The 49,956-nt window shown below is 53.0% G+C and carries 48 protein-coding genes and 3 pseudogenes; 22 read left to right on the forward strand and 29 right to left on the reverse strand.

Going from position 1 to position 49,956, the window contains the following annotated elements:
- Positions 1 to 358 (forward strand): annotated as a pseudogene (locus BM029_RS19535) (transposase); the annotation flags it as partial.
- 13 nt (positions 359 to 371) lie between these two features.
- Positions 372 to 1,046 (forward strand): hypothetical protein, encoded by a 675-nt coding sequence (locus BM029_RS19540; protein ID WP_139217293.1) that lies wholly within the window; start codon positions 372 to 374, stop codon positions 1,044 to 1,046.
- A gap of 714 nt (positions 1,047 to 1,760) precedes the next feature.
- Here BM029_RS19540 and pobA read toward each other — a convergent pair.
- Positions 1,761 to 2,933, reverse strand: coding sequence for a 4-hydroxybenzoate 3-monooxygenase (gene pobA, locus BM029_RS19545; RefSeq protein WP_092438880.1), 1,173 nt, complete (start codon positions 2,931 to 2,933; stop codon positions 1,761 to 1,763).
- A 129-nt stretch (positions 2,934 to 3,062) separates the two neighbouring features.
- Here pobA and BM029_RS19550 point away from each other — a divergent pair, with 129 nt between their 5' ends.
- Complete coding sequence (locus BM029_RS19550) at positions 3,063 to 3,956, forward strand: helix-turn-helix domain-containing protein (protein WP_244545132.1); 894 nt, start codon at positions 3,063 to 3,065, stop codon at positions 3,954 to 3,956.
- 106 nt (positions 3,957 to 4,062) lie between these two features.
- Here BM029_RS19550 and BM029_RS19555 read toward each other — a convergent pair whose 3' ends face one another.
- The 14 genes from BM029_RS19555 to BM029_RS19620 all read right to left on the reverse strand — a co-directional run bounded on the left by BM029_RS19555 (position 4,063) and on the right by BM029_RS19620 (position 19,801).
- Complete coding sequence (locus BM029_RS19555) at positions 4,063 to 5,196, reverse strand: ABC transporter substrate-binding protein (RefSeq protein WP_170851146.1); 1,134 nt, start codon at positions 5,194 to 5,196, stop codon at positions 4,063 to 4,065.
- Between the two features lie 206 nt (positions 5,197 to 5,402).
- On the reverse strand, positions 5,403 to 6,560 hold the full coding sequence (locus BM029_RS19560) for an alpha/beta hydrolase family protein (RefSeq protein WP_092438963.1): 1,158 nt from the start codon (positions 6,558 to 6,560) through the stop codon (positions 5,403 to 5,405).
- Between the two features lie 43 nt (positions 6,561 to 6,603).
- Positions 6,604 to 7,560 carry an NAD-dependent epimerase/dehydratase family protein gene (locus BM029_RS19565; protein ID WP_092438884.1) on the reverse strand — a complete coding sequence of 319 codons (957 nt, stop codon included), beginning with the start codon at positions 7,558 to 7,560 and terminating at the stop codon, positions 6,604 to 6,606.
- 2 nt (positions 7,561 to 7,562) lie between these two features.
- The gene (locus BM029_RS19570) at positions 7,563 to 8,555 is read right to left on the reverse strand and encodes a fumarylacetoacetate hydrolase family protein (protein ID WP_092438886.1); all 993 of its coding nucleotides are present in this window, start codon (positions 8,553 to 8,555) and stop codon (positions 7,563 to 7,565) included.
- Between the two features lie 51 nt (positions 8,556 to 8,606).
- Positions 8,607 to 9,383: an SDR family NAD(P)-dependent oxidoreductase gene (locus BM029_RS19575; protein ID WP_092438888.1), complete on the reverse strand. Its 777-nt coding sequence runs from the start codon at positions 9,381 to 9,383 to the stop codon at positions 8,607 to 8,609.
- 14 nt (positions 9,384 to 9,397) lie between these two features.
- Entirely contained in the window at positions 9,398 to 9,814 is a 417-nt protein-coding gene (locus BM029_RS19580; protein WP_092438890.1) for a nuclear transport factor 2 family protein, read from the reverse strand.
- Positions 9,814 to 10,380 carry a cupin domain-containing protein gene (locus BM029_RS19585; protein WP_371329144.1) on the reverse strand — a complete coding sequence of 189 codons (567 nt, stop codon included), beginning with the start codon at positions 10,378 to 10,380 and terminating at the stop codon, positions 9,814 to 9,816. Before BM029_RS19585 ends, BM029_RS19580 begins: the two co-directional genes overlap by 1 nt.
- A 40-nt stretch (positions 10,381 to 10,420) precedes the next feature.
- Positions 10,421 to 11,545, reverse strand: coding sequence for an FAD-dependent oxidoreductase (locus tag BM029_RS19590; RefSeq protein WP_092438894.1), 1,125 nt, complete (start codon positions 11,543 to 11,545; stop codon positions 10,421 to 10,423).
- A gap of 136 nt (positions 11,546 to 11,681) precedes the next feature.
- The gene (locus BM029_RS19595; RefSeq protein ID WP_092438896.1) at positions 11,682 to 14,174 is read right to left on the reverse strand and encodes an efflux RND transporter permease subunit; all 2,493 of its coding nucleotides are present in this window, start codon (positions 14,172 to 14,174) and stop codon (positions 11,682 to 11,684) included.
- Positions 14,171 to 15,379 (reverse strand): WD40/YVTN/BNR-like repeat-containing protein, encoded by a 1,209-nt coding sequence (locus tag BM029_RS19600; protein ID WP_170851148.1) that lies wholly within the window; start codon positions 15,377 to 15,379, stop codon positions 14,171 to 14,173. Before BM029_RS19600 ends, BM029_RS19595 begins: the two co-directional genes overlap by 4 nt.
- The gene (locus BM029_RS19605; protein WP_092438900.1) at positions 15,351 to 16,703 is read right to left on the reverse strand and encodes a DUF1329 domain-containing protein; all 1,353 of its coding nucleotides are present in this window, start codon (positions 16,701 to 16,703) and stop codon (positions 15,351 to 15,353) included. The genes BM029_RS19600 and BM029_RS19605 overlap by 29 nt, the downstream gene beginning before the upstream one ends.
- Before the next feature lie 18 nt (positions 16,704 to 16,721).
- Positions 16,722 to 18,410, reverse strand: a complete 1,689-nt coding sequence (locus BM029_RS19610; protein WP_244545133.1) for a DUF1302 domain-containing protein — start codon at positions 18,408 to 18,410, stop codon at positions 16,722 to 16,724.
- A gap of 119 nt (positions 18,411 to 18,529) precedes the next feature.
- On the reverse strand, positions 18,530 to 18,868 hold the full coding sequence (locus tag BM029_RS19615; protein WP_244545134.1) for a Rieske (2Fe-2S) protein: 339 nt from the start codon (positions 18,866 to 18,868) through the stop codon (positions 18,530 to 18,532).
- A complete protein-coding gene (locus BM029_RS19620; protein WP_092438902.1) occupies positions 18,869 to 19,801 on the reverse strand; it encodes a VOC family protein in 933 nt (310 codons plus the stop codon).
- 265 nt (positions 19,802 to 20,066) lie between these two features.
- On the opposite strand from BM029_RS19620, the gene BM029_RS19625 reads away from it, so the two are divergent.
- Positions 20,067 to 20,972 carry a LysR family transcriptional regulator gene (locus tag BM029_RS19625; protein ID WP_092438904.1) on the forward strand — a complete coding sequence of 302 codons (906 nt, stop codon included), beginning with the start codon at positions 20,067 to 20,069 and terminating at the stop codon, positions 20,970 to 20,972.
- 3 nt (positions 20,973 to 20,975) lie between these two features.
- Here the strand turns inward: BM029_RS19625 and BM029_RS19630 are convergent, their stop codons facing one another.
- Entirely contained in the window at positions 20,976 to 21,638 is a 663-nt protein-coding gene (locus tag BM029_RS19630; RefSeq protein ID WP_092438906.1) for a TetR/AcrR family transcriptional regulator, read from the reverse strand.
- Between the two features lie 253 nt (positions 21,639 to 21,891).
- Here BM029_RS19630 and BM029_RS19635 point away from each other — a divergent pair, with 253 nt between their 5' ends.
- The 7 genes and pseudogenes from BM029_RS19635 (at position 21,892) to BM029_RS26360 (ending at position 25,718) form a co-directional block, all read left to right on the forward strand.
- Complete coding sequence (locus tag BM029_RS19635) at positions 21,892 to 22,227, forward strand: c-type cytochrome (protein ID WP_170851149.1); 336 nt, start codon at positions 21,892 to 21,894, stop codon at positions 22,225 to 22,227.
- A complete protein-coding gene (locus BM029_RS19640; protein ID WP_092438910.1) occupies positions 22,224 to 22,772 on the forward strand; it encodes a hypothetical protein in 549 nt (182 codons plus the stop codon). The genes BM029_RS19635 and BM029_RS19640 overlap by 4 nt, the downstream gene beginning before the upstream one ends.
- 17 nt (positions 22,773 to 22,789) lie before the next feature.
- On the forward strand, positions 22,790 to 24,331 hold the full coding sequence (locus BM029_RS19645) for an FAD-binding oxidoreductase (protein WP_092438912.1): 1,542 nt from the start codon (positions 22,790 to 22,792) through the stop codon (positions 24,329 to 24,331).
- 97 nt (positions 24,332 to 24,428) lie between these two features.
- Positions 24,429 to 24,860 (forward strand): hypothetical protein, encoded by a 432-nt coding sequence (locus tag BM029_RS19650; protein ID WP_092438914.1) that lies wholly within the window; start codon positions 24,429 to 24,431, stop codon positions 24,858 to 24,860.
- A gap of 283 nt (positions 24,861 to 25,143) precedes the next feature.
- Positions 25,144 to 25,311, forward strand: a pseudogene (locus BM029_RS19655) (HNH/ENDO VII family nuclease); the annotation flags it as partial.
- Complete coding sequence (locus BM029_RS26355; RefSeq protein WP_244545135.1) at positions 25,311 to 25,478, forward strand: SMI1/KNR4 family protein; 168 nt, start codon at positions 25,311 to 25,313, stop codon at positions 25,476 to 25,478. The pseudogene BM029_RS19655 and the gene BM029_RS26355, both read left to right, overlap by 1 nt.
- A 9-nt stretch (positions 25,479 to 25,487) precedes the next feature.
- The gene (locus BM029_RS26360; RefSeq protein WP_244545136.1) at positions 25,488 to 25,718 is read left to right on the forward strand and encodes an SMI1/KNR4 family protein; all 231 of its coding nucleotides are present in this window, start codon (positions 25,488 to 25,490) and stop codon (positions 25,716 to 25,718) included.
- A 470-nt stretch (positions 25,719 to 26,188) separates the two neighbouring features.
- Here the strand turns inward: BM029_RS26360 and BM029_RS19665 are convergent, their stop codons facing one another.
- The 5 genes from BM029_RS19665 to BM029_RS19685 form a co-directional block, all read right to left on the reverse strand.
- Positions 26,189 to 27,100, reverse strand: coding sequence for a DUF7146 domain-containing protein (locus tag BM029_RS19665; protein WP_139217295.1), 912 nt, complete (start codon positions 27,098 to 27,100; stop codon positions 26,189 to 26,191).
- Positions 27,087 to 27,692 carry a DEAD/DEAH box helicase gene (locus tag BM029_RS19670; RefSeq protein ID WP_092438920.1) on the reverse strand — a complete coding sequence of 202 codons (606 nt, stop codon included), beginning with the start codon at positions 27,690 to 27,692 and terminating at the stop codon, positions 27,087 to 27,089. Before BM029_RS19670 ends, BM029_RS19665 begins: the two co-directional genes overlap by 14 nt.
- Complete coding sequence (locus BM029_RS19675) at positions 27,685 to 27,987, reverse strand: hypothetical protein (protein WP_092438922.1); 303 nt, start codon at positions 27,985 to 27,987, stop codon at positions 27,685 to 27,687. Before BM029_RS19675 ends, BM029_RS19670 begins: the two co-directional genes overlap by 8 nt.
- 136 nt (positions 27,988 to 28,123) lie before the next feature.
- Positions 28,124 to 28,753 carry a sigma factor gene (locus BM029_RS19680; protein ID WP_092438924.1) on the reverse strand — a complete coding sequence of 210 codons (630 nt, stop codon included), beginning with the start codon at positions 28,751 to 28,753 and terminating at the stop codon, positions 28,124 to 28,126.
- Positions 28,750 to 28,944, reverse strand: coding sequence for a helix-turn-helix transcriptional regulator (locus BM029_RS19685; protein WP_092438927.1), 195 nt, complete (start codon positions 28,942 to 28,944; stop codon positions 28,750 to 28,752). The genes BM029_RS19680 and BM029_RS19685 overlap by 4 nt, the downstream gene beginning before the upstream one ends.
- Before the next feature lie 84 nt (positions 28,945 to 29,028).
- Between BM029_RS19685 and BM029_RS19690 the strand changes: the two genes are divergently transcribed.
- The 4 genes from BM029_RS19690 (at position 29,029) to BM029_RS19705 (ending at position 32,931) form a co-directional block, all read left to right on the forward strand.
- Positions 29,029 to 30,159 (forward strand): hypothetical protein, encoded by a 1,131-nt coding sequence (locus BM029_RS19690; protein WP_092438929.1) that lies wholly within the window; start codon positions 29,029 to 29,031, stop codon positions 30,157 to 30,159.
- Positions 30,160 to 31,149: 990 nt separating this feature from the next.
- The gene (locus BM029_RS25720; protein ID WP_139217297.1) at positions 31,150 to 31,608 is read left to right on the forward strand and encodes a hypothetical protein; all 459 of its coding nucleotides are present in this window, start codon (positions 31,150 to 31,152) and stop codon (positions 31,606 to 31,608) included.
- Positions 31,592 to 32,596: a nuclease-related domain-containing protein gene (locus BM029_RS19700; RefSeq protein WP_170851150.1), complete on the forward strand. Its 1,005-nt coding sequence runs from the start codon at positions 31,592 to 31,594 to the stop codon at positions 32,594 to 32,596. Before BM029_RS25720 ends, BM029_RS19700 begins: the two co-directional genes overlap by 17 nt.
- A gap of 80 nt (positions 32,597 to 32,676) precedes the next feature.
- Positions 32,677 to 32,931, forward strand: a complete 255-nt coding sequence (locus BM029_RS19705; RefSeq protein WP_139217298.1) for a hypothetical protein — start codon at positions 32,677 to 32,679, stop codon at positions 32,929 to 32,931.
- A gap of 166 nt (positions 32,932 to 33,097) precedes the next feature.
- Here BM029_RS19705 and BM029_RS19710 read toward each other — a convergent pair whose 3' ends face one another.
- Positions 33,098 to 33,418: a helix-turn-helix domain-containing protein gene (locus BM029_RS19710; RefSeq protein ID WP_092438935.1), complete on the reverse strand. Its 321-nt coding sequence runs from the start codon at positions 33,416 to 33,418 to the stop codon at positions 33,098 to 33,100.
- A 254-nt stretch (positions 33,419 to 33,672) separates the two neighbouring features.
- Here BM029_RS19710 and BM029_RS19715 point away from each other — a divergent pair, with 254 nt between their 5' ends.
- The 5 genes from BM029_RS19715 (at position 33,673) to BM029_RS19735 (ending at position 37,303) form a co-directional block, all read left to right on the forward strand.
- Positions 33,673 to 34,914, forward strand: a complete 1,242-nt coding sequence (locus tag BM029_RS19715) for a hypothetical protein (RefSeq protein WP_139217299.1) — start codon at positions 33,673 to 33,675, stop codon at positions 34,912 to 34,914.
- Positions 34,915 to 35,170: 256 nt separating this feature from the next.
- On the forward strand, positions 35,171 to 35,599 hold the full coding sequence (locus tag BM029_RS19720) for an RNase H family protein (RefSeq protein WP_092438939.1): 429 nt from the start codon (positions 35,171 to 35,173) through the stop codon (positions 35,597 to 35,599).
- A 229-nt stretch (positions 35,600 to 35,828) separates the two neighbouring features.
- Positions 35,829 to 36,209 carry a hypothetical protein gene (locus BM029_RS19725; protein ID WP_139217300.1) on the forward strand — a complete coding sequence of 127 codons (381 nt, stop codon included), beginning with the start codon at positions 35,829 to 35,831 and terminating at the stop codon, positions 36,207 to 36,209.
- Positions 36,210 to 36,740: 531 nt separating this feature from the next.
- The gene (locus BM029_RS19730) at positions 36,741 to 36,941 is read left to right on the forward strand and encodes a hypothetical protein (protein WP_139217301.1); all 201 of its coding nucleotides are present in this window, start codon (positions 36,741 to 36,743) and stop codon (positions 36,939 to 36,941) included.
- Positions 36,942 to 37,072: 131 nt separating this feature from the next.
- Positions 37,073 to 37,303, forward strand: coding sequence for a hypothetical protein (locus BM029_RS19735; RefSeq protein WP_092438945.1), 231 nt, complete (start codon positions 37,073 to 37,075; stop codon positions 37,301 to 37,303).
- A 271-nt stretch (positions 37,304 to 37,574) separates the two neighbouring features.
- On the opposite strand, the gene BM029_RS19740 is transcribed toward BM029_RS19735, so the two are convergent.
- The 5 genes from BM029_RS19740 to BM029_RS19760 form a co-directional block, all read right to left on the reverse strand.
- Positions 37,575 to 38,255, reverse strand: coding sequence for an SOS response-associated peptidase family protein (locus tag BM029_RS19740; protein ID WP_092438947.1), 681 nt, complete (start codon positions 38,253 to 38,255; stop codon positions 37,575 to 37,577).
- A 67-nt stretch (positions 38,256 to 38,322) separates the two neighbouring features.
- Complete coding sequence (locus tag BM029_RS19745) at positions 38,323 to 41,472, reverse strand: error-prone DNA polymerase (protein ID WP_092438949.1); 3,150 nt, start codon at positions 41,470 to 41,472, stop codon at positions 38,323 to 38,325.
- A 260-nt stretch (positions 41,473 to 41,732) separates the two neighbouring features.
- Positions 41,733 to 42,902 (reverse strand): IS4 family transposase, encoded by a 1,170-nt coding sequence (locus tag BM029_RS19750; RefSeq protein ID WP_092438951.1) that lies wholly within the window; start codon positions 42,900 to 42,902, stop codon positions 41,733 to 41,735.
- Positions 42,903 to 43,185: 283 nt separating this feature from the next.
- Positions 43,186 to 43,860 carry a hypothetical protein gene (locus BM029_RS19755; RefSeq protein ID WP_092438953.1) on the reverse strand — a complete coding sequence of 225 codons (675 nt, stop codon included), beginning with the start codon at positions 43,858 to 43,860 and terminating at the stop codon, positions 43,186 to 43,188.
- Between the two features lies 1 nt (position 43,861).
- Positions 43,862 to 45,112: a phage integrase N-terminal domain-containing protein gene (locus tag BM029_RS19760; protein ID WP_092438955.1), complete on the reverse strand. Its 1,251-nt coding sequence runs from the start codon at positions 45,110 to 45,112 to the stop codon at positions 43,862 to 43,864.
- Between the two features lie 1,183 nt (positions 45,113 to 46,295).
- Here BM029_RS19760 and BM029_RS19765 point away from each other — a divergent pair.
- Together BM029_RS19765 and BM029_RS25725 are read left to right on the forward strand one after the other, a co-directional pair.
- Positions 46,296 to 47,303 (forward strand): ParM/StbA family protein, encoded by a 1,008-nt coding sequence (locus BM029_RS19765; RefSeq protein ID WP_092438957.1) that lies wholly within the window; start codon positions 46,296 to 46,298, stop codon positions 47,301 to 47,303.
- A gap of 27 nt (positions 47,304 to 47,330) precedes the next feature.
- Positions 47,331 to 47,771: a hypothetical protein gene (locus tag BM029_RS25725; RefSeq protein ID WP_139217302.1), complete on the forward strand. Its 441-nt coding sequence runs from the start codon at positions 47,331 to 47,333 to the stop codon at positions 47,769 to 47,771.
- A 339-nt stretch (positions 47,772 to 48,110) separates the two neighbouring features.
- On the opposite strand, the pseudogene BM029_RS26365 reads toward BM029_RS25725, so the two are convergent.
- Positions 48,111 to 48,302 (reverse strand): annotated as a pseudogene (locus BM029_RS26365) (IS21 family transposase); the annotation flags it as partial.
- A 90-nt stretch (positions 48,303 to 48,392) separates the two neighbouring features.
- Positions 48,393 to 49,838 carry a tyrosine-type recombinase/integrase gene (locus tag BM029_RS19775; protein ID WP_092438959.1) on the reverse strand — a complete coding sequence of 482 codons (1,446 nt, stop codon included), beginning with the start codon at positions 49,836 to 49,838 and terminating at the stop codon, positions 48,393 to 48,395.
- Positions 49,839 to 49,956: the final 118 nt, after the last annotated feature.

The following is a 49,956-nucleotide window of genomic DNA, read 5'->3' on the forward strand; positions in this document are numbered from 1 at the left end:
TGATTCCCGCTCCATGAAGACGCGCGGAACCGGGATGGTCGGCTACAACGTCCAGACGGCAGTCGATGCGAAACACCACATCATTGTTGAGCACGAGGTCACCAACGTAGGCTCGGACCGGGGTCAGTTGTCCTCCATAGCCGAACAAGCACGCACTGCCATTGGGAGCGAGAAGCTGACGGCCATTGCAGACCGGGGCTATTTCAAAAGCGAAGAAATTCTGGCGTGCGACAAAGCCGGCATTACCGTCATTGTTGCCAAGTCCAACACCTCCGGCGGCACTGCAAACGGGCGATTCGGCAAGGACGATTTCATTTACGACGCGCCGAACGATGAGTATCGCTGTCCAGCGGGTCAGGCCCGGCAGCGCAATGGCTTATCGAGCGCTTGAACCGTTGGCTTCATTAAATTGCCTAACTGCTGATATGAGGACAGCGAATGGCAAGCGAATAACCGATACCTTGAATTGGGCTGCACACAATCCAGGGGAAATTCACTACAACGTGAAAAAAAGACGTGATCAAGCGACCATCATGCCGAACATGATCGGGTTTCAAAGCGTGGTGTTTCTCATCAACGAACGCCTGAAACGGACGGGCGTAAAAGCGACAAAGGTAATCGTAGACAGACAATCTCAATTTAATCAGTCACAACGCGATCTAATGAAGTTCTATAGCGACGTACGTGAGATCGACATGGAGACGGGGCCTGGTCTTCCCAAGTGGGACTTGAGGAATACGCCGACTATGCCGATTGAGATCGCTGGAGCCGGCCCGAACGCTGGACTAGAATTGGTAGACATTCAGTTGTGGTCATTCAAACGAATGTTAGAAGAACGGCTCCCGGACAACCTACTAGAAAAACTTGTCGTTCCACACCTTAAGCAAACGCTTCACGACGAAATTTCTTTTGAGGCTATCGAGCAGCGTTGGACATCTTGGTTTCAAAAGGTGACTCCACCAAATCAACAAAATCTTCCTACCATACGCCAGGCAATGGCTGACGATGAGGAACGTCGATTGGCCGTAGTTCGGGCGTTGATATAACGCCTACTTAAACGCCACCCTTCGTAATCAACGTCACCTATCAGACCGAGTCGCAATAAGGGAAATTGGATTCGCTCACATCGAACTAATCGGAAGCTTCCCAGTTCCGTACTTGGTTCGTCCGTTTCGCGCCGTTCATCCAGCGCGAAAACCTGTTGGATTTGGAATAGCGGTCAAATTCGAAAATGTACGTTTCAGCGCGTGACAGACTATATTCTCTAGCCTCAATCAAAACTGCTTCTTTAAGTAGGCCGTGACAGACTCCAGAGAGATATAACCAAAGGAGATACCATAATAAATATAAGCCTTTTCAGCCACCGGTCGCGACAGACTTTATTAGTCATTATCAACTGCACTAGCTGCGGCGTTCGCAATTGCGCAAGCGATCCGGATCGCATCTGGGGAATCGCCATATCGCACTATCACCGGTAACGCGAACGATATGCGAAGCGTTCGCGTCGCCATCAAGTAAAACCCAGCTCCGCCCAGAGCTGTTTAATGTCGGAGCATTTCGCGATACGATGCGCGCCGCAGGCTCCCCGAGTTACCCCTGTGACGTGAGAGACGGTCAACAGCGTTTCATCTCCGAATTGGCTTAAGCTGACTCGCTCAGAAAAAATCTCCTTGTTTCGAGAGAAGTTCCAGTGCGAAGGAGCCTCGCCCAGCCATTCAATGCCACTGTCTTTGTAAGCAGAATATCTCCTATTGGGATTTTCAAGCGAACGGCAATCCAACGTAATTTTCAGCCAACGCGGTAGCCGCCGCGCGCGAACTGACGACATACTCCAGTTCCGCGCGCTGCAGTTCCTGCTGAAAAGGCGATGCATCGTCGAACTTGTGGAACATGCTGGTCATCCACCACGAAAAATGCTCGGCGCGCCAGACGCGCTTGAGCGCCGTTTCCGTATAAGCGGCCAGACTATCCGGCCGGCCCTTCTTATAAAATTCCTCCAAAGCCATGGATAACAGACGCACGTCGGCCACGGCCAGATTCATGCCTTTGGCGCCGGTGGGCGGGACGATGTGGGCGGCGTCGCCCGCCAGAAACAAGCGGCCATGCTGCATCGGCGTCGAGACAAAGCTGCGCATGCCGATGATATTTTTCTGGAAAATCCTGCCTTCCTTCAGCTTCCAGCCGTCGCTGTTTTCCAGTCGGGCATGCAGTTCCGACCAGATCCGGTCGTCCGACCAATTATTCACATCGTCTTTCGGGTCGCACTGGAAATACAGCCGCTGTACCTTCGGCGAGCGCGTGCTGACCAGCGCGAAGCCACGTGCGTGCTGCGCATAGATCAACTCCTCCGACGAGGGATCCGATTCGACCAGGATGCCGAACCAGCCGAACGGATAGATGCGCTGATAGTCGCGCCGCAACTGGTCCGGAATGCTGGGGCGCGAAATGCCGTGAAAGCCGTCGCAACCGATCACGAAATCGGCATTCAACTGCTGCGGCTCGCCGCCATGCGTGAAACGCACGGAGGGACTCTCGCTGTCGACGTCGTGCACGCTGACATCGTTCACCTCAAACAGGATCTGCCCGTCGGCGGCGAAGCGCGCCGCCACCAGGTCCTTGATGACCTCGTGTTGGGCATACACGGTAATCGCGCGCCCGGTCAGATCGCTCAGGTCGATGCGGTGGCGCTGCCCGCCGAACGCGAGTTCGATGCCGTGATGCAGGGCGCCCTCGCTGCGCATCCGGGCGCCGACGCCCGCCTCGTTCAGCACATCCATCGTGCCCTGTTCCAACACGCCGGCGCGGATGGTCGATTCGATATCGGCGCGCGTGCGCGACTCCAGCACGACCGAGGCTATCCCCTTCAAATGCAATAAATGCGACAGCAACAGCCCCGCGGGACCGGCACCGATAATGGCCACTTGGGTATTCATATGCGATCTCCATTTTTGTACTAATTCTCATGACAAGGGAGATCGTAGCCCATGGCTTCCCAATAAAAAATGGATGAAACCATCAATCTCTTGTACTATTTTTACAGTCCAATGAATACGGAAAATGCCATGGGCAAGCCCGAAATCCCGCAATTCACCTTGTACGGGGAACGCACGCCGATCGACAGCGCCGAATTCGTGCATATCGAATTGATCGAGACCCGCAGCTGCCTGTATGACTGGCACATTGCCAGTCACACCCACCGCGGATTGTTCCAGGTGCTGTTCTTGCTGGGCGGCCAGGTCCGGGCCCGGATTGACGGCGCCACTTGGGAATGCGACGGGCCGACCGTCATCACGATTCATCCGTCCGTGGTGCACGGGTTCGAATTTTCCAAGGAGGCGCACGGATTTGTACTGACGGTCGACCAGAGCGTCCTGTTTGGCGCGCAGGCAGCGCTGCGCGCCGACATTTTCTCCATTCTGTTTCTGGAGCCGTTGGCGATCGACTTGGCCGGCGTGCCGGAAGTGCGGCAACGCATTGAGTCCTTGCTCGGGCATTTAATGACGGAATTTTCCAGCCCGCTGGCCGGCCATGCGCTGATGCTGGACTGGCTCGCGCGCAGCGTCCTGCTGCTGTTGCTGCGCCAGCACACGGATCATCGCAGCGCCGACCTGTCCGGGCGTGCCGGCTTCGAAACGTTCAGCCGCTTCCGGGCGCTGGTCGAAGCGCACTATCACGCGCAGTGGAGCGTGGCGCAGCATGCAGACCAGCTGCATATCGCCGAAACCCGCCTGAACCGCCTGTGCCTCAAGCTGGGCGGCAAATCGGCCTTCGACATGGCGCAGCAGCGCTTGATGCTGGAAGCGCGGCGCAAGCTGACCTACGTTCCGGCCAGCGTGTCCAGCATCGCCTATGAACTGGGCTTTCAGGACCCGGCCTATTTCAGCCGCGCGTTCAAGCGCCACACCGGGATGACGCCCAAGCAGTTCCGTCGGCAGAGCGCGTCGATAGCGCTGTGAGCTTAGCAACGCTACCAGCTCGACCTGCACTTTCAGCAATGCAAGCGGCCTGACGCAAGGGTTCTTAGGCGATCCAGATTTCTCAGCATCCGGCGGCACCGCAACATTACCTAACTATCCTGCCATCACGGCTGATTACCGACATCTCGACAAACCGTGATCCGTTGCGACTGTTGGACGAATAGCGTACGTGATAGCCACCTAGGTCATACTCACTTTCCAGTGCAGAAACGAGCTTCTCCCGGGTTGGATACTTGCCCGCCCTTCGGATCGCCTCGACCGTTAGTTTTGCGGCAAGAAAGCCTTCAAGCCCATAGTAGGAAGGTGCGACATTTGGATACTGCTTCAGCAATGTCAGATACTGCTTGGTCACCGGCAGTGACATGGCCCATGGATCTGGCATGACTTGTGAGAGGCCGAGCCCGCGTACTTTGGCCCTGACTCCCTTTAATAACGGGTCATCAGCCAGGACCGATAAGGCAATGAATTGCGGATATACGCTAAAACTATGTATTTTCTGAATGAACTCGGCAGTCGCGTGGGCGGGCGCAATAATGACTACCGCCTGCGGCTTACTTGCTGCAATATCGACAGCCGCCTTACTGACATTCATCGTACCGGGTTCGATACTGGCGATTGCTGTTGGCCTGAGCGTCAGTCTGACCATTGCATTTTTTGCCCCGCTTAGTCCCGACCTGCCTACGCTGTCGTTTTGATAAAAGACGGCGATCTGGTTCAAGCCCTGCGAATCGAGCTGGGTAACGATCGCGTCAGCTTCGTCCAGATAGCTGGCACGCAGATTAAAGAGATAACGCTGCGGCGGATCACGCAATGACTCCGCGCCGCTGGCGACGCCGATCAATGGCGTGCTAGCTACGTCCAGCAGCGGCAAAACCGCCCCCGTCGACACTCCGTAATATGACATCAGCGCCAGCACGCTGCCATCGCCGGTCATTTTCTTTGTATTTGCTACGGTGCGGGAAGCGTCTGCGGCATCGTCCAACGCTAGCAGTTGAATTTTGCGGCCGTGGATGCCGCCATTGTCGTTGACATAGCGTAGGTAGGCTTCCGCCCCCTCTTTCAGCGCAGATCCAAAGTCGGCACTGGGTCCGCTGAAGGGAGCGGACATGCCGACGGTTACAGTGCTATCCGTGACGCCTGGCTCCGCCTGTGCCACAAGACTGCACACCATGAGAGAAGATGCACAAAATAACGAGATCAATCTTGAAATGCACATCATTGAATTTTCGGGTCCTTTTCTGAATACTGATAGTCTCGGTCTTGCACCCGGTCCTATCGACATACCTAACCCGCAGAGATTCGTTTCGATGTGGCCATGTAGGCCTCGCGATAGACCGGCTCTCGAACAGTTAGTGGCCACTTGCACTAAGGAGCTGGTTCAGTAGCCACCAGCGCGAGGCTATCGTTACGGCAGGTATTGCGCTGTTATGCGACTCGTCCGCCAAGGTTTTCGGCGATCCAGTCGGCGATGAATGCGCCGGCATTCGCCATGTTGTCGAGGCTGACGTGATGTACGCCACCCTCGCGCGCGGTGAATATCTTCAGTTCCCGTTTCGGACTGTTCACCAGTTGCTCATACGTTTGATGTGCGTATTCGACGGGAATCTGACGGTCTTGCTCGCCGTGCGTGACCAGAAACGGCACCTTAATCCGATCAAGCACGCCATCGAGGCACATGTGCCGCGCTTTCTGCATGAAATCATCCATGTCCTTGGCGCCGAACACCCAGCGCACGTGCTCCCAGTAATGTGGGACCGGATTTTCACCTTCGCGATTGAGGCGGCGTTTTTGCATTTCGCCCCAGTTATGATTGGCGCCCCACACTGCGCCCAGCGCAAAGCGCGGTTCGAAGGCGACCGCACGCGGCGCGTAATAGCCGCCCAGCGACACGCCCATGATGCCGATGCGCCTGGCATCGATGTCGCCCCTCGTTTCAAGGTAATCGACCACCTTGCCGGCCCAGACTTCGGTGTTGTGAACGGCCGGCAGGTCATGCAGGCGCAGCGCCTCGCCGGTGCCAGGCTGGTCGACGATCAGCAGCGCGACGCCGCGTTGCGCCAGCTGACGCGTGAACTGGGTCGTGTACAGCAATTCCTTGATGCTATCGAGCCCGTTCAGGCAGACCATCACCGGCGCCGGCCTGGTGATACCTTCGGCCCGCACATACAGGCCCGCGAGGTGGCTGTCGCCGTAGGGGATTTCGACCCGCTCGCAATTGGCATGCATCAGCACTTGCGCCTTGTTGAAACAGTCGAGCGCCTTGCGGTACAAGGCCTTGCGCGGCCCAAAGCTGTTCGCCTGCATGCGTTCGGCAACGATGTAATAGACTGCGGCGCGCTGCAGCTTTTCCCCTGCGCTGAGCAGACGGTGCCGGGCCTCGTCCTCTTCGGCAAGGCCGAGCAGCTTGTCGCCCAGGCCGACCCAGGCATCAAAGAAGGCCTGGGTGCCGGCATCGTTCCCCTGCTTCGCGATTTCGAGCAAGGGCTTGCAGACCTCGTCAATTTCGCCCAGCTTGGCGCCCGACTCGAGCGCCGCGTTGACGGATAGGCTCCAGACATAATTGGTCGGAAAGTATAAAAACATCGACATAATGGCGTCCTCTAAAAACGATGGTGAAAATGGAAGGTCATTGGGAGTTGGCCATGGCCCCGGCGATCAGCGCTTCGATCGATCCGTCGTGGCGGAAACCGGTGCGCTGTGCTGCCGCCGCGTCCAGCGGCGGCTGGCGTCCGAACGCCGCCTCGAGCTGTTCGTTCGGGTCATACGTGACCAGCGCCCGGCGGTCCGCGCCGAACACGACGGCCAGGCCATCGATCAGCTCGGTGATGCCCAGGCGCAGCACCGGCAAGGTATAGTCGCGCCGTTCGGCGGTTTGTTCCGCAGAGAGACTTGCCGCGTGCAGCAGGTTGTCGACGCAACACCTGACCGACATCCACCAGGCCACCGCCTGTGGCGAAACGGGACAAACAAACTCCTTGCCTTCCGCCAGGCGCCAGAAAATATCGCTCATGAAAGCAGACAGCAGCCCCGATGACGCGGGTGGCCGGGCGACGATGCCCGGCAGGCGCACGATGCGTCCGTCGATCCAGCCGCGCCGGCTGTAATCCTGGATCAGCACTTCAGCCGCCAGTTTGTGCGCGCCGTAACTCAGCCCCGGCCGCATCGGGGTGGAATCGTCGACCAGCGGCGGCATCGGCGCGCCGTATACCGCGACCGTGCTGGCGAATACTAGACGCGCGGCGACGGTTTGCTTGCGCAGCAATTCCAGGATCGCGATGCTGGCGTGCAAGTTCACCGCCAGCCCCAAGTCATAGTTTTTTTCGGCGGCGCCGCCCGCAATGCTCGCCAGATGGAAGACATAATCAGCCGGCTGAGCGAATGCCACGTTCAACGTTTCTGGATCGGCGATGCTGCCGGAAAATTGGCGGACGCGCGGATCGAGCGCAGCCGCCTCGAATCCGATATCGACCAAGGTCAGCGTTGAAAACGGCTTCGCATCCGACCCGACACGGCCGTCTTGCAACAGGCGGCGCACCAGGTTCTGCCCGACGAAACCATTGGCGCCGGTAACTAAAATATGCATCGTCAGTTCCTTCCTGCCGCTACTCGCACGACCTTCTGCTCGATCACACCGAATGGCGTGGCACCCGTGGCGTCTGATGCTGTCATCCGCACTGTATCTCCGAACCTCATGTAGTGGGTGCGTGGTGCGCCATGGTCGATGATCTCGATACCGCGCCGCTCGGCGATGCAGGCAGATCCGGCACTACGCTCCTTGTTGGAAACGGTACCCGAACCAATCACAGCGCCGGCACGTAACCGGCGGGTACGCGCCGCATGCACAATCAGATCGAAGAAATTGAAATCCATCTCACGTCCATTCGGATGGCCAAAACGTTCGCCATTCCAGTGGACGTCCATATCGAGTTCGACCCGTCCATCGCGCCAGGCATTGCCTAACTCGTCAGGCGTAATTGCCACTGGTGAGAAACTGGTGGCCGGCTTGGCGTGAATCCATCCGAAGCCGCGTCGCATTTCATACGCAGCAAATTGCCGCAGACTCCAATCATTTATCTGCACCAGAAGTTTCACGTGGCTGCTGGCTTGCGCCAGCGTGCAACCGATGGGAACATCGTCCAGCACCACGCCGAACTCACCTTCGAAATCAATACCGTGAGTTTCATCCGGAAACGCCACATCGTCATTCGCTCCCAGAAAATCATCGGACGAGCCTTGATACATCACCGGAACGGTATCGAAGTCCTCCAGGCCGGGTTTATTAAACGCCTTGTCCAACAATCGGCCGTGGTTTAGAAAGGCCGAACCGTCACACCACTGATAGGCGCGTGGCAAGGGCGCAGAAGCCGCTTTTGGATCAAACGAGAAAGCCTCTGTAACTGTCCCTGCATTGAGTGCATCCGACAATTGCACCAACTCAGGCGCTAGCGCTGTCCAGTTGTCGAGCGCGGCTTGCATGGTTGGGGCAATCGTACTTGCATCAATGGCCTGCGAGAGATCGCGAGATACCACTACAAGCCGGCCATCGCGCGTGCCATTCTTCAGAGTTGCTAATTTCATGGTAGTTTATCGCTCCTGTGCTCTTATTACGCCAGATGTTAAGTCTGGTTATTAGTTACCATCGCCGATAGTGGTGCCGCCATCGACAATCAGGTTATGTCCGGTAATGAAACCGCCTGCAGCGGAGGCCAGCATGACGGCCACACCGGCGACTTCGCGAGGTTCGCCCGCGCGTCGCAGCGGCGTGAGTGCCATACGGCGCGCCGCCACTTCGTCGTTGGCAAGAATGGGAGCGGCAAACGACGTACGAATCACACCGGGTGAGATGGCATTTACACGTACGCCCTGGGGTCCCCACTCCACCGCCAGATTGCGCGCCAGTTCAGCCAGCGCCGCTTTCGACAGGCCGTACAAACCAATCGACTTGTTACCACGCACGCCAGAGATGCTGGACATCAGAATCACACTGCCGTCGCGCCGCGCCGCCATCGCCGGAATGACCAGACTAGTCAGCCAGAGTACGCTACGCAGGTTGAGCGTCATGGTTAAATCCCATTCGGCATCGGTGGCACTGGCAATAGGTCCGGCATGCGGTGCAGCACCCGCATTGCAGACCAGTACATCAATTCGACCGCGCTGGGCAATCACGGTCTGAACCATATGTGCAATCTGTCCGCGGTCAGTGACATCGCAAGTCATACTTATCGCATCGCTGCCGTCGCGACGTAAGCGCTGTGCAACCGCATCGCAGGTAGGTGCGTCATTGCTGGCCACCACCACTGTCGCCCCCTGGGTGGCAAACGCCTCTGCGATGGCCAGGCCAATTCCGCTGCTGGCACCGGTGATGAGTGCGACCTTGCCAGTCAAGTCAAATAATGTCGAATGCATAGATTTCATTCCAGCTAATGAGCGCGCGGCATCTCTAGTACAGGCGGTAGCGGACCAAGCGGCGTAGCCTGAAATGCCACTAGCTGCCAGCCGCCAAATGTCAACTGCCAGACCTGCATAACTTGCGACTCGGTCGTCACCCGTTCGTCGCGGCCACGCATACAGGCAGTCTGTGTCTGGCGACCGGTCATCACCGCAAAATCACCATGCGAATGTACCTCGAGCCCCTGTCGCTGCACCTCCAGCACTTCGATGACGTGAGATACGAAGTGCAAATAAGCGTCGCGCGTATCCTGATTGCCGCACCCATGCACATGCACCAAGTCATGTGACAGCATGCTGCCCAGGCGAGCAAAGTCCTGTTCGATCAACGCATCGCTGCGCCGCTGTTCAGCGGCCAGTAGTTCATTCACGGCATCGGCTTTGACCATCAAGATTGGCTCTCGATCTGAACTTTGATCTCTGGGTCATATCGGCCATCGATCAGGATAAAGGCAATCCGACATACCTTGTCACTACGGTTGGCCCAGGCGTGGTTGGTGCCGCGCTGAATCACCACATCACCCTGCTTCAGAACTGCCTCACCAAGGTCCATCACCAGTGTTATTTCGCCTTCGATCACGATCCCGTAATCGACTGATTCAGTACGATGCATCAACGGATGGGGGGAGTCTTTTTTGACGGTCGAAGCATGCACATCACCAATTTGGGCGAAGGCGCCCTGCATCTTGGCCGCACCGTGTGCTAAAAACTCTGCCGTGTCTGGCGGAATATCGACGATACGAACCACCGTGCCACCTGCTGTAGGCGGCAAACGCAGCGCTCCAAGTGTGGGGTCTGGCCCATTGTCAAGCACTGCCGGCATGGTATGCGTCTTCCACAACTCGTAAAATACAGTGCCCGGTAGGTTGTTCAACTCGACGATGTTAGGCGGTACGCCGTCCATTGCCACCACGGCATTCCCCTGCGCGTCGTGACCAGTGACGATTCGTTTCATGGGTCGTTGCATGATATTTGTCCTTGTTCTGTACGCGAGTTTATATAGGAGCAGCTAAGGCGATGATGGAGTCGCGCATCAGGCTGCCATGTTCTTCGTTGGAGCCGCCGTCAATCTCTATTTGTCCCAAACGGAGCGAGTTATTGACGACCAGACTGCAACGCGCATGGCGGCGCTGCACGTAACGTTGAAGCGTATCCTCAATCAATCCGCCCCTGCTCAGTTCTTCGACCAGCACCACCGCGTCTTCCACGGCAATGCCGGCGCCCGAGGCTAAATGAGGTGTGGTCGCATGTACGGTGTCGCCCAGCAACACGACACGACCGCTGTGCCACGGCGCAGGCATCATCATCGCTTCCAGCGGACGATACAGAATGCGCGAGTCGGCATTCATGTTGTCGCGGATATCGGCTACTGGCCCGCCAAATTCAATTAATAAGCCAGCCAGAATCTCCGGCCATTGCTCCTGTGGGATGTAATCGTTGGTGGCGCGCTTGTCCAGGCAAAACAGATACATTTCGTCCTTTGAGACAGGATTCACGCCGGCCTTGGTAGTCACACCCATAAAGACCGTTGCGCCATCAATGCCCGGGATGCGGGGCACAACCGCACGCCAAGACCCTTGACCGGTGTACTTTGGCTTTGGCGCGTCCGGGAAAATCCTGTCGCGCACCTTTGAATGCAATCCATCTGCACCGATAACCAGATCGTAGGTGCCACTGTGGCCATCTGTAAAACTGACCTTCACCTGATCACCTACTGGAGTGATGTCGGTAAATGTGGTGCCCAAGCGCACTGAAGCGCCGACCGCGAGTGTCTCTTTAGACAGGATACGTGCTAACACCGGGCGCAAAATCGCACCGGCGCCGGGTACATCCGGACCCGCTACGCGTGGTGTGGGAATCTCTAACAATTGCTTCCCGTTGGCGTCACAAATCGTGGCGCCATCCGCGCACCAGCCTTGTTCCATTATTGCCGGCAACACCCCGACTGTTTTAAAGGCACGCAATGTAGGCCCGCTGATTGTGATCCCGGCACCATATACGCGCCATTCAGGATCAATTTCCACCAGATCAACGTCCACGCCGGCTTTGCGCAGCAAAATGGCTGCTGACATACCACCGATACCTCCACCGATCACTAATACCTTATTTACATTTAACATGACTTACTTCCATTAAAAAATGATGATAGTGTTCACACCCGCTCTTTTTAGTGCTCCGACATTGCAACTAGGTTAATCGTGCCTGCCGCATGCGTGACCATCAGGGCGGCACGCCCTTTCTGAAGCTGTCTACGGATCATGCTTGGTTCCTAATGGATGATGAGGTCGGTGCTGCGGCATGTGTTTTTGCAGCTACCGTTTCAAAAGCCTTGGCAGTTACCGTGGAAGTGGCGTTCTTTCCGTGTACGCCAATGACCGAAGGCTTGAGCAGAAAATGTGCGAGCGCTGGCAGCAGTACCATTGCACCAACCATATTCCACAGGAACATGAAGGCCAGCAACAAACCCATGTCCGCCTGGAACTTGATGGGACTGGCGACCCAGGTAACCACGCCGATAGCCAGTGTCACACCGGTCAACATGACGACTTTTCCGGTGAACAACAGAGCACGGTAGTAGGCCTCGGACAAGCTCATGCCTTCACGCATACGTGCGAGCATCACCGACAGGATGTACAGCGCATAGTCCACACCGATGCCAACCCCAAGTGCAATCACCGGCAACATCGCAACCTTGACCCCCATTCCCAACGCCACCATCAGGGTCTCTGCTAGCACCGAAGTGAGCATCAGCGGCAACACGGCGACGACAACTGCGCGCCAGGAACGAAACGTGATGAAGCAAAGCACGATCACCGCTCCGTAGACGAGAAACAACATTTCGTGCCAGGATTTTTTTACGACGATATTCGTCGCAGTTTCAATACCGGCGCTGCCCGCAGCAAGGAGGAATTGGACGTCTTTGGTGTTATTGGCAATGGCAAATGTCTCAACCCGGTTGGCGACGCGCGTCAGCGTATCTGCCTTGTGGTCCTTGAGATAAACGTACATGGTGAGCAATCCGCACGAATCGTTGTAAAGACCGCGCGGCGCACCGGCTGTGACGGTGTTGAGCATGTCCTGGTTTTGCACAAGGTCATACCACTTCGGGTTGCCCTCGTTCAAACCTGTTAATACACGACGATTCAAAAGAGACAGTGTATTCGTCGACTCCACGCCTTCCAGTTGACGCAACTCCCATTCGAGCGCATCAACGCGCATCAACACATCGTAGGAAGAGCAGCCACCATTGTCCGGCGTCTTGACCATGACCGCAAAAACATCGCTGCTGGCGCCATAGTTCGCGTTCATGAATGCGACGCTCTGGTTGTAGCGTGAATCGGGTCGCAATTCAGGTGCGCCGGGATCCAGATCACCGATCTTCAGGTTCAGGCTCGCGACGAACCCGACCACGCCAAGGATTGCACCCACTGCAACGGCAACCGTCGCCCATTTGCGCTGTGTGAAAAGATCCAGAAAGCGCCACACGGGATGCTTGCCTTCACCCGACATCTCAGCGTTCTCCATTCTCAAACTTCGTGCTGCAGCTTTGGCGCTCACCCCCGTGTACGAAAGCAGAATCGGCAACAGAATGAGATTAGTAAAAATGAGAACCGCCACCCCGATACTGGCCGCAATCGCGAGCTCCCGTATCACTTGAATATTAATCACCAATAGCACAGCGAATCCCACGGCATCCGCCAGCAGCGCAGTCAAGCCAGCCAGGAAAAGTCGTCGAAACGTGTAGCGTGCAGCTACCAGCTTGTGCGTACCTCTGCCGACGTCTTGCATGATTCCGTTCATCTTTTGCGCACCGTGGCTCATGCCAATGGCAAATACCAGAAACGGCACCAACATCGAATAAGGATCCAATGCATACCCTAAGGTCGGCAAAAGTCCCAATTGCCATACCACGGCGATTAATGAGCTGACCACGACAAGGGTCGTGCTACGTACACAGCGGGTGTACCAATACACCATCCCGGCTGCAATGGCGATGGCGATCCCGAAGAACAACAGAACCTGCTTCAACCCGTCGATCAAATCACCGACAAGCTTGGCGAAGCCGGTAATCTGAATACTGACGTTTTCGGCTTGATACCTGGTACGGATTTTTTCAAGAGAGGAGGATAGCTTGACATAGTCGATCGGCTGGCCCTGCGCATCCTTGTCAAGAAGAGGAGCGTAGATAACGCTCGACTTGGCGTTCAAGGAAACGATCTGACCAATTTCCCCCGAACGGGCAATGTTAGCGCTCAGCTTCGACAGGCTCTTAGACGAACCATCGTAGTCTTCGGGAATGACCGGTCCGCCTTCTAGCCCTTCTTCAGTGACACCTACCCATCGTGCATTTGGCGTCCATAGAGACTTCATAAACGGACGATCGACGCCTGGAATCAAAAACACCTCATCGCTTATCTTGCGCAGCGTATCAAGATAGGCTGCGTCGTAGATCGACCCGTTCTTATTTTCAACGGCGATGCGCACGGCGTTACCAAGACCACTCAGCTCCTTTTTGTACGTCAGATAATTAACGATATAGGGGTGACCCGTCGGGATAGTCTTTTCGAAGCTCGCGTTGAGACGTAGTTTGTTTGCTTGAAATCCGAGTAGTGCAGTGATGAAGACGCAAAGCAGTATGACAATCAGCCGATTATTAAATAACAGACGTTCGACGATGGTCCCCGACTGCTTGTCAAAGTCTTCTAGGTTCTGAACAATTGGTTGCTCTGGTTTGTTCGATGGTGTCACTTCTTTTCTCCAGTGGTAGCAGCATCCCCGGGGATATCCAGACGCATTACCCCTAGCACACCTACCGCAACTACAGCACCATCCGGTGTGATCAGAACGTCATTTAACGGTGGCAATGGCGGCGTATTGATGAGTTTCAATGAACGTCCTGAGTCAGTGCTCTTGAATATCTGTCCAGCCTGATTGGCGAGAATAAGGTTTTGATTATTTATTAATTTGACGGCCGTGAAGGATATCGGTGTTGCAACCTCTATCTTCTGCCAACTCACTCCCTGATCCGCGGAGCGGTATGCGTTCCCTCGTAGCCCTGCGACGACCACCTCGCCTGATGGAAATAGTGAGAGCGCAAAGTAGCTACCCTTGTATGGCGTTTCTAATCTGACAAAGCTCATACCGCGGTCATCCGATCGCAACACGAGACCCTGCTCTCCAGCTATATAGAGGTGACTCCCTGATGCGTCAATTGAATAGAGATGGAAACCTTTGGGGTTATTTAACCGGTCAAGCCAGGGAAGCCAAGTTTTTCCGCCGTCTTCCGTGTGAAAAATAAGATTGTATGCACCAACGATGACACCACTCTTGTCGCTGTCAAAATGCAAGCCCAAAAATGGTTTATCTGCTCCGTCCTTTACCAAGAGCTCAGCATCTGATAAAGCTTTCTTATTGACGGTCTCGTCAGATCCGGGTTCCTTTGACTTTGCTTGAGCAGCCGCCAGAATGATCTTGGCGGCGGTAACGCCATCCAACTGACGCACCCAGGTTTCCCCTCCGTCTTCGGTGTGGAGAACTACGCCATAGTGGCCGACAGCCCATCCTTGCTTAGGCGTAGGAAATTGAACTGCGGTGAGCGTGACGCTCACCGGCACCTTCGCTTGTCGCCATGTCTTGCCGCCATCATCGGATAGAACAATGACCCCGCGTTCTCCCACAGCTACTAGTCGATTACCAGCTTCCGCTACGCTTAAGAGAAACGCCTTGGCTGGCTGCCACGCCATCGTTGCAGGACGATTGAGAGGAGAGAGTAACCCGTTACTTTGTGCCACGGCAGAAGGCGCACTGAAAAGGGTTGCCGCCATGAATAATAAAAAACCCGAATATCTTGCAAACATCTGATTTGCTCCGTCATGTTGCAGATGAGCCGGTGTACCCGGCTTCTCATCGTTGCGCGTATATGTTTTACCGCTGACCTTCGCCAGCCATCGCATCCGGCGTGAACACCGTGTCTGGATAGCGAGGCATGATTTTGTATTGTTCGGCCTTGTCATTTAAGATGCCATTGGCGTACCAGGCACCAGACAGCAAGTCGTAAAATCCGAATTGCTGTGCTGGGACGGTGGCGGGCAGATCCGGCATCACAACCGGGTTCGCAAATATGGTTTTCCATAACTGACCATTAGCGTCCCAGCGATCAGCCAATACCGCGACCCACGTATCTTCATCCAGGTAATAGCGGCTCTTCGGCGTTTGGTGACGCTTACCCGCGGCAAGACTAGCTTCAACCACCCAGACACGGTGTAGCTCCCATCGAATGTAGTCCGGATTCAAGTGGTGGGTACCTATAAGTTCACTGGTCTTCGGCTGCATCATCTTGTTGCCGTTATAGGGGATATACATCTCCTTCTTACCTACGAGCTTCCAGTCAAAACGATCAAGACGCCCTGTGAACACATCTGATTCGTCGAATGACATAATCCCGGCGGTAGCAGGAGTCGGCGTATCACAGCACGCGACTGGCAACTTTCGCACCCTGCGTTGTCCAGTTAGATACACCCACGCTTGCGTCTTTTCCGGATTGACATTTTCCCGGCCCGTAATTGCTTCGCCAGCGCGGATCGGCGGACCGGCATTGAGTATCCGGACCAACCAATAGTCACCTTTAAAACCATTTGCTGCACCATCTTTGAAGTAATACGGCATTTGAAAATCTGCTCGGCCGTCTACAGTGACCACTTGTTTACCATCTGCAGTCACTTGAATTCCGCGAAAGTCATCGTGCCAGTCTGTGCCGCGCCAGCGCAGAAGGTGGTTCCACATGGCTTCTGCGCCATTTTTCGGAATTGGAAACGGAATGCCTCCGTACGCGCCTACCAGGTCTAACCCGTTCAGTTTGGCATTGGTCGCGTTCTTGTATGTATTGTCATAAACCCATTGAGGAGCTGCCGCTGTCCGATGGGTCGGATAAACTTCGAGGCGATATGTCTCCGGATACTTTTTTAACATTGCCTTCACGCCGTCAGTAAGCTTGTCGGAATATTGCTCCATATTTTTTGCAGTAATCGTGTACAAAGGCTTTTCACTGGCAAATGGATCGGGACGGTGTCCTCCGTTGACGAAGCCGGGAATCGTTTTTGTATAGCCACCATCCCACGAAGGAATCGTGCCGGCCTTGTTCCCTGCGCGCTCGCCACCAAAGGGTGTCAAAGTAGTTTTCAGTTGCGCTGCCTCATCTGCTGAGGCAGCGAATGCAGGCATGCTGGCCAGCAGCAGGCCGCACAGTAACGTAATGAGTTTAATTTGTGGATGCTTCATGTCTCTCTCCTTAAATTTTTAAAATGTGCGGCTGGCAGTGAAGGAAATAAAATCCCTATCCTTTAAACTCTGCGCATAGGTCTGATTGGCAATGCTGATAGGAACCAGGAAGGTATTTTGGCGACCGTAGTAATGCGTGTAGTTCAGGCCAAAGCGCCATGCATCCAGGTATGCGCCGTTAAGACCGACGCTGATATCACCACCATTTTCGACGCCAAAGGCGCCGACAACCGAAGATCTGCTCCCTTTTGGCGTATAGCCCAGGCCGATAGGGATACTCAGATCTACCCCCGGCAACGCTTGCTTGTAAGCGGGTTCGAAGACTGTGCGCAGGGACCACGCATCGCGGGTCGAATTCGGGTCAAGTGCACCAGCGTTTTTCGTGATGCTCGTACGTCGGTTCCATGCGACCTCCCCAATCCAGCTCGCCTCTCGGGCGATAAAGCTTGGTCCCAATGACGCGATCCAGGAGACTTGAGCTTGCAAGGAATTACCGACCGCGTAGAGAGGATTAGAACTATTGTTACTGGAGTTCGTAAAATCCAGTTGCGCGGTGCTTTGCAAGTCCAGATTTCGGTGAACCGATATCTCGCCGGCTACGTTGACGTTACCTACTGAAGTGCTCGCGCTAACGCCATAGGTTTTGATATTTTCATGATAGGCGAGTTGGTATTGACCGATCTGATTAGGAGCAAGCGGTGCAGAGGTGAAAACACCAGGCTTTAGCAAAACCTGAAAATTCCGATCGTTGTATTGAAGGGCGTAAAAGCCCAAATCAACTTCGGTTCCCTCAGGCCGATACTTTAACTGTACCCCTCCCTGACCCGAATTCTTCGCCTTCATGTCTGCTTCGCGCCCAAAAAATACATTTGTCCCAGCACCAGGAACAAAAAGCATATCGGCACCGGGCAACACGAAGTCAGGCGCAATACCGGAAAAGTAGCTTCCCAAGGCGGGTAAGCGGTTTTCTTCCCAACTGAACTTGTAATACCCGCCCACTGAAATGTTGGGCTTGATCTGAAGTTGGCCAGATAGCTGGTTATCCGGCCGGATTAGTTCGTTGAATTTTAAATTGGGAACGGCAAGTGCTTTACTAACGTCAATCGGGGCCTGGCCGGCTGCAATACCATTTCCGCCAAAGAAGAGACTTTCACCCCAAATCAAAGCGTGCCTGCCGAGCCGGAAGGTTGCCGGCATATCGCCCAGGTTGATTTTTCCAGACACAAAGGCATCCAGCAAATCGACCTTTTGACCGCTTAAACTTTTAGTCGCACTGGAAAACTGGTTATTCCGTGTCCCAAAGGAATTTACCGTACTCGGGCTACTGTTATTCTGATTGGATTGGTTGTAAACCGTGTCATACCATGCGGCCCCGCTTACGCGAATGCCGAAATCCTTATAGGTAGCGTCAAATTCTGAAAGTAGATCCAGTCGATTCGAAATGAGACCACGATTGAAGTTTTTGTCCCCATCGTCCTGATTAGGGTCAGACGTCAAAATCGGCGCCTGCCCCTTGAGTCGTGCAGCTGCAGAATATTTCGCGGTGTTATCCCAGTGCATCTTTAAATCTGGATTCTCTGTCTCTATTTCAAATGCATGCGCGCTGCCGGCCATAGTGAGCGCTGCGAGCGAAAGTGCGCGCAAGGGAAAACGGCGCGTGACGTAACGACGTGCACAACCTTTTTTTGAGATGATGGAATGCTTCACTACTGTCTCCTCCTGGTTTGTGAATACTCAGATACCTGTTTTAGTCGGTATTTTTTTTCGTTTTTTGTCAAAGCGGAAAAATTCCGCAGGCGGCATAACGTTGCTATCGACGCCCCCGTTCATTCAACCAATACAACGATGCCGCGCTCATCGACCGTACACTCCAGCGACACCAGCGACTGATTCATGCAAGGGCCAGACACACACAATCCGCTGGCAAGGTCAAATCGGGCACCATGTGCAAAGCAGATAATGTGCTTTCCATCGGCGCTCAGAAATTTGTCCTTGCGCCATCCCAGCGGCCTTAGCTGATGGGGGCAGCTGTTGCGAAACACCCTGATTTCTGCGCCGTTACGCACAGCAAATACAGTATCTTCACCCGTACCCCAAGGATCGAACCCACGCGCCGTGCCCGGCGTCAACTGGTCCGAGCGACACAGCTCCACAGATGCTTCCACTCAATGCCTTTCGTCGCCCGGAAACCATTTGTCTCGTTGGCTAAACAAGAAAAGTTGTGAGGTGTCGGCACCCACCTTTGATTCACGTGCGAGCCAGTTCGCATCGTGTAAATCCATGTCGGCGTCATATTCCATCTTGCAACCAAGCGGGCTATTGAAATACCAGAACCAGTTGGAGCCATACAAATGTCGCCCGGGTCCCCAGAAAGACTGATATCCCTTGTTCACGAATCGCGTACCCGCCAGCAAAACATCAGTGCCACTGCCGAGGTGAAAGGTAAAGTGGTCGCACCCCTTCATGAACGGGGGTGTCTGGATCAGAAATAAAGTGTGGTGATCCAATGTGCCAGCCGGCTGCAGGAACGGCCCCACACCGGTAAAGCGGTCGGTGGGACGAAAACCAAGTCGATCCACGTAGAACGCTTCCGCCTTGGCTACATCAGGGACGAAATAAACAACATGCGACAGCGTGCGTGGCAGGATCACCGCATTCTGGTCAACCGCTACCTTGTTAGGTCCGCGCTGCGGGGGTGCACCAGGTGCATTACTCAGGACAGGCGGCGCGATCAGGGAGCGGCGGGTCGTCACGCGGAAACCTAACGCAAAACCCATGTCATCGAAGCAGTGCAAGGAGCCATCGCCTGCTTCCGTCAATTCGCGGTCTTTGGAAAGCTCGGCATGAATCTGCTTTAGTGCCGCGGCGTCAGCTACGCCGTACACCGTTTCGCGTAACGACGGCGCAGGGCCGATCGCCGGTGGCAATGCTGGGTCGTCGGCGCGACGCACCACCACGGCCGTGCCATCCATCGCTTCGAAGCGGCCTCCATGCGCACCCACATCAATACCTTGCAGTCCGTAGTCTTGCAGGTACTGGCAGCACCCTTCGATGTCATCAACGCCAAACACGAGTTCGTCTGGTCCCAAGATATTCATGCTAATTCCTTTGATTTTATGGAGATTTGCTCGGCTACAACCTTGTATCTCTGCATGCCACGACCCGCCATCCAAGCGACCGGGAATATTCCGACCTGACATGGTGGACTGAACGCGAGTCAGCTCATCTTGCAACTCCCGTCTTATTTGCTTGATGAATGACTGTTATGCAGATTTCTTTGACTGCATATTACAAACGTCGAAAGTATTTGTATAATGGATATTATCAATGCAAGCAATTCATGAAACTTATACGTAGGTATCTATGCGATTTAATGGACTCGACCTTAATCTACTGGTAGCACTGGATGCGCTACTCAAAGAGCGCAGTATCAGCCGGGCGGCCGAGCGCTTGTTCCTGAGTCAGCCGGCCATGAGCAATTCGCTGGCAAGATTGCGCGATTATTTCAATGATCCCTTGCTTGAGTCATCAGGCCGACGAATGACGTTGACACCGCGTGGCGAATCTCTCGTTGGGCCGGTACGCGAAGTGCTCATGCGTATCGAAAGCACCGTCGCAGCACAGCCAACCTTTAACCCTGCCACCGAGTCACGCCTTTTCACGCTACTGGTATCAGACTTTACGACGACTGTGTTGATACCCGCGCTGGTCGAACGGGTGTACCGGGAAGCTCCCCACATTAGGCTCGAATTGAAAGCGCAGCAGGAGAACCCAGCCTCTCTAATTGATCGAGGCGATACGGACCTGCTGATCGTGCCTTCGCAGTACATATCAGAAGAGCATCCGTCGCAGCCGATTTTTGAAGAGCAATACGTTTGTGTTACATGGGAAGGTAATACGCGCATTCGCGATCAATTAACCTTTGACGACTACATGTCGGTGGGACACATTGCGGGGCAGTATTCGGGGTCTCGTATGCCTGCTTTCGATAGCTGGTTTTTAGAACGCTTTGACGTAAAACGACGCGTTGAGGTCACCGCATCAACTCTGGCGGTATTGCATCGCATGGTAATTGGCACAGACCGTATTGCCACCGTTCACCGGCGCTTGGTAGAGCGCGATATAGGTAGCTTGCCGATCCGCGTCTGGCAACCGCCCATGCAGATACCAAAACTCATACAGATGATGCAATGGCACAAACACCGTACTAACGACCTGGCGCTGACATGGCTGCGCGAATGCATCGCTGAGGTCGGTCGCATGATTTGATGATCACTTTGGTGGCGCGGGCGCTTCAAATCCCGCAACTAGAAATGGCAGTATCTCGCGCATTGCTTCATCGAAGTTGCGCGGATGGGAGGCGCCACGAGACAGCTCCTCCATTCCGCGAAGATTATTCCCGCTGATGAATACGAGCACCCCGATCATTCCGAAAAGCCGCCAGACCAGTGAGGCCCGAGTCAAGTCAGGCCGGCTTTTTTCAAGCGCATCCAGAAAAGCTCCATTACACTCATCCAATTGCCGGGCGACCGATTCGCCGATTTTCTTGTTCGTATCCAGCGTAGTGACGATTCGCGTGAGCTGAGCCAAGAAAGGCCCTTCATCATCGGAAGCGAATACCTTCCTCAATGCAGGTACTACCCAGGACTCGATAATTTCCCTGACAGTGGCCACTCTCCCGCCTTCTGTCACGGAATTCAGCAATAGCAGCCGCTCATCATGTACTTGGCCGCAGGCGATTTCTAATACCTCTCTAAGGAGGTTTTCCTTACTGCCGAAATGGTAGTTGATCGCCGCGATATTTGCTCCCGCGTCCTCCACAATATCCGCTACTCTCGCATCAAGCCCATCTTGCGCGAACAAATGCTTGGCCGATCTAAGGATGCGTTCCCTTGTAGTCGGGTCGGATATCTGCGAATTTTTTTTTGTTGTCATATTAGCATATTAGGTATCGATGTAGCAGCCTGCTACAAGACCGTCCACTGTTACTGCGGCGAGAACTTTCCGACATTGTGCCAAATCCCAAGCTTTTACCCAAGGCACTTTTTAAAATTATTTTTCAAAATGTATTTTCAAAATTGATTTTGAATGATAACTTGAGAACCTGGTAGCGCTGTCTCGATTTCATGCTTAATTGTTGGATGCCGAGAACATGATCGATACATCAAGTTGGGTTAAAGGAGAAACGATGAATAAATTGATGCCGCGTCCGGCTTTGCAGCTGACGTGGATATTCGCCGCACTTGGCATCGCAATGCCGCTTGCAAATGCTGCGGAAAATGCAGGGCAGATACGTGGCGGCGAGAAAACCTACAAGCAGATTTGCGCCCAATGCCATGAGGCTAATATCGGACCGCGCATTACAGGGCGAGGATTGGCCCTTCCAGCCATCCGTTATTTTGTCAGGAACGGGCATAATGCCATGCCAGCATGGCGCCCGACAGAAATCAGTGATGCCGAGTTGATCGAGCTTGCCGACTGGCTGCAAGCTACGCCACCAGCCACTACCGGAGGTCAGCCATGACCATGGACCGCCGTCACTTCATTCTCGCTTCGGCGTCCGCCTCCCTAGCTACGATGTTTGGGTCGCTACATGCCAAACCCGTCACCGCTTCGCTAGCCGGCTCCATGCCACGCAGCAGGTCCAGCATCCAGTACATCGTCTCAGCCTCTATCGCCGAATTCAATGCCATTCGCACATGCGGCTCGGCGATTGCCACTGGGTGCAAGGATTCGCACTTTGTGGTCGGCCACTCCACCTCATTGTTTCAACAGCCGGAGCTGATCCTCAATATATTGCAGAAGATGCGTGGCATGCGCGCAGTAGTTTTGCTGGACGATCGCGACCAGATTTTTTTCAACATGGGCTTGCGCGAGCTCAACGCTCGGATCCTGTGGGAAAGCAGCCATTTAGTCGATGCTGACGCGGGTCGACTCGGGGACTGGCTGGTGAAAGTCGCCACAGACACTGTATTTCCGAATGAGCAGGTAGTGCAAAACACGGGATTACCCCATAACGCTCATACCTCCGTCGGAAGGCAATTCGTATCGATTGTTGCGCAACTTTAAACGCTAGAGGATTTGAAATGAATGAAATCACAGTATTGCCGCCAAATGTATCCAAAGCCGAGTTCGCGCGCGCGATTGCCGAATATCGCAAGATACTCGGCAATCACAACGTCATTGTCGATATGGAACGCCTTGCCCCCTACAAAAAGATCATGGTGCCAAATCCCGAGCAGCAGCATGCCCCGGCCGGCGCCCTAATCGCAGAATCAGTCGAGCAGGTGCAGGCGGTGCTCGCCGTTTGCAGCAAATACCGAATTCCAGTGTGGCCCATATCAACGGGCAAGAATTTTGGCTATGGCACGGCGGCACCCGCGGTCCCGGGACAGATGGTGCTCGACCTGAAGCGCATGAACAAAATCCTGGAGTTCGATCCTGTGCTTGGGACCGTCTTGCTGGAGCCTGGGGTCACCTATCAGCAGTTGCAAACATACATCGACGAACGCAACCTGCCATTCTGGATCGCTGGTCCGGGCGCGGGTTCGCTAGTGGGACCGGTCGGACAAAGCCTGGAACGCGGCATCGGATATACACCTTACGGTGACCACTTCGCTCATTCATGCGGCATGGAAGTCGTGCTGGCATCAGGTGAAGTGCTACGCACAGGGTCGGGTGGCATTACGAATACCAAAGCATGGCAGTCGCACAAATACGGTTATGGGCCGGTCCTCGATGGGCTGTTTTCGCAATCGAATTTTGGAATCGTCACCAAGCTCGGCCTGTGGCTAATGCCGGCACCGGCTACATACAAGCCTTTTCTGGTTGCCTTTGCCAATCATGAGGATATCGGCAAGGCTGTTGAAATCACGCAGCAGTTGCGTCTGAAAGGCGTAATTCAAAACACCGCGGTAATAGGACATGCGCTGTATGCGCTAGCATGGTTCGCGCGGCGTGCCGACATTTACACGGAGCCAGGGTCGGTTACCGACGAGTGGCTCACCAACTTCCTGAAGCCGAAGCGTTTACCGGTGTGGGGAGTCAATGCTGCGCTCTATGGAAGTGAAGAACGCGTAGCGGCGGACTGGAAAACCGTGATCGAAGCATTCAAGGATTCCGGAGGCATGCTGCTTACTCAGGAGCAGCTTGGTGGCGATCCTGCCTGGGAACATGGCAAAGGCCTGATGGCTGGACGCCTGGACATGGTGGAGTACGGGCTTTACAACTGGCGCGGAGGCGGCGGTTCCGCATGGTTTGCGCCTGTCATGCAGGCTCGCGGGTTCGAAGCATTAAAGACCATGCGTCTGGGTAAGTCGATCCTAGCCGAGTATGGTTTTGATTTCATGGGTGGATACATGGTCAATCCGCGCGACATGACTTTGGTTATCGATCTGTTGTTCGATCGTTCCAATCCGGCGGAACTGCAGAAGGCTCATGAGTGCTTCGGGCGCCTAATACGGGAATTCGGCGCGCAGGGGTATGGCGTGTACCGTACCAACATCGCGTTCATGGAACAGGTCGCCGATATATACGGCCCGGTGAAAAAAATAGTCAACCAGCGCATCAAACGGGCGTTGGACCCAAAGGGAATCATCGCACCTGGAAAATCCGGTATTCGAATTTGACAAGGCGTTGGTGCTCGGATAACCAAGCACGCGGACATGTGCTTGGTCTTTGATCGCCCCTTGTCCGTCGGCGGTCTAACATGGTGGGCATGGCCGCATGGTGGCAAGAGCGCCAAGGATTGGCTGGTCGAAGGTGGCGCGTCAATTGCTGGGCGAGCGCCTGAAGCGGTCTGTGAAGCTGACCAACTCGCCTGGAGAATACGCGATCTTCCGCATTTATCACGAGATCTTCGGCAAGAATCTGGGCGATCGCCTACCGGCCCTGATCCCCCAAGTATACCTGCGCTACGACCCGCTCACCCAAAATGAGCTGGCTAAGCTTGGCAAGGATCAAGTACTGGAACGACAGCGCATGGATTTTCTCATGCTACTGGACGGCCATGTTCGTATCATCATCGAGGAGGACGGCAAGGAGCACTATGCTGAGGGTGACAAAGCGTCCCCAAGACATTACGCCAAAATGGCAGAGGATTGGCTGATGATCGATAAGCCGGAGGAGGTCGCGCGGCTCTTGCTCTATCGGGGGTAATGCCGAATACAGAAAGTGGCGCAGCAGGCCGCACTTTCCGCCTGCCGTCCCCCTCACCGCCTCAGCCAATCTGATCACGGGTTACCGGCGAGCGAGAAGTGCCTCGATTGGATGTTCGCCTTCATTTTCAAAGCCCCCCATTTCACGAATCACAGGTAGCCGGCTGTCCTTCAGGTGCGGAATCATCAGGATGGGTCCAAGGACGGGAAACGTGGCTTGATCTTGAACAGCGTGTACAGCCCAAACGGAGGGGGCGCGGAAATGCCTCTTCAAGAAGGATCAACCGTTGGCAGAACTGAGTAAGGAAGAGCATTGCGGCAACGGCAACGATATTATTTTGCATGACAAGAAGAAGGAATCCGAAATCGACCGCACCGGATTCATCGGAGAGCGCGAGGCCCATTGGGAAACGCGCGCCGCTGAACTGATCTATCAAAAGGAAAATGCCTGATGAAACATTTGAAAGCCTTGGTTGAGCACCACAACGCCGACACCAGACCTGTGGACAAAGTAACCATCACGTCACTGGAGAAGAAGCTTGGCTTCGCCTTATCGGCAGAGTATATGGAGTTTCTGTCCGAATCTGGCCTGATCGAATTCGAGGCCAACGAGATGTAAGGCCTGGGAGTGCCCGACGACTATTATCTCAACGTGCTGAACAAGTATAACGAGCTAGCGCGTGAGCCTAGCTATCCCACCAGCGCGGTACCACTGCTGGAGCTTGGCGACGGGCACTACTACCTGTACCAGAACGAGAGCGGCAAGGTGCTACAATGGGCCGCGCCGAATGGCGGTATCGTCAAGACTCTTGATCAAGATTTAGAGACCTTCCTGGGCAATGCGCTTTTTACGCCGTGATTGACGGGGACGACAACCATCGTCATGAACAGCACGGACGGCCTGCTTCATGTCCGACAACCGTCAATTACAACAAGGTGAAGACGCCTCCGGGCTACTCGCATTTAACGGCTTTACCACGCTGGTGACGAATAGGGACACGATTGCCAGTGGCGTACTGTTCCTGCCACTGCCCTCTAGTTTGGCGGTGGTGGAACGGAGCGGCACCAACTCCGTTGCCACTTGCCGGGATTTCGTTGCCCCAGCCCCCTGCCTCTCAAGCCGTTGTCCCAGGCGGAGTTACCAACTGTCGAAATGGGTCAGTAAAAATCGGCGCCCTAGGTCAAAAATTCATCGGCACCAACAACAACGGCAACTAAGCTGTAAAACGACGCTGACTCAACCCATGTAGGGTGGGCAAGTAGTTATACCCACGTGGGATCCAGGCCGATCTCGGCAACGCATGGGCAACAAAGCCTGCCCAGAATTTTTTAGATATCGTCATCAGCCCAGTCCCGATCTTTTGTGCCTGGTATGTGGACTTCAACTGCATAGCCATTGTTCTCAAGCCGTTTTGCCAATGCGAATGCAGCGGACTGCCCCGTGTATGACGTGTCGTTGTCGCCGGCAATCAGCACCTCGGCAACGCCAGCCGGCGGAACCCAGGACTCCAGCAATACTGCGTTCGTTGCTGCCCACACCGGCGTCATGAACCGGCGTGATGCCGCCAAGGCGGTTTCTATGCCCTCTCCAATCCCGACCCGGTGCCCAATCGCGCCTAACCGGACGCAGGAAGTCGGGAGCAGTTTGCCTGGCATGAATTTCTTGACTTCACTTACCTTGGCTTTCTGACCATCGTCCGTCAGGTAAGTGCGATGGATCGATGCTACGGCTCCGTCGGGGTACCGCATCAGTGCCAACATCGTCGGATGGACACCACCATCGGTATGCGGCATCGCCGGGTGGAACCTGATATCACCCGGTGTCACATTGATACCAACCCGATGACTCAGATAGCGCCAGACCGGATCGCCTTGGGATACGGGCTTGCTGGCCGCCCATGCATCTCGTAGTGCCCGCAGCTTGCTTTCTTCGCTGCGCTCCTGGCTGATAGTTAAGATCTGCACCATGCTGACAACACGATCTACTTCGTTTGCTGCCTGCACAAATCCCCAGCCCATCAGGCGCCGCAGCAACTCAAATCCGTCGCCTGCGCCGCAGTGCGAGCAAATCCATGTACCCCGCCCGACCTTGTCGTCGAATCGGTAACGGTCCTTGCCCCCGCACATAGGACAGGGACCATGCTTGTTCCGCAGAAACTGCGGGGCGACTCCAAGCGTCTGTAAGATGCCGGGCCAACGCCCGACGGCAGCGTCTGCCGTTTTTAATTTAAGGCGCTGCACGACACTTCTCCTTGCCCTTGGCCGTCAGACCGATTACCGGACAACCACCTCCCGCTACGATGATGGCGCGATAGCCCTTGGACCCGGCAACGGTGTGGGCCTTGTCAATAATCAGCAAGTCTATTTTCAGCAGTACACGTTTGGTGATGGTCCTGATTGGTGCGACTAGGATTTTCTCGTACACCCGCGTCGTGTTATGCCCCTGGATGATGCAGTTCGCTATACCGAAGCTTAAAAATCGGCGGGATGGTTGTACGATCAAGTGAATGCGGTTGCATAGGAATACCACCCGCTTGTTCCTTGCGCAGGCACCTTTGACGATAGCCATCGCGATTTCAGTTTTGCCGGGGCCGGTAGGCGAATACAGCATTTGCCGAACCACTCCCCCAGCCAGCCAGGCATGAAAATTTTGCACCGCGAGCGCTTGATATGGCCCCAGCGTCAAATCAATCACTTCCTGGCTGGGCGCCGTTGCCTTTAATTCTTCTCTTCTCTTCTGCGGTGCAAGTAAGTTGCTAGCACACTCTTCTGGCGTATCAGTCAGCGGATAGCATTTTGCTAGCAGATTGCTAGCATATAAGATGTTATTCATGTGCTGGCACTCCGTTCGTAAACGAGGTGTTGATCAAAAAGCCGCGTTCAATCAATACGTCAAGATTCAGATTTTTGATGGACAGCTTGTTTTCAAGGAATGGCGGATCGACAGGTACCTTCCCGTTGTTCTGGCTCGCGTACAGCCAAAGCAGCATCAGGTGTCCCTTTGCGGCATCCGGTAGTGAGCAAAAAGCATAGTCGTCCATGACGGCACGATGAAGCTTGATCCAAGGGGGATTGCGCCTGGCGTAATGCTGGAATTGTTCCCAGTTTTTGACTATTAGGAAATGCATAGGCCCTCCGAATCGTGGCCCATTTGGCAGTCATGCATGTCGAACGGTTTCGCAATCAAGTATTCATTCTTCGAGCGCGCTTCACCATTTCCAAGTTCAATATTGATTTGCATTTTTTTGGAATTATCAAGAACCGTCATTTTTGCTCCTTGGTAAATTCCAAATCAAATTGCACCGCTGCTTCCTCTCTCACATTTTTTAAAATCTGGTTCATCCGCCGCGTCGTGATGCCCCGCTCAACGGCCAGTTCACGCGCCGACTTTCCGCTAATTATTTGAGCGCTGGCTTCCAGACGTTCCTGGCCTGGCGCGGGAAGGCATCTGCCGTAAGTGCGCGTTTCATCAGCATCTGTCATAGCTACCGATTCTACTTGCACACGCATCATCTTAGATTTCTCGACGCTGTCATCGATCGACGCCGCAAACCGAAGCGCTCCAATGGATTTTCGACGCAGCAATTTATCCAGGTGGCCAAAAATAAAACCTTTGAATGCTCCACGTGACGCATCAAAATTTGTAGCCTTCTCAATAAAAATAAGACAGATTTCTTGGCAAACATCGTCAAAATCCACACCGAATTTTTTTGCTTTTTGCTCGATTTGCTTTTTATTTTCAAGTATAAAAATCAAAGCGGGTTGCCTCATCGCGTCGGCACTCGATCTGATGTTTTCAAGATACGATTGAGTAATGAACCCGCTTTGAAGAGGCTGACAGGAGTCGTCGCTCGCCAAAATATCGGTTTCAGGAAAGTAGGATGAACGCGTCATTTTTTCTTCCCCCTCAAAGCGATTCGCGACTGAATCCAGGTTTCGACTTCCGTGTCGAGCCATCCAACCGCCCTAATTCCGATCGAAATTTGCTTTGGAAACGTGCCTTTTTTGATACTGTAATAAATGAAAGATCTGCTTGCTCCAAGCTTTTTCTTTAATTCTGGCAAGCGTATAATTTTCTGTTCCATATTGGTTCCAGTGGTAGCCAAAGTCGGCAACCACAATGTCCCATAATGTCTCAAACCGTACGAAGGACAAAAAGGATCTGAATCGTGTCAAGAGCAGAATTCATTAAACATTTTGCAAAAACTTTTGATGTTGAACTTGAGCGACACCAACATGCCGCACCCGAAATTATTGCGGCCATAAAAAAATGTATGAGCGAATTGACTGACCGCGATTCGCGGTGCTCACCCATATCTTCAATTCCCAAAAAAGTAGCGAAATGCATAGATCAACCGTTTATCAAATTCGTAAAAGACTTTTACTTTCCACAACCAGAATGGAAAATTTCAGGTCTCATAAAACTTAAGCTTGGAGACGCAGATATTCGCCTCCTTGATTGGTCAAAAAAACACTTGGAAACATTGGAGCTCCTTCAACCGCACGTGTCAATTTACGAGTCTGCGGTCACGACAATAGGCTTACTCAGATTTTTTTTGCGTCGATGCGCCATCCATGTGCCAGGGGAAGTGCCTGCAATAATTATTTCGGAAGACGGGCAACTTTCTAAAGGCACGGCAAAGGTTCGAAGAGGAAAAAATCGGCAACTCTCCGACAAACTGCCAGTCTATCTGCAATTTTTTCATCATGGATATTGCGAACTCTGTTTTGAGCCTACAGCTGCAAAGATGAAATTGGATGAAATGGTTCGTCTAGGACCCAAACTGAAACCTGAAATTATGGATCTAATAAACGATGACGCACCGCTTAGACTAAAGAAGCATTCTCGTGGACTAGAGAAGCATTCTCCAACATATTGCGACCACCACACCCCTCGAGCCGCCCGCGGAAAGGATGAAAAAAGACGTCTTCACTTTTATTCCGCGATGCGCCTTATTTCCGATGTTGGCGTTGCTATTCGCGCAGGCACACTTGAGCCATCTTATTTGCGTCGATATGCCTATTGGATCGCGTTTCTACCAGGACGTATGTCTTCCTCACTAAAGCAACTACCCAGTGCAGTCGCTAGTTATCACGAAGAATATTTTCGAGGATTTGATGCACAAACAATTGAAGAACTTATTCTTCTCTTGCGCGAACTTGAGAAGAAACCGGCATCATCGGAACAATGGACAAAAAGATGCTTGAAGACGCTCCCTTCAATCCTTCGAAGATTGTCTGATGAAGAATGGCAAAAAAATGCCGAAAGCTGGTACGCCGAATTCGAAAAAAAGGATTGAAAAATTTCCGTACCTGACTGGTCACGCGTCGCAGGACAGCAGGGAAAATCCACGGACCGGGCGAATCAGGTCACCGGCTTTGGAGTAACAACCGCGACGTCGCGTAATCCCTGTCGCTTTGCTTCATTCACGAGGTCGTATTGACGACACTGGCTTTCCAGATTTGTCTGAACCTGAGTTTGGACCGACTGCCGGACATAGACCGCTGCTTTGCGTTTGAGAAGGAGCTCAACTAACCGATCAACGTTCGTAATCGTTATGTTCCTTTGGCGTGGCGACGCCGGCTGCCTGCACCAACTGGTTCGCCAGATGGGTAATTACCATTGTGCGCCGCACTCATCCCCTAGCGTTCGAGGGGTCAAACGTCATGTTTATCTGAAACGTATGTCTGCAGTGATTGCCGACCCACTTGAAGGGCATTTGGTTGCTTGCCCATTGCATTTCTCCCTGACTATGTTGGAACCGTCAGGAGAGTTTCCGCGTAAATGCCGATCAGCAAGCAATTGATGCAGGTTTCGCAACGCTGCTGCAATGACCTTCTGTTCACCCAGGGCCATAGCAGAGCACACTACTGCGTCCAGCGTCCACTCTGCCACGACTAGTACTGCACCCCGAGCTACGCGACCGCCGCCGCTCTGCTCAATATCTCGAACATTGACGTGGCGACCAGACTATGGATGCCAACGATAGTCAACTTCATTTTCCTGCTCAACATGGGCAGAATGAACGCGAAATAACGAAGGGGCGAATTGCTTTGTCACAACGATTGTGCCGACTCCCGGATTATGCCGCGCCCAGATGAAAAATCAATCCCGAGTCATTCCTGCTTATTTTTTCCGACTCCCATTTTGGCCACTTGCGCGGGCAATTTCCTTTGTTAGGATCAATTAACTGTCGGCGCCAAGTTGATTCGCGCCAGACGGCCAAACGGCCTAGCTGTTCCCACAGGACGCACCCCTCCTCCGGAACTAAAACCTGAGAGCACACAAAATGGATCCCCATCACATCACCAACGAAAACCTGATGTCTACCGATTTCGCAAGAACAGAAAGAGCGAAGTTTCTACAATCAATCGCCAGCAGCAAACGCACCAAAACCGTCTACCTTGCACCAGGTATCCCCGCGCACGGCGTATGGATGACCGACGTCTCGGCGATGGACCGCCGCTCAGTCAAAGCCCAGTTGGCCGGCCGTGGCGACTATAGAGTCGCATGGTGGGAGTTGAACTGCCTATTCCATCGCTTGCTCAAGCCGCACGATTCTCTGGAGCACGCTATGTACGCATTTCATGCGCGTCATCACGCCATCACGCTCGCCAAACTAGAACTGGCCAATGATCTCTGGTGCACCGTCCGGACCGTTAGACAACATGGCCCCATCGCTGGCCTGCGTTGCGCCATTCGTCAGATACAACAATCAAAGGGAAATCGTCATGAGTCACAAAAATAATAAAAATGACGATTTCGTCACCAGCGCGATTGGCGTCGTATTGGGATTAGGATTGACCGCCATTTTTTTTGCGACAACAGCGATCATGCTGGCGATTTTCTTTCTCCTGAAACGCCCCATCTCCCGCGCGTTGCACCTGGAATGGTGCTCGAGAAGTTGGTCATCGATGAAATGGCTCTACGTCCCCATGAAATGGCTGGCAGGTATCATGTTTTTGTTCGTGCTTTTTGTCATCGAAAAAAAACTCTCTGTCACCCCCACGCACGTTGATCAGATCATGGTCTACATATTTGCGCTCTGCGCCGCTCTCCCTTGCGGACTACTGTTCAATATCCTGCATTGGATGGAACAATATTCTGAGGATCCTGCAATTCAGAAAAAAATGGCAGGGATCGCTGCCGAATGTTATGTGCAAAAACTCATTGAAGATTGTCGTAAGGAGCATCTACCTGCGTCCCGCTCCCTTCATGGCAAATTGCTTGTCTTTAACGAACACATGCCCAATGAATTTTCGGTGGAGGTCGACCACATGTTGATTACCGAGCGAAACGTCTTTGTGATTGAGACGAAATGCAAATCCGGCACCCTGTCAGCGGGAGCTGATTCTCCCACCTGGAAGGTGTCATCTCCCTATGGGGATTCGCAAATGCGTAATGCGCTGAAGCAGGTTAAGAATGCGGCTCGCGTATTACAGCGCCAAATCGCCCTCCCCTGCGAGCTCATTCCCCTGGTTGCGATCAAAGGCAACGATGTAAAAATCGTCGACAGCCCGACGAATGTGTTGGTTGCTTCGGACCTTGGCAACGTCCTTCGTGCATTTGAACACGACAAACCTCACCCTATCCTGGATCCCGCTTCGGTGATCGCCCTACTTTTATCGCATATGAATGACAATCCGGCCGCGATGAAAAGGCATATCGAACGGGCTAACGCGGCCAGAGTGCGGGCGGAGATGACCGAAATCGTCAATGCTGCGTCGATTCGATGAGCGTTGAACCAATAACAGGAGCGCAGGGACCGTACCCGGTACTGTCTTCTGTCGGCAATCCAAGTAATCAGGGAGTCACGATGTCTATCAATAAACGAAACAAACGGTCTGTACGGGCGGAGGCGATGGAAGTGGATGTGGTTGGCACGAAGACGGATTTTTCATCGGATTTCGAACAATCAATCACGATCTTGACAGACTTGATCGTGATTGCCATCGAGGAAATTGGCAATGGCAGCGGACGGGCACTCTCGGTTTTACTGCCGGCCATGCGGTATGCGCAAGAAATCGAGGCAATCAATGACCGATTGCGGCAGGTGGAAAACGCAACATGATCTACACTGAAGAAAATCGTATTTCCGACTTGGCAAGGTATCGCGTCATCAAAAATGACCGGTTTTCTTGGGCTGCGTGTATTAACTGTGATGTCGGAAATGCGGGGGAAACGGCCGATTAGCCATGTCAGTCCCCTTTAGCATTCACAGCACCCAGAAGACGATATTACTCAGTCCTCGCGAGTGTCCGGACAAATTTGATTGTGTCATTTTTCTTTTTGCCTGGCATCCGGTGGAATACCAACATCAGTTCAGCCAAATTATCTTCTTCTGTATAAAAATAACCCGCGGGTACGTCCAAAATCTTTGATAAATTCTGAACTATGCTGTAATCAGCCTTATGAATCCCTAGTTCATAGCGATTAATTCGTGTGCTGGCCACAAACTGGTCCAATCCCGCTTGAATTCCGAGCTGTTTCTGCGACAAACCAGCGGCCACACGCGCTTCTTTGAGGCGGCGCCCCCATATTTCATTGGCATTGCTCATCTCGTAGTTTTCAATACATTTAAGAACTACGAGAATCGTAATTATTTGCTATTCTAGATACTACGTATATCGTAGTTACTGGAATGTCGTTTGGGGCGCTCGTGCCGGCTCCGCTGCGCCACAGTAATTTTGAAAGTCATGTAGGCAGTATGTCCCGAATAGAACCACAGCAAAAATGGCTTTCAAAAAAATAAAATCTCTAAAACCTCTGTCTCGCGGTTGAATCTTCTCGTCCAAAGTCGACTTTCGGATAGTTGAAGAACAAGACGAACCACCTGCCCAGAAAATCAGGCACTTTGAAAGGGAATATGAAAAATTCAAAATCAATCTCCGCCACGATCATCAAGCTACTCGCGACATCGGCCATCGTGCTTTCGCTCTCGGCATGTGGCGGCGGTGGAGGTGGTTCTACTGGTAGTGGTAGTTCGACTGGCAGTGGAACCACAACCCCGTCACCAGTAGTGAATCAAGTAGTAAATCCAACGGATCCGGTGACGAATGCCCCAACAACCTCGCCGGCGACCAATCAGCTGTCCGGCGTCGTCGTCAGTGCGGCCACACAAGGCGCAATCGTGACTGCTTACAATGTCCGTGACGATGGCAGCAATGGTACTTTGCTCGGTACGTCCGCCGCGACTGACGTTGACGGGAAATTTTCCATGACGCTTTCAAGTGCGCCGGCAGGTATGGTACGTCTGGTGGCTACTGGCGGCAGTTTCGTGTCAGAAGCTGACGCCACCAAGCAGCCTAACAAGGCTCTGGAACTGGTGACGCCGTATGTCACAACCGATTTCAATTTTTTTGTGATCACACCTGCCACCCACATTGCATCGCAGGTGCTGGCTAGCACGGCGGCCAAAGGCGGTATAACCCTCGGTGCGGCATTCAATGCTTCTTCCATGGCCGGCTTAGGGATCGGTCGCAGCAACACATTCATGTCAACCAATCAGCACGGCGGAATCGATTATTTGAAAGTGGTTCCTGGTTCGAGCGACGATCCCTTGCACTCGTATCTTGACCTGCTTAGCGGGCTGGAATGGTTTGGTGTTCGCTACGACTTGCCTTCCAGTGTTGTATTGCAGGCTGTCGCACAGAGCGCGCAAGGTAATTATGCCGCAAATGCGGTCGACGCTGCCGGTAACCCAGTCCAAGTAGGAAAATGGAACAACGGGGTTTTCGACCCAACTGCGCCGATGACATTGGATCAGGGAATGGCATGGAAGAATGCGGACGGCAGCAATCAAATGATAAATGGCGTATTGGTGCATGACCAGTTGGTGCCATTCATTTCGTTGGACATGATTCAGACTTTTTACCGTGTTGCGGCTTGCGCAAGTGATGCCGCCAAGCCGGATCTGTATAAGCGGTACCCGTCCGACAGCAATTTGTTCGCCGGTGACCCTGCGACTGTTGCGTCTGCATGTACTTATTTTGCAAAGCAGATTTCCGATTTGAAAGCCTCGATAAAGACCAACAATCGATCGAGCATGAAGTAAGGTTGCCTGGATTGGCGTAAAGGCTACGTCAAATTTTATAGCACGGAGAAAGGCATGGTTGGTCAGTCAAAAAGCTAAAGCTTGAAAAGGAATCGATTACGGTTCCTTTTGTTTTCCGCACAAGCTGTACCCCAAAAAAAGAACCGATATGGGCTCTGAGGTAGCCTGGGTCAACACGTCGGCATCAACAGCCAGTTGCGCCGCCTATTTTAAGTGGTTTAATGGATTCATCAATCCTTGAATTGCGAGGCGACGAATGCATACTCAGTACTACACCGATGGCTCTGTCCTGCACTTGTTTGGATGCGGCGGCTATGCGGCAATCCGTATGGATGAAGGCGGCTTATTTGACCATGAGCACGCCATTACCGGTTCGATGCAATCCCGTGACGTACAGGAAATGGAGCTGCGCGCAGTGATCGCAGCGGCGCGTTCGGCCCCCAAGAAAGATAAAATCACTATTTACACGGATCATAAAGCTATTTCCGATGCGATGTCCCGCCCTACCCGCGCCAAGGTAGAGAAGAATCAGAACAGCAAGTTGTGGTACCAGTTGCGTCAATTATGCACGACAAGGGATATTACCGTTCGTTGGGTCAAGGGCCATTCTGGTGATCCTGGTAACAGCGCGGCAGATCGACTGGCACGCGCTGCGGCCAAATCGTTGAAGATTCTGTTGAACTAATCCGACGGCGTGGGTTGAAATTACGTTTAACGCAATCGGCCGCCTTTGTCGTTGAAACTGGATACAGCACAGCGCGGCGACATAGCGCAACATCCAGTGCCGAGTTCTGCGGTGAGACTTCGCCAGCACTGCCCTTCCATCATCATCGCATGTTGGAAGCAGGCTGAATTGTGGTCTTGCCCAAACCGTGGGCGATGGCTTCCGCTTATTTAATGATCACGATTGTAAAATGAAGATGAAAAAATTTGACCACATCAAGGATGCAGATGAAATCGGGGATAAAGTTGTGACTCCCTGGCAAGCGCAGTGCGTAGCGTTTTCAATGCCGTATGTGTCCATCCAGCTGGGAAAAAAATACGGGAACGTGCTCTGGTCGGATCGCACGTTGCCAGACGATGTTCGCGCATATCTGAAGGAGTGTTCTCAGGCGATTCTGGACTGCCTTTTGAACATTGCCTTCAGATACAAAAATCCGCAATCGACTTGCAAGATTTCCTTTGACGAATGTATGTTTTTTGATGTCGACCACCATGCTTGTGAGGCACTCGCGTCTGACGTATTCGATTTCTTGAATGCTCTCCTCAGCGCACAAATACGAGCGAAACATTAGTACCCCTTACGGATCGCAACGGTACGTGGCGTGGCAGTGTGCGTGGAGCGCGGCTGACGCACGCCGCTTAACCTGCGTACCCGCCTGTAGTTTCGCTCCCAATGAGGCATGAACTCACACGCTGTAAGAAAAGGCTCTAGAAGAGGTCTGGTCGGAGTATGTAAATTTCGACGGCACAAAAAAGTGCAATAACGGCGGCGACAATCACGATGTAGCGAAAAATATTTCTTTCGTTTCTCTTTGCTGCAGGAATGCTGAAAGGGGCGCACGACTTGCATCCGCCACAGTAGGTCGCTGATAGGGCAAGTTGCTGTCGGCAGTTGGCACATTTGGAGGATGACATTTTATTTACCGTGATTCCTTGGTACGTTGTTCAGAGTCGGACTGATTGTTGTTGGAAATATTGTAGCGATGCGCTGAACAGTATGTATTGGTTTTTTGGTTAAAAATAACTGAATTTTGCAATGGCTCACATTCAGCGTTGTACAACGGCATATGCGCTTGGGCGACAGTTTGCTTAGGAAAACAGGCGTGACCATGTATCTGGATCAGGCGATTCTTGAAACGTTGCAGGCGCAGACAGCTCGCCACAGATCGAATTATCAGGCGCTGGTCAACGAAACACTGCAACAGATGACTCTTCCCGATTCCATATCTTTGACAATCGATTCGCTGCGGCGCATGCTGAGAGAGGAATTCGGCAGACATGATGCAAAGCCCCATGGACAATGATTCATGTCGATCAACAATCGAAGAACGACTCGCTGAACGCGCTGATGATCGGATATGCATCGAGAAAGCGCGATTGTGCGCCAGCGCCCCTTTACGGCCAGTCGCGCGCCATTTGATATAAGGAGAGTGCAATGGAAAAAGACAAATTCGCCTTCAAGACAGGCATTACGTATTTATGGTGGTTGGTTTGGTCTCCGTTCGTCGGAGCATATGAGGAAATGAAAGCGGCTTTGTATCTACCGAGGCCAGCCAATTGGAAGGAACTCGTCGTCCAAGACATTCGACTGTATTTCGCGCCGTTCACCGGGGCAATCACCGGTTTTCGAAAGGCATTAAAAGGGTTGCAAAAAAAAGGACATTGAAAATACAGGCAATGTAACAGTCACGAGTGGATTGCGATTAACCCTTAAATAATCACCGCGTGCATTGATACCTGCCTGCCAAACACACAAATACAGCCATTGCCATGTTGGCGCCGACCTGTTTTGACCCGGGCAACCGGAAATTGTTGTCCCACCCAGATGCTGATCAAACGCGGGCCCAGTTCGGGATCCGATTGGGTGCGCATGGGTCAGCCTGAATCGATAGCTTGGGGCAAAAAACACGTCGGCGCCAATACCTTTTTCAGCCAATTCAGAACAGCGTTTGATTTGCTGATGGCATATCCGCCTTCGATTGCTTTAGTTTAGGCGCAGGTGCAGCCGCCATCAGTTCCGCGGGATACAGCTGTAAATAGGCTCTCGCACGTTCAGGGTCCTTGCAAGATAGCCAATCGTCATATTCGTTTCGATGTATGACCACAAGAGACCGCTTCTCCTCCCCGGGTCTATGAAATCGCTTCATCAGTGGGTGATGGTCGGCATTCACAGTGATTTGGGTGAAGGCAAATGAAGTGCCGCCATCCTCTTCCTTCCACTGCCGATACAATCCGGCCACCGCGAATGGAGATTCGTCGGCCATACCAATCTTCCAACGTACATGTTGAGGCTGCTCCCAATTCGGTTCGAACATAACTTGCATAGGGACCAGGCAGAGGTTGCCGGCGTTCCAAAATGGCTTGTAGTTCTTCAACTGCCCGATTTTGTCATCACGCGCGTTCATGGTGTTGAAATCGCGGTCAGGCCGCATATGTCGCTTGGGAACCATGCTGTAGTTCCCTACTAGACCTTGACGTTCTCCCGCATCGTTATGAATAATAATTGGGCCAAGATAATCTCGATACAATTCGTCGTGCCACACGTCGTTGGAATCAATCTGAGCATCGAACAAGTCGTATAGGATTTCGCGGGATACGGTTACATAATTGACGCACATTCTGATTTTCCTTTCAGACTGCTACAAGTCCGGCGACCTTGAGCACACTCGAATGATTCGGCATGTGCTATGAGAAATCGCGACTTCGCGTCTCTAGCTCCCCCAGGAAATGGGACAGGTCAACCAGTCTCATCGCAACTAAATGTCGGACGTTATGTTGGCATTGCCACTTGCCATATACACCGAGCAGCGTGGCATTTAGTAGTTCCTTGCGCTGTTTCTCAACTAAATTAGGCCACACGATGACGTTTACAGGGCCGGTTTCATCTTCCAACGTCACAAATATTACGCCTTTAGCAGTTTCCGGTCTTTGACGCACGGTCACAATTCCGCAACCTCGCGCCAGACGACCATCTTCGAATGTATTTAATATGTCGGCCGGCAGGAACTTCATTTTCGCGAGCCTAGCCCGAAGCAATGACAATGGATGTCTGCCTAGAGTGAGCCCAACGTGATGGTAGTCAGCCACAATGTCTTCTGCTTCAGATGGCGCCGTGAGTTGCAATGGCTCTTCGACAATGGCCGCGCTACGCAGCAGTCCTTTATCCGGAACGCTTGCAACCGCCTGCCACAATGCCTGCCTGCGATTTCCAACTAGCGACTCAAGGGCGTTCGCACCTGCCAGCGCTTGGAGATGAGCGGCATTCAATCGCGCCCGAGTCGCTAAATCCGTGATATCGCTGAATGACCGAATCGCTTGTGCCTCTTCAATTCTCCAACCAGCATCCCGCTCCAACCCTTTGACGTTGTTCAGCCCCAATCGCACAACTGGCTTCGCATCTCCTTCGATTGGTTCTAGTTTTGCATCCCAGGTACTAGCGCAGACATCCACGGGGCGAACCACGACTCCGTGCCGACGGGCGTCTTGGACAAGCGATGACGGAGAATAGAATCCCATGGGCTGGGAGTTCAGCAAAGCAGTGAGAAATGCCGCAGGCTCATGACATTTGAGCCAACTGCTTGAATATGCCAATAGAGCAAAACTGGAGGCATGGGACTCTGGGAAACCGTATTCAGAGAATCCGCGGATTTGTCCTACAATAGACGTAGCAAACTCGGTTGTATATCCGCGCTCAGCCATCCCCGCTAGCAGTTTGTCCTCGAATTGCTCCAGGCCGCCTTTCCGCTTCCATGCCGCCATCGCACGGCGCAAACGGTCTGCCTCGCCAGGTGAGAAGCCGGCTGCCACCATCGCAATTTGCATGACCTGCTCTTGGAAGATGGGCACGCCCAAGGTTCGCGACAGCACGGCTTCCATCTCAGGACTTGGATAGGTCACCGGGTCGATGCCTTGGCGCCGCCTAAGATATGGGTGAATCATGCCGCCCTGGATTGGGCCGGGCCTGATAATCGCCACTTCGATGACCAGGTCGTAGAACTGTCGTGGTTGCAGTCTAGGCAGCATCGACATCTGAGCGCGACTTTCAATCTGAAATACTCCGACAGTATCGGCCTGGCATATCATTTCGTAGGTGGCGGCATCTTCCGCCGGGATATCACGTAACTCGAATCGCTCCCCGCGTTGCTCGGAGACTAGTTCCAACGCTCTCCGAATGCAGCTCAACATGCCCAGCGCCAGGATGTCGATTTTAAGCAAACCGACAGCATCTAAATCATCTTTGTCCCATTGGACTATTGAGCGCTCCGCCATCGCCGCATTCTCAATAGGGACCAGTCTCGAAAGTTTCCCGTGCGAAATGACAAAACCGCCTGGATGTTGCGATAAATGACGGGGGAATCGCATCAGCTTGTCTGCCAATACGCCCCATTGTTCTGCAATCGCAGAGTCGGCATTAAATCCACAATCCAATAACCTCTGACGCAGGTCAGATTTTCCACCCCAGCCGTGACTCGCTTTTGCGACCTTATCGACAACTCCCGGGTCCACGCCAAGTGCTTTACCTACGTCGCGCAATACGCTCCGCGGTCGATAGGAAATGACGACGGCAGTCAAGGCTGCTCGCATACGCCCATATTTTTTGTAGATGTATTGAATGACTTCTTCTCGGCGTTGGTGCTCGAAGTCGATATCAATATCTGGAGGTTCGTTACGTTCTTTAGAAATAAAACGCTCAAACAGTAAGGTGCCGCGCGACGGGTCGACCTCCGTCACACCCAGGCAATAGCAAACGGCAGAGTTCGCTGCGGAGCCTCGCCCTTGGCAAAGTATTTGCTGCGAACGCGCGAAACGCACAATGTCGTATACAGTCAGAAAGTAGCTCTCGTACTGCATTTCTGCGATAAGCGCCAATTCATACTCGAGCTGCGATTGCACGTTGCCAGGAATGCCGGCCGGAAAGCGCCCGTGAGCGCCGATGTAACTTTCTTTGCGGAGATATCTCGTTGCCGTTTCCCCTTCCGGAACCAGTTCTTCAGGATATTCGTAGCGCAGTTCATCCAGTGAAAACTGACAAAGGTTAGCGACCTGCACCGATTCTTCTAACGCCTCGCGCGAATACAAATTTCCCAGCCTCAGGCGGGAGCGTAGATGTTGCTCCGCGTTTGATGGCAATTCATAGCCACACTTCGCTACGGGAATTCCTATTCGGATAGACGCCATTACGTCTTGCACTGGCTTAAAGGACCTAACATGCATGCACACATCGCCAGTCGCAATAATTGGCAAACCGAACTCTGTGGCGATTACGTTGACGATTGCTTTGTGCTTGGCATCCTGTGCGCGTAGATGCAATGTCATCGCGATACGTGCGCGACCGGGCGCGCAGTGCAACAGCCACGCGGCTTGGCGTTCCAACTCTTCGTGGGTTACGCCATATTGTGGGGCTAAAATCAACTGGCAGTCAGGCATACCTCGCAAATGTATCAAGTCACCTGAGGGGGCTGCGATGTCGCGCGGAATGACCAGGTAGGTGCCCTTTTCCGCTCGAGTGCGGGCCACCGTTATCAGCTCGGACAGATTGCCGTAACCGTTTCGGTTCATCGCCAAAATAATCAACGTGAACGGTGGGCTGCCGTCTTCAGGAGTCACATTCATCTGGCTGCCAATTACCAATTGCAGCCCAAGCCGCTTGGCTTCTACATGTGCCTTGACCACGCCGGCTAACGTACATTCGTCTGTGATGGCCAGGGCTGCGTATCCAAGCTCAGCGGCGCGTTGAACCAGGCGCTCAGGTGCCGAGGCCCCACGTAAGAATGTGTAATGGGTCAGACACTGGAGCTCGGCGTAAGCCGGGAGAACTGGCGGTATGGCGGACATGGCGGGTTACGCATATGACGGGGCTATTTGTTTGCAGGAAGGCGAGGCGCTTTTGCCGCGATTCGCCACATTAGTGCGGATTGCATCGGCGCATGTGCAGCCACCGCCCCACGCGGCAAGGGGCGTGAGTCGACAGCAATACCGTGAAGGCAGTGCCAACAATCCCATACGCCAACGTGCACGCCGCTGCGGTTCCCTACTGTGGACAAATGTAGAAGTAGACATAATTTCAATTTATATACTGTATCAGTAGTGTCCGGTTAAAAATCGAATAAATTCAATTGGTTAGCGCCATAAGGTACTTTTGGAGCCGATGCATCGGTCTGCAAGGCGCATGAAATCTCGGTCTTCTCGAATACCGAGACGGAAAGAATCTGTAGCAATGTATAGAGAGAGGCATTGAGTTGAAGCTCCTTTTTAATGATGGCGATGAGGACATAGGTAGAGACCGCGCACCAGATTTGGGTCTTCACCGCGTTCTCGCTTGTCCCGAGAAATTTCTTGATGCGCAAGTGCTGCTTGATCCATTTGAAGAACAACTCCACCTGCCACCGATTCTTGTACAGCGCAGCGATAGTCAGGGGCGGCAGCGCCGTGTTGTTGGTCAGGAAGATCAGCGACTTGCCCGACTCGGGATCCTTGAAACGGATGCGCCGCAAGTGCTCGGGGTAGTCCTTCGATACGTAAAAGCCGCTCATCGCAATGGTTTGGTCGCAAATCACGCCTGCGGTCCGATCGGTCGCTGTCGAGTACACGCGTCGCGCGTTCATATTGCTTTTGGTACGCGTAACGAAGAAGGCGCCAGTCTGATGCAACTTGTACAACCGCGCAAAGTCCAGGTAGCCGCGATCCATCACGTAGAACGCACCTGCTTCGACAGGCAGGAAGTCGAGTACGTTGACGTCGCCCATCTTGCCATCGCTGATGTGGATGAAGGCGGGAATCGCGCCGCGCAAGTCCAACAGCGTGTGCATCTTCACGGCCGCCTTGGTCTTGCGAAACGGCGCCCAGTCGAACAAGCTCAAGCAAAGATCGATCGTCGTCGAATCCAGCGCGTAGACGGTATTGGTCAAATCCAATCCCAAATCCTCGTCGCAGTAGAGCTTGCGCGCGCGGCGAATAAGCACGGCGGCAAGGTCGGACCAGATGCGCCAATCGCGCGAATCGTTCGCATCGGCCAACGTCGAGCGATGCACTGCATGACGCAAGCCCATCGCATACAGCTTGTTGGCATTGGCACCCAACGTTACTTCGATATCGCGCAGGCTCTCGCGCCACGTCAATTGTGCAAACGCCAAGACGCGGAATTGGTCGGCGCACGTCATACGACGTACGCCCGCATTGCCAGAGTAGCGATTCACGATGCGCGCGAAACTCGTCCATGGAACAAACTCCATGATCTGTGCAAACAGCGTCTTGCCTACATTCATGGCTCGCCTTCCAGAGTGTCAACCCCAGAAAGTTACACAAAAATGAGAAATCAAGATTCAAATCGGCACCAAATAAAATCGGCCGCAAGGCCCCGTCAATATTGGGTTTCACGCGCTTCAAACTGCATTTAACCGGACACTACTGATACTGTATATACATACAGTATAAATCATCAACGTCAAAACGCTACATTTCCTGATGGCTGGCGCCAGGAAATCATTACCGCAACAAAAAAACTCCTGAATGGCCGCACCGATCATCGTGATCGGTGCGGCCGTCTCCCTACCGGCGTCGATTTCCAAGCGTATTGAAGACAAGATCTGCCGGCTCCCCGCAGAGCTGAAATCGCCCTACTTCACGCAGGGCATCTTCAGATGTGCCATCGGCACTGCGTGCGCTGGCAACGTCTGCTGCCGCCGCCACAATCCGCCTTGCTTCCAAGATCAGGTCCGGCATGACCCTGGGCACGAAGATGACGGCAAGCCAGCGCCTCAATTCATCAATTTTTTCCTGTCCGACTGCGGAAAACGACAACACGAACCAGTCCCCAATTGCTTCGTCCCCATCGAATTTTTCGTGATGCAGCGGATGGTTTTGATACATCCAGATAAATAGGTCTTCGACCATCGCGACCTGGGGAAATGCCATAAGTACCTGTGTCGGAAAAATCTCAAAAGTCCCCACCAACACGCCGTCGTCCTCGTCGGTACGTAACTCTTCACTCAGCGTTCCCCAGGAAAATTCATATCCCATTTTGTTCAAATACTCCGCAGTGATGGAATTTTCGCGATGACTCTTACTTAATCCCAGCACATCCCGTGGCCGAAGCGGAGCGAACTTACGCGACACCAATTCCGTCAGCACCCAACTCGGAATGCCAACCTTGAAGCAATGTCCCGCCGCGAGTAGCCCAGTCATCACGCCATCCAATGCATAGTCTCTTACATTTGCGTCCATCTCATTCCCCTTCCTTCTTGGTTGAAAATTGTTTCATTAAAGCCAAGGCTTCAACTTCAAGCGCCACGCCAATTTCATGTTCCGGCTTCATCCATGCAACTCCGTGCCGGCGCGAACGCGCCTGCCACAGTTCGTGTACCTGAACATGGGATATTTGCACGCCGAGTGCGGCCATAAGATCTTGAATCCGAAAACAATCGCGCATGCGTTCAATCGTCACCGGCGGTAGATTCGCAGTCTCAATCAGATTGAGCGCACGCTTGATGTGCTCAATGGCGCTTTCCGCCTGCGCAATCGTCGTGTTGTTACCAAAACTTCCCACATAGGCATTGACGATCGTGTTTCGATCGTGTCCTAGCGCTTGTGCAAGACGGGTCTGTCGCGACTGCAATTCATCCCGCGCCATTTGCCCTGGTAGGCCGCCGAGCGTCGGCGGCATCATGCCCAACAACAGACTATGATTCTCTGCAAATTGCGCTCGAAGCCCATGGCCGGTTACCCCAGCGTCGGCTTTCGTAAACCCAAGAGCCGCCATCAGGTTTTCGTAACGCCGAATATTTTGGTCAAGACTGGCAACCTTCCCGGATGGCGCATATTCCCAACCGAGTGCCTGATTTTTTGGAACCCGCGATTTAACGAAATCCAGCGTCGCGCGCTGTGCTTCAGAAATAATCGGGATATTGCGCCAACGACCGCCCTTCCCCTGCCCCGGAAAAACCTGCAGATAGTGACCAAAATCTTGGGTATGGGGATCGCACTTGAGGACTTCCTCACGACGCAATCCAAAACCAAGCTCAAGACGCAACATCAGTCCCAGGCGCAGGTCACGTTCGTCGATTTCCTGGAACTTGCTGACCAGGTCAATCCCATGCTCCGACCACGATTTACTTGTCAGTGCCGCGGTGCGTACCACCAGTAGTTTTGGATCAACATTCGGCAAATATTTTTCAAGTGGTCCCACCATGCCGGGCTTCCCCAACATTGTGCAAAACACACGCAAGCGCGAGAGTTCATTCTGGACGGTTTTGATCTTTTTGTGTTTCGTGTGCCACGAGTCATTTACGAGTACAAAAATATGCCGCTCACCAAGATTTCGTGGATCCTGAATCTTGTAACCCAGCTCGTGCAACCGCCGAATACTTGCGCTCACCACTTCCTTGGTCAGCGTTTGCGTGCGTTCGGATGCCACCTTGCCATTGCACCGGACAGCCCCGAACTTACCCATAATTTCATCCAATATTTTTTTCCACATCACCTTCTCCTTTACACCACGATTGAACTTCCTCACCTCTATATCAGCGAGGTGGGAAATCAAAACGTAAAACCAACAGCGATGGCACATCGCAACCGATATTCCGCGACAAGTAATCTGGCGGGGGCAAGGTTCCCGTCTTAAATAGGCCTGTTTCGTATCGAGTCACCTTGCTGCCAATTGTCGATACGTCGATCCCTCACGGAAATCGATTTCTCTTCAGCACTTGAAGAGATCCGAACGCTAAAGCGGTTTCTCACTGCACATGTCCAGCCGTAGAGCCGGATTCGAGGATGTGCGCCTCTGATTGACGAGTCACCAGCGCGAACTGGCGTGATTGGCGTGGCTGTCGTGAGATAGATACTCACAGGCGAACCATGAGGCGACTAAGCCTGGTCACGATGATTGAAAGTTGGAGTGGATTGTTGTGATGGCGGGATGCTGCGCAACGGTGTGGGGGGGCTTGACGCCCCGTCACAGCACGAGCTTGAGAGGGAAAAAAAATGACAGCAGGGTTGGCATGCAGAATACCGCGTGGTGGGCGGCTTGATTCTGATAATGGATGGTAGGGATTTCAATCTGTAGAGAAATTTTCCCTGCCGATGGCTGCGGGAGCTGGCGGGGTAACACTCAAAGGTTCACTCTGTACCTATCTGTACAGTTTTTTCACAAAAAAAAATATAGATTCGCGAGTAGAAATAGCCGTGAAAAATTACAAACAGTTACCCACGAAACGACACGTGGGTCAGGCTGGGATGCCTGTTCAGATGGTGCCATGGGATGGCTTTGAGAAATCTGTTTTCTTCCAGTTGGAACAAAACAGAAACGATTGAGTTGGAACAATGCCGAGGACCGACGCCTCAAGGTTATTTCCGTCACACATAGAAGTCAAGCAAATATTTTCTTCAAGGCAGATCTCTCTCCCATTCTCATTTCCTACCCCGACGATAGTAATTAGACGGCACGTCATTCATCCGATTCAAATATCGCCATCGTTTTCCGTGTGCCGCCATTTTTAGCCATGTTGACAGCATTGGTGGCGAAAAACTGAACCTGAAAAAGCGACACGTCGCCATTTCAGGTTCGGCCTGTAGTCATGGCACAAAAAGGGAAGCATCGAGTTGCGCGATGGATTTCGTCCGTTATTGTTGTATTTCACCCACCCATTTTTAAAGGAACTAACTTGAATAATCTTGCAATCGCCATTGATGGGGGCCACTCCATGTTCAAAATCCGCGCGGCTCTGTCGTCCACACCGGACGCGCGCATTTCTCTTCAGATCCCTACGGTCGTCATTCCGGCCATCCCACTGACAAATGAACAGACGCGGCTGCGGGCCGAAGCAGAAACCGTCGAGCTGGACGGACGTAAATATTTTTTCGGCGAGACGGCATTGCGACAAGGCCGCTCTGAAGTCTTTACTGGTCAAAACACGAACTGGATTGAAAATACGCAACACGATGTTCTGCTCCTTGGTGCCTGGCGCAAAGTCATGCATGCCATTGGATCTGCGCCGGTCCGCATCCATCTTGTGATGGGACTACCTGCCAAATATTTTGGAGCCCAGAAAGACATTCTTCGCAAACGATCTATCGCCTTGCTGACACCGCGACTGTTGCCAGGGCAAACGCTGAAAGTCATGGTGCAAAGCCAGGCGGATGCGCCGCTTCAATGGTTGTCTATCCGGGATAATGGCGCGTTGAACGAGCAACGCGATCTCGACCGCGAGGCGTGGGGCGTGATCGAAATTGGCCACTTCACGACCGATTTTGCGCTGTCGGAGCGTGGGTCGATGTTGGAGTATGCAGTCGCGTCGTGTCCGGGTATGCATCTGGTCTACGACGCCCTGTCCAGCGCGATGGCTGCCGAACGACTGCCGACAGCGCTGGATGTTGTGGAGACGGCTGTTCGAACCCGCGCAATCAAGCTGTATGGGAAACCGCGTGACGTCGGCCCACTGCTGGACGCGGCAACTTCCGGCTTTAAGGCGACTGTCCTTGATGAAGCAGATCGCATCTTTGGTGACAAAGCGGCCGTGCTCGACGGCATTGTGGTGGGCGGTGGTGGTGCAGAACTGCTATTCAACCAGATCCGAGATCGGTTTCCTAATGCCATATGTGGCGACGAGCCGCGCATGATGGTTGCGGAAGGATTCTGCAGATTAGGACTGATGTCGTTGGCCTACCCATAACCATTCGAATCCTGGGATCCTGATTTCATGGACAAATCAAAAACAATCGGGAGCGAAATCACTGTGCGCATCAGCCTGGCATTTCAAGATGCGCCCGACGTGCATACGCTCTTGGCGATGACGCCGGTGCGCGAGCGAGGAAAACTCGTGCGCCTGGCCTTGCAGCGCTATATCGAGGCCACGGCTCACCCGGCAGGAGATGTGGAGGCGCAAATTGCGGCAATTTCGCAATGGTTGAGAGATCGGGCATCAGAATCAGCAGTAGATGTCGCTTCTAGCATCGTCCCCTCACACATTGGACCTTTCCCAATTAATGAAAATCGACAGCAGAAAATCGGACCCTCCGTACAAACAGATGTATCTGATAAGCACCTCAATACCGAACGTGGTAATGAGCGGTCAGTCGGTATAACCACATCAACGAAAGAATTCGAGTCACCGTCCATGCGCCGTTGGTTATCAGACTAGAAATCGCCAATTCTCAGCGTAATGGGTTGATGAATAAAAAGCATTTTCTGGAATAAGTTGATGCATCAAAAAATCGACGCTCTCCAGCCAGCACAAAAGGCATCAGTGTGAGAACCTGGATTCCATCATTACGATTCGGACCAGGAACTTGCGTCGCAAGCAACTCATGCGGTCACTGAACTGCTTGCACAAAATTTTCGGTGCTTGGAACGCTGGCGCGCGCAACCGCCCACGAGGCTCATCTGCTTGCCACTCTTGCCGAAAGCATAGGTGCCGGCATAGAATCGATTCTTGAGCGCAAAAATCACTCTGCGGTAAGGTACGGGTGTCCGCCTACGTCATCACCCATTCGTGCAACTGCCGGTTGGCGTCGGCCAAGTCACGACATTCCTGCTGCGGCAGGAAGCTGCGTTTGATGTATTTTACGCCAGCCTCGACGATGCTTTTTTTTTGCGGATCCCTGGGAGGACACGGATCAATTCTGAATGAATATGCCTCAGCGCTGTCACTGTAGGAACGCTGTACTGTTGGCGCCGATGATTTTTTGAGCCAGGCTGCCGATAGTCAGTGACCCATTTTTGTGGCCGAAAAACCCGCGTGCAGCAATGGTTTCAGAGGTTTCTAGATGGGACAGTTGGAATCGGCAGCCTGGCTCAAAAAATCATCGGCGCCAACAGTCGGATTCAGAATCAACGATAGCCGCTCTCCAAGCAGTCGCCATGCTTCGCGCTTTTCATCAGCATAGTCGTGATGCAGATAGTGACGTCGGATCTTACTGCCCGGCAGAACATGGTTCTGGCAACGATCAATGATTTCCAGCGACACGCCCAAACTTTGCATCAAAGTTGCGCCGGTGCGCCGCAAATCGTGAGGCGTCCATGCGCCATTTTTCCCGCCACCGAGAACGAACGTGTTGTCGTGCCTACGGTTCTTCATCGGTCGGCGCGGCTTGCCATCTCTCCCCTTCTTGAACATGACCTGGCGGTCGCCGACCTGCTTGCTTATCGACTTTACGCAAACATGCCCTTCCTTGTTCCTAGCTGGGAAACACCACTCAGAATGTCCTGTCACTACATGTAACTGGCGAAACTGATGCAGCGCGAAACTTGACAGGAACACGTCCAAATCTTCCAACTTTCCCTTGACGTTTTCCTTCGGAATGAACCAGGCGCCTGAATCGAAGTTGACGTGCTCCCAACGCGCCATCGACATTTCTCCGACACGACACATGGTAGAAAGCATGATCCAAGTTGCGCACTGCACGACCTGATCAATGGGTTGCGTAGTGCTGCGCTTGTTTGGGGCTGTGTCATACTCGGATTGCATCCGATTAAAAACATCCTGTAATTCTTGAATTTCGGCGGCGGACATGATTCTGTCCCGTTGATTGTTCATGTCATAGTCAGGACTCACGATCTTCTCGATTTCGATTAAGTCCATCGGATCGCCATTGACTAGCAGTTTACGCCACGGTTGGCGCTTCTCAGCCCAAGAGAACATTTGCGTCAGATTGTTACGCATGACGACAGCGGCACGATTAACACCTCGATCGACCAACGCACGCAACACGCTTCGCAGGTCATGCTCCGATAAATCTTTCATTGGCTTGTTTCCGATTTTTGGTAACACGTCGGCCTTGAAGGATCGCTGTAGCTCCAAATTGCCATCCATGCGCCGCACACCATCCGTCAGCCAGGCGTCGAACAAATTTTGAACCGTTAGGTTCTGAGTGCGTTGCAGTTCGATCTCAGCCAACTTCGCCACGATACTTTCTTGCACGGTCTGTTTAGTGACTTTCTTTTGGGCACCAGGATCAATACCCTCGCCTACTCTTGTCCTGGCCGAATCACGATTAGCGCGAATTGTCGACAGACTATCGCCAGGCCATGTTCCGCAAGAGAAGTCTTTCAATTTTTCATCAAAACGAAAACGGTAGTAAAACGACACCACTACAGTTCCGTCGGCTTTAACGCGAACGCGTCCGAATAAATTACCTTCATCGCGAATTGTTTCACCGCTCCGATTGGCCCGAATTGACTCAAGTAATTTTTGGGTGATTTTCGCCATTTTCCATATGCAAGGGATAGGACATTGAGCTTCCCCTGAAATTTAGTCTTCCACGGGTGACGTAAAATAACGTTACTTTGGAAGAAGCGGAAATGAAGAAAATACCAAAACAGGCATA

The organism is Collimonas sp. OK607 (assembly GCF_900111995.1).
Taxonomy (GTDB): Bacteria; Pseudomonadota; Gammaproteobacteria; order Burkholderiales; family Burkholderiaceae_D; genus Collimonas.

What these genes read in the sequence shown, in the direction of transcription:
- pobA (WP_092438880.1), bottom strand. Translation starts at nt 2,933, where the DNA reads ATGAATACCCAAGTGGCCATTATCGGTGCCGGTCCCGCGGGGCTGTTG.
- BM029_RS19635 (WP_170851149.1), top strand. Translation starts at nt 21,892, where the DNA reads ATGAATAAATTGATGCCGCGTCCGGCTTTGCAGCTGACGTGGATATTC.
- BM029_RS19555 (WP_170851146.1), bottom strand. Translation starts at nt 5,196, where the DNA reads ATGATGTGCATTTCAAGATTGATCTCGTTATTTTGTGCATCTTCTCTC.
- BM029_RS19540 (WP_139217293.1), top strand. Translation starts at nt 372, where the DNA reads ATGGCTTATCGAGCGCTTGAACCGTTGGCTTCATTAAATTGCCTAACT.
- BM029_RS19625 (WP_092438904.1), top strand. Translation starts at nt 20,067, where the DNA reads ATGCGATTTAATGGACTCGACCTTAATCTACTGGTAGCACTGGATGCG.
- BM029_RS19745 (WP_092438949.1), bottom strand. Translation starts at nt 41,472, where the DNA reads ATGTCCGCCATACCGCCAGTTCTCCCGGCTTACGCCGAGCTCCAGTGT.
- BM029_RS19755 (WP_092438953.1), bottom strand. Translation starts at nt 43,860, where the DNA reads ATGGACGCAAATGTAAGAGACTATGCATTGGATGGCGTGATGACTGGG.
- BM029_RS19685 (WP_092438927.1), bottom strand. Translation starts at nt 28,944, where the DNA reads ATGGAACAGAAAATTATACGCTTGCCAGAATTAAAGAAAAAGCTTGGA.
- BM029_RS19645 (WP_092438912.1), top strand. Translation starts at nt 22,790, where the DNA reads ATGAATGAAATCACAGTATTGCCGCCAAATGTATCCAAAGCCGAGTTC.
- BM029_RS19560 (WP_092438963.1), bottom strand. Translation starts at nt 6,560, where the DNA reads ATGTTTTTATACTTTCCGACCAATTATGTCTGGAGCCTATCCGTCAAC.
- BM029_RS19580 (WP_092438890.1), bottom strand. Translation starts at nt 9,814, where the DNA reads ATGGTCAAAGCCGATGCCGTGAATGAACTACTGGCCGCTGAACAGCGG.
- BM029_RS19750 (WP_092438951.1), bottom strand. Translation starts at nt 42,902, where the DNA reads ATGAATGTAGGCAAGACGCTGTTTGCACAGATCATGGAGTTTGTTCCA.
- BM029_RS19760 (WP_092438955.1), bottom strand. Translation starts at nt 45,112, where the DNA reads ATGTGGAAAAAAATATTGGATGAAATTATGGGTAAGTTCGGGGCTGTC.
- BM029_RS26355 (WP_244545135.1), top strand. Translation starts at nt 25,311, where the DNA reads ATGAAACATTTGAAAGCCTTGGTTGAGCACCACAACGCCGACACCAGA.
- BM029_RS19735 (WP_092438945.1), top strand. Translation starts at nt 37,073, where the DNA reads ATGGAAAAAGACAAATTCGCCTTCAAGACAGGCATTACGTATTTATGG.
- BM029_RS19570 (WP_092438886.1), bottom strand. Translation starts at nt 8,555, where the DNA reads ATGAAATTAGCAACTCTGAAGAATGGCACGCGCGATGGCCGGCTTGTA.
- BM029_RS19565 (WP_092438884.1), bottom strand. Translation starts at nt 7,560, where the DNA reads ATGCATATTTTAGTTACCGGCGCCAATGGTTTCGTCGGGCAGAACCTG.
- BM029_RS19720 (WP_092438939.1), top strand. Translation starts at nt 35,171, where the DNA reads ATGCATACTCAGTACTACACCGATGGCTCTGTCCTGCACTTGTTTGGA.
- BM029_RS19590 (WP_092438894.1), bottom strand. Translation starts at nt 11,545, where the DNA reads ATGTTAAATGTAAATAAGGTATTAGTGATCGGTGGAGGTATCGGTGGT.
- BM029_RS19710 (WP_092438935.1), bottom strand. Translation starts at nt 33,418, where the DNA reads ATGAGCAATGCCAATGAAATATGGGGGCGCCGCCTCAAAGAAGCGCGT.
- BM029_RS19640 (WP_092438910.1), top strand. Translation starts at nt 22,224, where the DNA reads ATGACCATGGACCGCCGTCACTTCATTCTCGCTTCGGCGTCCGCCTCC.
- BM029_RS19585 (WP_371329144.1), bottom strand. Translation starts at nt 10,380, where the DNA reads ATGAAACGAATCGTCACTGGTCACGACGCGCAGGGGAATGCCGTGGTG.
- BM029_RS19705 (WP_139217298.1), top strand. Translation starts at nt 32,677, where the DNA reads ATGTCTATCAATAAACGAAACAAACGGTCTGTACGGGCGGAGGCGATG.
- BM029_RS19775 (WP_092438959.1), bottom strand. Translation starts at nt 49,838, where the DNA reads ATGGCGAAAATCACCCAAAAATTACTTGAGTCAATTCGGGCCAATCGG.
- BM029_RS19600 (WP_170851148.1), bottom strand. Translation starts at nt 15,379, where the DNA reads ATGCGATGGCTGGCGAAGGTCAGCGGTAAAACATATACGCGCAACGAT.
- BM029_RS19725 (WP_139217300.1), top strand. Translation starts at nt 35,829, where the DNA reads ATGAAGATGAAAAAATTTGACCACATCAAGGATGCAGATGAAATCGGG.
- BM029_RS25725 (WP_139217302.1), top strand. Translation starts at nt 47,331, where the DNA reads ATGGACAAATCAAAAACAATCGGGAGCGAAATCACTGTGCGCATCAGC.
- BM029_RS19650 (WP_092438914.1), top strand. Translation starts at nt 24,429, where the DNA reads ATGGTGGCAAGAGCGCCAAGGATTGGCTGGTCGAAGGTGGCGCGTCAA.
- BM029_RS19575 (WP_092438888.1), bottom strand. Translation starts at nt 9,383, where the DNA reads ATGCATTCGACATTATTTGACTTGACTGGCAAGGTCGCACTCATCACC.
- BM029_RS19670 (WP_092438920.1), bottom strand. Translation starts at nt 27,692, where the DNA reads ATGAATAACATCTTATATGCTAGCAATCTGCTAGCAAAATGCTATCCG.
- BM029_RS19630 (WP_092438906.1), bottom strand. Translation starts at nt 21,638, where the DNA reads ATGACAACAAAAAAAAATTCGCAGATATCCGACCCGACTACAAGGGAA.
- BM029_RS19675 (WP_092438922.1), bottom strand. Translation starts at nt 27,987, where the DNA reads ATGCATTTCCTAATAGTCAAAAACTGGGAACAATTCCAGCATTACGCC.
- BM029_RS19740 (WP_092438947.1), bottom strand. Translation starts at nt 38,255, where the DNA reads ATGTGCGTCAATTATGTAACCGTATCCCGCGAAATCCTATACGACTTG.
- BM029_RS19680 (WP_092438924.1), bottom strand. Translation starts at nt 28,753, where the DNA reads ATGACGCGTTCATCCTACTTTCCTGAAACCGATATTTTGGCGAGCGAC.
- BM029_RS19620 (WP_092438902.1), bottom strand. Translation starts at nt 19,801, where the DNA reads ATGAATATCTTGGGACCAGACGAACTCGTGTTTGGCGTTGATGACATC.
- BM029_RS19605 (WP_092438900.1), bottom strand. Translation starts at nt 16,703, where the DNA reads ATGAAGCATCCACAAATTAAACTCATTACGTTACTGTGCGGCCTGCTG.
- BM029_RS19550 (WP_244545132.1), top strand. Translation starts at nt 3,063, where the DNA reads ATGGGCAAGCCCGAAATCCCGCAATTCACCTTGTACGGGGAACGCACG.
- BM029_RS19700 (WP_170851150.1), top strand. Translation starts at nt 31,592, where the DNA reads ATGAGTCACAAAAATAATAAAAATGACGATTTCGTCACCAGCGCGATT.
- BM029_RS25720 (WP_139217297.1), top strand. Translation starts at nt 31,150, where the DNA reads ATGGATCCCCATCACATCACCAACGAAAACCTGATGTCTACCGATTTC.